This is a genomic window from Duganella sp. FT27W (assembly GCF_009295655.1).
In the GTDB taxonomy this organism is placed as follows: domain Bacteria; phylum Pseudomonadota; class Gammaproteobacteria; order Burkholderiales; family Burkholderiaceae_D; genus Rugamonas; species Rugamonas zoogloeoides.
Window position 1 is genome coordinate 336306 of sequence record NZ_WHIV01000002.1, and the last position, 54826, is coordinate 391131.

Sequence of the window (54826 nt, forward strand, 5' to 3'; positions counted from 1 at the left end):
CCGCCGCGCGGGCCAGCCCCGCTTCCAGGTCGCCAGTCCCGCCAATATCGCGCTGTCCTCGCTGGCCGCCGCGCCCGATGGCACGGTGTGGGTATCGAACGGCCGCGATGCCAACTACCGTCTCTCGACCGCCACCGCTGCTGCCACGGCGCCACCGCCGAAGCCGGAACTGCCCGGCAGCGGCATGTGGTTCGACCGCGCGGGCACCATGTGGCTGCTGAGCGAAACCCATGTTGCACGCGTGGCGCCGGGCAGCAACGCAGCCGATCCGCGCCAGCAGCTGGCGCATGATCGCGGCCTGTCCGGCATGCACCCGCAAACCTTTTATGAAGACCGCGACGGCACCATCTGGATCGGCACCGTCGCGGGCCTCGACCAGTTCCGTCCCAACCGGGTAGCGCCACTGCCGCCGGCCGCCGACAACCTGGCGCCGGTGGTCACGCCGGCGCTGGCTGCGGGCGCCGACGGCCTGGTGTGGCTCAGCGATGACAACCACTCCTGGCTGACCGGCCGCGACGGGGTGCGCCACGGGCCTGCGGGGCCGGCTTTCTGGAGTTCGGCGCGCGGGCGCGACGGTCGCCTGTGGCTCGGCGGCTGGGGCGGCATCTGGCGCGCCGGTGATCCGCAGCGCACGTTGATAACGGCGCCGGTGTCCGCCGGCCAGAACGACGTGCGGGTCGATGCCCTGGCCGAAGACGCTGGCGGCGCGCTGTGGGCGGCGTTTTTGAACCAGCCCTTGCAGCGCCATGTTCCGGGCAGCGGCCGCTGGGATGCGCCCTACCCCGGGTTGCCGCAGGCGCGCATCATGGCGCTGCTCTCCGACAGCAAAAACCGCCTGTGGGTCGGCTACCAGGGCGGGCGCGTGGCGCTGATCGAGCATGATGCCGTGCGCCTGGTCGATGCCGGCGACGGCCAGGGTATCGGCAATGTGCAGACCATTGTCGAACGCCATGGCCAGGTGTGGGTGGCCGGCGAACGTGGCGTGGCGCGTTTTGTCGAAGCCGGGCAAGGCCAGCGCATGACCGGCGCTGGGCCCGGCAGCGGCGGACGCCTGGAGACCCTGCGCCTGGCGGACGGGCGCGAGTTGCGCGGCGTGAGCGGCCTGCTGTCCACTGCCGCCGGCGACCTGTGGCTGCGCACGCACGACGGCGTGGTGCGCATCGCGGCCGAGCAGGTACAAGCCTTCGTGCGCGACGGCGGCGCTGCCCCGGTGCAGGCCGAACTGCTGGGCAGCGAGGATGGCGTGAGCGGCAATGTCCAGCCCACCGGCTCCTTCCCCGCCATCGTGGCAGCGAGCGATGGCGTGCTGTGGGTGTCCGGCACCGGCGGCGCCATGCTGCTTACCCCGTCGGCCATCCGCCGCGAAACCATGCCGCCAGCGGTCGATATCCGCGCGGTGAGCAGCGACGGCAAGGCGCGAACACCAGTTTCGCCGCTGGCACTGCCCACCGGCACCAACAACCTGCACATCACCTACACCGCGCAAGGCCTGGCGGCGCCTCAGCGCACGCGCTTTCGCTACCGGCTCCAGGGCGTCGATGACGGCTGGCAGGATGCGGGCGACCGGCGCGAAGCCTTTTATACGAACCTGCAACCTGGCGCCTACCGCTTCCAGGTGATCGCCGCCAACCGCGATGGCGTGTGGAACACGGCCGGCGCCACGCTCGACATCACCATCCCGCCCACCTTCGTGCAAACGCTATGGTTCAAGGCGCTGTGCGCGCTGGCGCTGCTGGCGGCGGTGGCGCTGGCCTGGCGCTGGCGCCTGGCGCAGATGGCGCGCCTGATCGAGGCCCGTCACCTGGAACGGCTGCACGAGCGCGAACGCATCGCCCGCGCCCTGCACGACACCTTCCTGCAGGAGGCGCAAGGCACGGTGCTGATGATGCACACGGCGATGGCGCAGATTCCACCGTCGCTGCCGGCACGCGCGGCAATGGAACGCGGCATCGGCTATATCGAAAAGGCGATGATCGAAGGCCGCGACGAGGTGATGGGTTTACGCTCGTCGGCGCGCGCCGACGAACCGCTGGACGCCGCGCTGCAACGCTACGGCGAGCGGCTGGCGGCCGGCCTGCCACCCGGCTTCCGCATGCACGTACGCGGCACGCCGCGCGCCCTGGCGCCGCTGGTCAAGGACGAGGTATTCGCCATCGGCCGCGAAGCGATCTGGAACGCGTTTCGCCACGCCGAGGCCACCGAGATCGAGCTCGATTTGGTGTACACGTCGGGCGGCTTGACCCTGCTGGTCAGCGACAACGGCAAGGGCATTGCGCCGGACGCGCTGACGCGCGCTGAGAACGGCCACTGGGGCCTGGTGGGCATGCGCGAGCGGGCAGACAACATCGGCGCCACGCTGGAGGTGGGCAACCGCGAGGGCGGCGGCGCCAGCCTGCGCCTGACCTTACCGCGCCAGTATGGCGCCCGCTGAGAATCTGTCCAGGCATGGAATGAGGCGCCGCTTGCGCGCCTCGGCAGCGGGGCCGGCGTTGCTTGTTACGCTGCGGGTCTGGCGCGCGCTAAGGCGTAGGGTTCGTCCGGGCGCAGGGTGAGCACCTGAACGCCGGTGCGCGTGACCGCCACCGTGTGTTCGAACTGCGCCGACAGTTTGCCGTCGCTGGTGACGACGGTCCAGCCATCGTCCTCGGTGTGGACCTCGCGCCGACCCTGGTTGATCATCGGCTCGATGGTGAAAACCATGCCTTCATGCAGGACCAGTCCCGTATGTGGTTTACCGTAGTGCAGCACCTGCGGCTCCTCGTGCATCTCGCGGCCGATGCCGTGGCCGCAATACTCGCGCACTACCGTGTAATTGTGGCGCCGTGCATGGCGTTCGATGGCGTGGCCGATGTCGCCGAGCCGCGCGCCCGGGCGCACCGCGTGGATGCCGTGCCACAGCGCCTCGTACGTCACCTGCACCAGCTTTTTCGCGGCGCTGGCAACGGTGCCGACCAGGTAAGTTTTGCTGGAGTCGGCGATAAAACCGTTCTTTTCCAGCGTGATGTCGAAGTTGACGATGTCGCCGTCCTGCAGCAACTCGGTGGCGGACGGCACGCCGTGGCACACGACGCTGTTGCGCGACGCATTGAGCGCGTACGCATAGTCGTACTGGCCCTTGCTGGCCGGCCGCGCCTGCAGTTGTTCGACGATGAAGGTGTCGACCAGGTCATTGACGGCCATGGTGGACATGCCGGTCAGCTCGAATTGATCGAGGTGGCCGAACACGCTGGCCAGCAGGCGGCCCGACTCCGCCATCAGGGCGATTTCTTCGGGGCGCTTGATCATGTGGCGGTTTCCCGGAACACCTGCGCCTCCACGCCGGCGGAACGGAATTCGCGCGCCAGGATCTCGTTGAACGTGAGCGTGGGATTCATTTCGGCGAGCATGCCCATCTTGATCCAGAACGTGGCCTGGGCGTTGATGGAGCGGCACCCGACCGCACTGGCCTTGCGCAGCTGGTCGTGCAGTTCTTCGTCGATGTTGACGATGCCCATGGCGTATCCTTGTAAATTTTAATATACGAATTATATACGAACCATATATTTCAAGGTAAACCTTGGGCGCTGCCTTAACCCGGCGCCAGCCTTTTTTCGAAACACACGGCCTCGGGCCGGCCGACATATTTGCCGAAATTGGCGATGCGGGCATAACCGAGCCGTTCGTAAAACGTCACCGCCCGGGTATTGACCGCACGGGTTTCCAGGCGCAGCGCGGCGTAGCCCAGTTGCTGCGCTTGCGCTTCCAGGTGCGCCAGCACCGCCGCGCCGATACCGGGCACCGTGCGGCGCGAGTACATGCGCTTGAGTTCGGCCACGTCGTGCTCCAGCGGGCGCAGCGCGCCGCAGCCGACGGGCTTGCCTTCGTCGTCGCGGGCGACAACGAACAGGGCACGGTCACCACGCACATCGTTGACGTCGAACGAAGCCTTGCCGCTGCTGCCGGTAATCAGGCTCAGTTGATCCGACAGCTCATCGAGCAGCAGCGCCGCATCCGGTGTCTCCGGATCTTCGACTGCTACAAGGATGCCCGGGCGGCTGCTCATGGCGCATCAACCTGCAAGCGCACCACGCGCCCGGTACGGTCTTCCACCAGGTAGATATTGCCGTCCGGCCCCTGCTTGACATCGACCGGCGCGCCCATGCCCTGCCCCGGCTTGCTGTTCCATCCACCGATCAGCTCGACCGACTTGCCCAGCGGTGCGCCCTTGCTGTCCGGCAGCAGCGCCACCAGCCGGTGTCCGTGGGCGCGGTAGCCGTGGTAGCCGATGACCAGGCTGTTGGGGTATAGCGCCGGCAAACGGTCGCCCGTGTAAAACGTCATGCCCAGCGGCGCCGCGTGGGCCGGCAGCAGCCTTGCTGGCGCGCGGCAGGCACTGCAATCCTGGTCCGGATATTCGGGACTGGCGACGTTGGCGTCGTAACAGTAAGGCCAGCCGTAATTGGCGCCGCGTGCGATCAGGTTCAGCTCGTCGTGCGGCAAGTCGTTGTCGTTGGCGAGATTCGGCATGGCGGCCTGGATGGCGTCGCGGCCATTGTCGGCCTGCCACAGGTCGCCGTTGACGGGGTGCACGGCCAGCGCCATCGAGTTGCGCAGGCCGGACGCATAGTTTTCCCAGTCCTTGACCATGGCCATCGGCCACAGCAGCTTGTACTTGCGGATCACGCCCAGCGCCTGCGGCCCCTCGGCTTCGGCGCAAGGCTGGCCGGCGGCTGGTGCCGCGCCGTTCTCGCCCTCGCAATGGTCGGTGGCGGAGCCGACATTCACATATAAATCGCCGCGCGCGTCGAAGCGCATATTGGTGAGCAGGTGGCGGCCTTTGCCCGGCAGCGGCGCCACGCCCGATTTGCCGCCGATGACGTCGATCAGCGTGGCCTCCGGGTTTTTCGGATCGAAGCGCACGATGCGTCCGACCAGCCCCAGGTATAACAAGCCATCGGGGCCAAGGACGATACCGTTGGGCCGATCCAGACCCTTGAGCAGCAGCACCTGCTCGAAGTGCCCCGCCGCGCCCGGCTTGAGCAACCACACGCGGCCCTGCTTCGGCTCCCAGCTGCGCATATCGACCACGACCAGTTCGCCGTTGCTCAGCGGCTGTATGCCGCGCGGAAATTTGAAGCCATCGGCCAGGATGGCTGCGCATAAACCGTCGGGCGTGGTGACGTCGAGGCGCTTGAAACCGCCGCAGGTGTCAGCAGCCCGGGCGCCGGTCGTCAAGAGGGCCGCCGCAGCCAGCACAGTCCAGCGACACGTGGAGAGAAAGTTCGATGTTTTCATTAATTCAATTGTAGCTTAAAATCAAGATTCATCGATTTTTACGCCGATCAAAAAAAATGCCGCCCGGCTGCAAAGCTGGACGGCATTTCAGTGAAGGAGGCCGCAGCCTCCCCCGATTAATTCTGCGTCAGGAAAGTTTTCAGCTTGTCCGAACGCGATGGCTGGCGCAGCTTGCTCATGGCCTTCGCTTCGATCTGGCGGATACGTTCGCGGGTCACGTCGAACTGCTTGCCGACTTCTTCCAGCGTGTGGTCGTTCGACATTTCCACGCCATAACGCATGCGCAGCACCTTCGCTTCGCGCGGGGTCAGCGAATCGAGCACTTCCTTGATGACATTGCGCATCGACGCGTGCAGCGCGGCGTCCAGCGGTGCCAGGGTCGTGTTGTCTTCGATGAAATCGCCCAGTTGCGAATCGCCGTCCTCGCCCATTGGCGTTTCCATCGAGATCGGCTCTTTGGCGATCTTCATGATTTCACGCACCTTGTTTTCCGGCATTTCCATCTTCAGCGCCAGGGTGGCCAGGTCCGGCTCGCTGCCGGTTTCCTGCATGATCTGGCGCGAGATGCGGTTCATCTTGTTGATGGTCTCGATCATGTGCACCGGCACGCGGATGGTACGGGCCATGTCGGCGATAGAACGCGTGATCGCCTGGCGGATCCACCAGGTGGCGTAGGTCGAGAACTTGTAGCCGCGACGGTATTCGAACTTATCCACCGCCTTCAACAAACCGATATTGCCTTCCTGGATCAGGTCGAGGAACTGCAAACCACGGTTGATGTATTTCTTGGCGATCGAAATCACCAGGCGCAAGTTGGCGACGGTCATTTCGCGCTTGGCCTGGCGTGCGCGTTTTTCGCCGGCAGCCATCTGCTTGTTAATCTTGCGCAGGTCGGCCAGCGGCAAGGCCACGCGGGCTTGCAGGTCGATCATTTTCTTTTGCAGCTCTTTCACGGCCGGCACGTTACGGCCGAGTACGGTGCTGTACGGGTAGCCGGCATCGACTTCGCCATCGACCCAGTCCAGGTCCGTCTCGTTGCCCGGGAAGACCTTGATGAAGTGGGCGCGCGGCATGCCGCAGCGGTTCACGCACAGGTCGAGCACGGCGCGTTCGATCGAACGCACTTCTTCCATCTGGCCACGCAGGGTGTCGCACAGTTTTTCAACAACCTTGGCGGTGAAGCGGATGCCCAGCAGCTCAGCCGAAATGGTTTCCTGCGCCGCCACGTAGGCCTTGGAGCCGTAGCCACCGGCGGCCTTGCGCATTTTTTCGAACTGGCTTTCGATGTGGGCGAACTTTTCCAGCGCCGATTTTTTCAGCTGCGCCAGTTGTTCGGTGGAGAAACCAGCCGCGCCGCCGCCGGCCGCGCCATCGGTTTCTTCCTCTTCTTCCACTTCCAGCTCTTCTTCCTCGTCGTCGTCCGAGGCGACAGGCGCGGCCACGACAGGCGCGGGCGCCGATTCGTTGGCATCGACAAAGCCGTCCACCACGTCATCGACCTTCATTTCGTCGGCTTCGATCTTGGCGGCCAGGGCCAGGATTTCGGCGATCGTGGTCGGGCAGGCGGAAATGGCCTGGATCATGTCTTTCAGGCCGCCTTCGATGCGCTTGGCGATTTCGATCTCGCCTTCGCGCGTCAGCAGCGCCACGGCGCCCATCTCACGCATGTACATGCGGACCGGGTCGGTGGTGCGGCCGAAGTCGGAATCGACCGTGGACAAGGCGGTGGCGGCAGCCGCTTCCACCTCGTCGTCGGACGTGACGGTGGCAACACTGTCGCTTAACAACAACGATTCAGCATCCGGCGCACGCTCGTAGATCGCGATGCCCATGTCGTTGAACGTGGCGATGATGCCTTCGATCGCTTCCGGATCGATGATGTTTTCCGGCAGTTGATCGTTGATCTCGGCGTAGGTAAGGAAACCGCGTTCCTTGCCCATGTTGATCAGGTTCTTGATCTGGGCGCGGCGGCGTTCCAGCTCTTCGGCCGTGCTCTTGTTATCGAGACCCAGCAGCTCGGCGCCGCCCTTGGCCTTGCGCTCGCGCGCCTTCGACACTGCCTTCAGTTCGGCGCGCTCGACCGCGTTCAGCGCCGCGACTTCGTCGTTTTCCGGGGTGAATTCGGATGGCTTGCGGCCACGGCGGCCCGGTACCTTCACGCTCGGCAGCAAATAGCCCGAGGTATCGATCGAGGCCAGGGTGGCGGCGTCGGTCACCTGGCTCACGGTCGTGCCGCCGGTGGAAATGACGACCGGCGCCGGTTCCTTGACCGCTTTGACCAGCTTCGATTTCGGCGCGGTACGCACGACCGGCACGGCCATTTCAGCCGTTGCTGCCGCATCGCCGGCGTCGCCAGGCTTGCGCGCCAGCTTGACGGTGCGCGCCGGGGCGTCAGACTCGGCGGCGGCGGCCATGGTGGCCACCGGCTCGATCGTTGCGGAACTCAGACGCGTTTTCTTCTTGACTACCGTTACTTTGCTCGCTGCCTCTTGCGCATTATCGATGACATAAGATAGAGTCGTCTTCGGCACGACCAGCGGGGCGGAGCTGGGACGGGCGGTCTTGACGGACAACGTTAAAGTTTTCGGCGTTTTTGTCATTAAAAATCTCTCAATGCGAAGCCGCCGGCGGGTTACAAAAGCCATAGCGCGCACCAGCCGCACTGAGCGGGGCGCATCGATGGAATGTTGTAATTTAGCTGACGATAATCCTGCGGAATAAAAAAAGCCCGCTTGGAACTACGGGCTTGTTTTTAGCGTGTTTCTAACTTGCTTCCAACTCTGTGTAGCTTTGCCAACTGTGTCATTGCACGTTGGTGAGTCGGACATTATACACATTTTTGGCGTCGAACGCACCTTGCCGCCGCGACCCTTCCCCCTCAACCTGCTAGCCAAAGTGTCACGCTGGTCGAAAAGGCACTGCATTCCGCAGGGCCGCATGATACGATGGCGCTTGTTGCTTAACCTTTGAAGTCGATGAACACTAGCCTTACCACTCCAACTGCGGCCACCGAAGCGGACGCTGCTACTCCGGCCGCCGAAGCCGTCGCTGTCGCCGCTGTTGCCATGACGCCGCGCAGCTTGCTCAAGCAACTGCAAACCCAATTCCCCGCTTTCCGCGACTTTTTGCCGCTGTCCATCGGTATCGACAAGCAGATCCTGGCGGTCATGCCCGACCTGAACCGCAAAATCATGCGGACTGCGCTGGGCATCCACACCGGCTCGCTGCGCTACCTGAAGGTCATGGAAAAAGCCAAGGTGCGTCACGACCTCGACGGCACGCCCGGCGCCGAAGTCACCGATACCCACCGCGCCCATGCTACCCAGGTCTTGCAGGAACGCTTCAAGAAAGAAGCCGACCGCAAGAAGGCCGAGCGCGAAGCCGCTGCTGCCGAAGAAGCCGCCCGTGTCCGCGTTGACAAGCTCAACCAGCTGACCGCGAAATTCTCGCGCAAGTAAGGTCCATTTCTTGGACGTGTCGCCCCGCGCACCGCGTGTGCCCTCCGCCGCCCCTGCGGTGGAGGAACAATTGCCGCCGTACACAGGCTTGTTGCTGGATGACGTACTGCTGGTAAAAACACCAGAACAGGCGCTGGCAGCACGCGACGCCTTGCTCGCCTGCGACGCGATCGGGTTCGATACCGAATCGAAACCCACGTTTACCAAGGGCGAAGTGTCCACCGGGCCGCACCTGATCCAGTTTGCCACCGATGCCAAGGCCTATTTGTTCCAGGTGGGCAACCACACCGACGACGCCACGCTGGCGGTGCTGCAGGCGATCCTGCAACCGGCCGCGCCGCTCAAGGTGGGTTTTGGCCTGTCCGACGACGTCAAGCGGCTGCACGCCAAGCTGGCCATCCGCGCCGGCGGCGTGGTGGACCTGTCGGTGGCGCTGCGCACTCCGGGTCAGCGCAACGACCTGGGCGCCAAGACCGCAGTGGCCAAGTTCTTCGGCCTGAAGCTGCAAAAATCGAAAAAAATCTCCACGACCAACTGGTCGTTACCGCGCCTCTCCAGCAGCCAATTGCTGTACGCGGCCGACGACGCCCAGGTGGCGTTGCGTGTGTATCGCCAGTGGCTCGCTACCGGCGGCCAGCTCAAGCCCATGAAGGCCGTCAAGCTGCCACGCCCGCCGAAGCCGGCAACTCCTGCTGCTTAGGCATTCTGTCCACTATATCTTTTAGCAACATCGGTATATCCTGACCCGACAGCCTCGTTCGAAGGCTTTCCACCAGGAGGAGACCGGTGACCGATACCCGTGCGCTGATGCGCTTGATGCGCTTGATGGCTGGCAGCGCCAGCCTGTGCCTGTCCACGACAGCAGCGGCAGCGCCACCCGATACCTTGCAACAGCGCGTGGCCGCGTGCATCGCCTGCCACGCTGTCGAGGAGCGCCGCGACGCATATTTTCCGCGCATCGCCGGCAAGCCGGCCGGTTACCTGTACAACCAGTTGCTGAACTTTCGCGACGGCCGCCGCAATTATCCGATGATGACCTATATGGTCGCGCAGCTGTCCGACGACTACCTGCGCGAGATCGCCGATTTTTTCTCTGCCCAGCACCCGGTCTATCCACCGGCCACCCCGGGCAGTGGCGCCAATGCCGGCGCCACTGCGCTGGCACGCGGCCGGCAACTGGTGCTGCATGGCGATGCGGCGCGCAAGATTCCCGCCTGCGTGAGCTGCCATGGCGCGGCGCTCGGTGGCGTGGCGCCAGCGATTCCCGGACTGCTGGGCCTGCCCAGCGACTACATCAACGCCCAGTTCGGCGCCTGGCGCAGCGGCACCCGCCGCGCCGCCGCGCCCGACTGCATGGCCGACATCGCCGGCCGCCTGGCGGGCGACGATGTGGCAGCGGTATCGAGCTGGCTCAGCCGTCAGGCACCCGATCCGGCTGCGCGGCCTGCTGCGGCCGGCTCGCTGCCTGCGCCGTTGCCCCTTTCCTGTGGCTGCCTCACAGGAAAGGCGGCGCCATGAGGACAGCCTTGCCTGCGTTGATGGCATTGATGGCGTTGCTGCCGGCAAGTAGCCCCTTGCCCCTGCCTTGTTGCAGCTTGGCTGAAAAGGTAGCGTCATGAAAAAGACCCTGTATGCCGTGGCTGGCCTGCTGATCGCAGTGGTAGCACTGATCCTTGCCGCCTGGCTGTGGACACCAGTTGACGATCCCGGACCGCCACCCGCTGCCACCGCAGTCCTGACACCGGCGCAACGCATCGCCCGGGGCGCCTACCTGGCCCGGGCCGGCGACTGCATGGCCTGCCACACGGTGCGTGGCGGCGCGCAGTACGCTGGCGGGCGCGTCATTCGCACCGCGTTCGGCGACATCGTCACACCCAATATCACGCCCGACGTCGCCACCGGCATCGGCAACTGGAGCGCCGACGATTTTTGGCGCGCACTGCATCATGGCAAAGGCAAGGATGGCCGCGTGCTGTACCCGGCCTTCCCGTACACCAGCTACACCCACCTCACGCGCGACGATGCCGATGCGCTATACGCCTGGATGCGCTCGGTGCCGGCCGTGCGCCAGCAAAGCGCGCCGCACAGCTTGCGTTTTCCGTATAACCAGCAATGGGCCTTGGCGGCATGGCGCGCGCTGTACTTCCGGCCCGGCGTCTATCGCGTCGATACGGCGCAATCGCTGGACTGGAACCGGGGCGCCTACCTGGTGCAGGGACTGGGACATTGCAGCGCCTGCCACAGCCCGCGCAACGGCCTGGGCGCGGAAGGCGCTAGCTTGTCTGGCGGCATGCTCGATGAGCTTGGCTGGTATGCGCCGGAACTGACCTTCGGGGCGGGTTCAGGCAAGCCAGCCTGGTCGCAGGACGACCTGGCGACTTTCCTGAAAATCGGCGTGGCGCCGCAGGCAACCGCCTCTGGCCCGATGGCCGAGGTGGTGCGCGCCAGCCTGCAACATCTGAACGACGCCGATGTGACCGCCATGGCACAGTACCTGCGCAGCCTGCCTGCTGCGGCGCCAGCCCCGCCGTACCAGCGTAAAGTGAATTCGCAGACGGACGCCTTCCTGGCGGCCGGGGCCAGGCTGTATCGGCAACACTGCGTGGACTGTCATGGAGAAAATGGCGGCGGACAGGCGCCGCATTATCCGCCACTGGCGGGCAATCGCGCGCTCGGCCAGGCGCCGGCGGTCAACGCCATCCGCATCGTGCTCAACGGCGGCTTCGCGCCAGCGACGGCAGGCAATCCGCGTCCGTACGGCATGCCGCCGTTCGGCCATGTACTGAACGATATCGAGGTGGCGCAACTGGTGTCGTACCTGCGCAGCGCCTGGGGCAACAATGCAGCGCCGGCCACGGCCGATGAAGTCAATCGCTACCGGGCGGTGCCGCTCGACCAGTGATCGGCGGCCGATGGTCAGTTAGCCGCTGGTCGGCTGGTTGGCCGGTCGGCTGGTTGGCTGGTTGGCCGGCCAGTCGGCTGGCTGGGTAGCTGGCTGGTAGGCCGGTCGACTGGTCAGCTGCTTAGCTGCTTAGCTGCTTAGCTGCTTAGCCGCGCAGCTTCGGGTAGCGGAAGCCGGTGCGCAAGTCCATGCTGTAGCGTTCCTTGCCATCGACTACCAGCACGTGGTCCGGTGGCGCTTCGCCGGCCAGTTCGCGCTGGATCAGCGGCAAGCCTTCGCCTTTGCGGATCAGCTCGTCGCAACGCTCGTAAACATTGGGGCAGCCGGTTTCAGCCAGCAGGGCCTGGACGATCGGCACCTTCCAGGCGTCGACGCCGCCCGACTGGAACTGGCAGATCAGGTAACCCTGCACACCGCCCCAGCTGTGCACGATCAGGCCGGACAGGCCGTCTTCTTCACCCAGTACTACCGGCACCAGCGCCTGCGGATGGGCGGCGCGCACGCTGTCGGCGCGCTTGGCGATGGCGGCCTTGACGCGGCGCTTCATCATGGCGTGATCGACCGGTTCGTCTTCCTTGTAGCTCCACATGCGGGCGCGGATTTGCGACTTGGAGTTATAGGCCGCGCGGCCGATGAACTGGCGCGACGAACTCTGGACGATGGCGGTGGAGCCGGGTTTCATTTTTTCCTGCGGCTTGCCATCGACCTTGTCGATCGCGGTGGGATAAATCCAGGGGTCGCCGGCCAGCAAGGATTTTTCCTTGCCTTGTTTGATAGTGATGATGAGCATGGTAGTGGTGCGGCGTGGGCGGGCGTAAAAGCCGCATGATACCTCATGGCGTCGTCCAGGTGCCTGCCTCCGGTCGCGGCAAGCTGCATTTCAGGGCGCCGGGAATGCGGTCTGTCGCAAGGCGCTGTCGTGTTTCGTGGCGCATCGTTACGATCGCTTCCATACCATCCCTTCCGGAGAACACCATGTCCTACCCTCTCTTGCGCAGCACCCTGCCCGCCTTTCGCGCCCTGTTGATGACCGCCGGACTGCTGGCCATGGCCGCTCCGGCCGGCGTGGCCCACGCCGGCCTGATGGACGGCTGGAGCAGCGAGCGGGTCCAGGGTAGCGGCAAGATCACCACCCAGAGCCGCGAACTCGGCCACTTCAGCGCGCTGGCAAGCAGCGTCAGCGGTGATGTCGAAGTCCGACTCGGCAATACCGAGAGCGTCACCGTGGAAACCGACGACAACCTGCAAGCGCTACTGGAAACCGTGGTGGAGAAAGGCACGCTGCGCATCCGCCCGGTGCGTAAGGGCCTGTCGCTGTCAACTAGAACCATGAAGATCATCGTGCAGGCACGTTCGCTGGACCGGGTGTCGGTGGCCGGCTCCGGCGCGGTACGGGCCGATAATTTGCGCGGCGAGACCTTGCGGTTCGACATCGGCGGCTCCGGTTCGCTGATCGCGCGCCAACTGGCGGCGGAAGCAGTGACCGTATCGCTGGGCGGCAGCGGCAGCGTGGAAACAAGCGGCAAGGCCGAGCGCGTGCAAGTGTCGATCGGCGGCTCGGGCGACGTCCAGGCCGGCAACCTGGCCGCCCGCACGGCCAGCGTCAGCATCGGCGGCTCGGGCGAAGCCACGGTATGGGCAACCAACACGCTGTCGGTGAGCCTGGCGGGTTCGGGCGATGTCGGTTACTACGGCGATCCCAAGCTCAGCAAAAGCATCGTGGGGTCGGGCGACGTGAAACGCCTGGGTGCGGCACCTCGGTAAAACAAGCCTTGGTCAGCCCGCGCCAAACAGCTGGCGCGGGTTGGCGCCGCGCGCGAGGGATTTGATCCACTCTCGCAACTGGTCGGGGTTGGCGGCGTTGATTTTTTCGGCTATGTGGGATTGCAACTGGCTCTGATTGCCCTGATCACCGAGTTGGAGAAGGTCTTGCAAGACCTCCCGTAAGCCTTGTTGCAAGCCTTGTTGCAGCCCCTCATCCAGCCCCTCTTGCCGTCCCTCTTGCCGTCCCTCCAATATCCCCTTCTTGCGCCCCTTTTCGATCGCCTCGTACTCCAGCAAATCTTCGTAGCGCTTGAACCGCTGATCGAACAAGATACCCATTTTTTCCTCCATATTTACATTGAGCTCACTGAACTCAAGCCGCAAGGTCGTTTGCAGCCAACGCAACAAACTTTCACGGGCCGGCTGCAAATCCGGCTCCTTCAGCCGCTCGGCAAACAGTTTCAGCGCCGCACGCAGCTCGGCATCGCTCTGGGCGCGCAGCAGCTTAAACACGATTGCCAACACATTAGAGTGTACATCCACCGATTGGTTCCAGCGCTGTTCGACCAGCAGGTATTTTTGCTTCGGCTGATACGCCTCCAGCCCGTCCGGTGGCGGCAGCGACAGCTCGGCCAGTTCGGTCGCGGCACGCCAAGGCTGGCGGCCGCTGTAGAGAACAACCGGCAATACCGGAGGCAACTTGCGCCCCCGGCTCAGGCGCCGCTGGCGTACCAGGTCCTGGTACAGCAGGCCGATATACACCTGCATGCGCAGCGCCATCCAGTGCTCGGAGCGCGCCTGGAACTCGAGCAGGATGTACACGTAAACCCACTCGCCGCCGACATTGACGCGCCACACCATGTCGTCGTGGCGCGCCTTGCCACGCTCGCTGGCATAGCTGGCATTGACCCGTTCGAAAGCGCCCACGCCCAGCGATGCTGCCCAGTCCGCTTCGAGAAAACCGGTCAGCAGCTCGCGCAGTATCTCGGGATGCGAGAACAGTTGTTTATAGACGGTGTCGGCCTGGCTGGTCATGGGCCAAATGTAGCACTGGCATGACCGGCCCAGATCGCCGGTGAAATGCACGCGGTTTGCGATAAATCAAACTGCGTGAAAGCAGATGGCTAGCGCGCTTCCTTGAGCGTTTCGCGCGGGAATTCGATGGTGGTGACGCCGTCGGTCAGCCAGATCTGGCCGTCCTGTATCGTGCATTGCAGTTGCATGGTGCGCTGGGCCATCAGCGCCAGCTGTTCGGTCGCTTCCGACGGCAGGTCGATCACGGTCAGGTTCTTGCAGCGTTCGACCTTGTTGGCGATGCCCTTCCACCAGATATTGCTGGTGGCTGCATAGCTGTACACCACTACCTGGTTCGAGCGGCCGCTGGCCTTGAGCATGATTTTTTCGTCGGGCTGGCCGACGTTGATCCACAGCTCGATGGCGCCGGTCAAATCTTTCTGCCACAGGTCCGGCTCGTCGACGTCGAACAGGCCCTTGGTAAACGTGAGCGAATCGCTGGCGTGGATGGCAAAGGCCAGCAGGCGCACCATCACGCGCTCGTCAGTTTCGGACGGATGCTTGGCCAGGGTGAGCGCGTGAGTGCCGTAGTAATTGCGGTCCATGTCCGCAATCGATAACTCGGCTTTGTAGATTGTTGCTTTGAGTGCCATGGGTATTTCTCTGTAAATTATTTGAAGACGACAGTCTTGTCGCCGTTCTGCAAGATGCGGTGTTCGACAAACCATTTCACGGCGCGCGCCAGCACCACGCATTCGACGTCGCGGCCGATGGCCGACAGCGTCTCGGCATCCATCGAATGATCGACGCGTTCGACGTCCTGCTCGATGATCGGGCCTTCATCGAGGTCGCCGGTCACGAAGTGCGCGGTAGCGCCGATCAGCTTGACGCCGCGGTGGTGCGCCTGGGCATACGGCTTGGCGCCCTTGAAGCTGGGCAGGAACGAATGGTGGATATTGATGGCCTTGCCCTTGAGCGCGGCGCACATGCCCGGAGACAGGATCTGCATGTAGCGCGCCAGAACCACCAGGTCGATCTGGTGGTGCTGCATCAGGTCCTGCACCCGCGCTTCCTGCGCCAGCTTGGCCGATTCCGGCGCGCCGGCTGCCAGCGGAAGGTGGTGGAACGGAATATTGTAGCTCGCTGCCAGCTGGTAGAAATCCATGTGATTCGAAACGATGGCCGGAATTTCCACCGGCAGCAAACCGCTCTTGTAACGGAACAGCAAGTCGTTCAGGCAATGGCCGATTTTCGACACCATCAGCAGCACGCGCGGCTTGTAGTGCGCGTCGCGCAGCTCCCAGTCCAGCTGCATGCCCGCTGCGAGCAGCGCAAAGTCGGCGCGCAGCAGCTCGTCGTTGACGCCGCCGTCCTCCAGCGCGAAATGCACGCGCATGAAAAACAGCCGCGATTCGCTGTCGCCAAACTGGGCGGAGTCGATGATGTTGCAACCGTGATCGGCCAGGAAACCGGATACGCGGTGCACGATGCCGCGCTGGTCGAGGCAGGAAAGAGTGAGGATGTATTCAGGGTTGGTCATGGCCGCCGCAGTCAATTTCAATAACAACAAGAGAATAACGAGGCGGGTATTGTCGCACGGCGCGGCCATTGCAGTAAAACTGCGGCCCGCGCGCCATTGGCGCACCGTCAAACACCACGTTGATCGCATCGCAAATGACGTGGAACTTTCATCAACCTTGCACCTCTAACATGCAGAGCAGCGGCTTTGGCTGTTCGCAACCCGACCACAACCCAGGAGGCAGCAATGGCAAGCAGCAATCAACGTAATGCAGCAAGCAAGGATGGGGAAGACCAGGCCCAGCCCAAAACCCCGGCCAAGCGCGGCTTCGCCGCCATGGACCAGGCCACCCAACGCAGCATCGCCAGCAAGGGCGGACAGGCCGCGCACCAAAAAGGCACGGCGCATGAATTCGATTCCGAAGAAGCAAGGCGCGCCGGCCAGAAAGGCGGCGAGGCAGTCAGCCGCAACCGCGAGCACATGGCCGCCATCGGCCGCAAGGGCGGCGAAAGCCGGCAATCGGCCGCGCGGGCGGCAGCCGCCGAACGAAGCAACCGGGGCTCGGAACAAGCTTCCGGCAGCGGCAACCGCCAGAGCAGCAAGGGCTAGGCGGGCGTCCCCACAATCACGCTCGACGCCTTGAACACCGCCATCGCCGTGCCGCCCTCGGCCAGGCCCAGTGCTTCGCCGCTGTCGCGCGTGACGATGGCGGCAATCACGCCGCCGCCCGGCAGGTCGATACTCACCTCGGTATTGACCGCGCCGGGCACCACGCGGCTGACGGTGCCCGCCAGCTGGTTACGGGCCGACAAACGTGCACCGCCCAGGTCCGTCACCACGATCACCGATGACGCCTTGACCAGCGCAAACGCTTCCGCGCCAACCACCAGTCCCAGGCTCTCGCGGCTGTCGCGGGTGATGGTGGCCACGATGTGCTGACCGCCCACCACCTCAAGTATCACCTCGTCGTTGACGGCGCCCTCTTTCAAGGCCACCACCGTGCCGCTGAACTGGTTGCGCGCGCTGGTCTTCATTTTCATTCTCCGTATCATTAACAAATCATCGGCCAGCGCGTGCGACTGCTCGCTCAGGTGCGCCACGAACTGGCGGTGCGCCACCTCGATCTTGCGAAAATTCTCGACCAGTTGGGCGCCGCGGCTGGTCAACCGGGTGCCGCCGCCCCCCTTGCCGCCGGCCACGCGTTCAAGCAGCGGCTCGCCGGCCAGGTTGTTCATCGCCTCGATGGCATCCCAGGCGCCCTTGTAACTGATGCCCACCGCCTTGGCCGCTGCCGTGATCGAACCGTGGGCAGCGATGGCTGACAGCAATTCCACCCGGTCCTGGCCGCCCAGCTTCTGGCCGCCGATGGTCATCCAGACATTGCCCTGCAATGCCAGCGTCTTGTGATCGTCATTCATGGTGCGTGCTCCTCGAGCCGTCCCTGGTTCATGCGCAGCACGTGGTCGCCGAACGCGCGCACGTCCTCGGGATCGTGGGTAATCATTATCATCGGTATCGCCAGGCGGCGTTGCAACGCATCGAGCTCGGCGCGCATGCGTTCGCGCAGGCCGGGGTCGAGCGCAGCGAACGGCTCGTCGAGCAACAAGGCGCCCGGCTGCGGCGCCAGCGCGCGCGCCAGGGCCACGCGCTGGCGCTGGCCGCCCGACAGCTGGTGCGGCAACTGCTGCGCCACGTGGTCGAGCTCAAACGCCGCCAGCCAATAGCGCACCGCCTCCACATCGACGCGCGCCAGCGGATTGCGCCAGCCGCGTTGCAGGCCAAAAGCGATATTCTGCCGCACATTCAGATGCGGGAACAGTGCATAGTCCTGGAACAGGTAAGCGACGCGGCGGTGTTGCGGCGTAACATCGATGCCGGCTGCAGCATCGAACAGGCAGCGCCCGGCCAGTGCGATGCGGCCCTGGTCCGGCGTCATCAAGCCCGCTACCGCTTTCAGGAGCTGGCTCTTGCCGGCGCCCGACGGGCCGTAGATCACCACGCGCGTACTGACCGACTCGAAGCGGGCATCGAGCTCGAACACGCGGTCGCCCGAGCGCAAGGTCTTGCGGATATCGACGTTGATTACCATGGTCATCGTTGCGGATTGCGGTTGGGGGTGAGCTTGTTGGCCGCCACCAGCACGGTGACGCACACCACCGACGTGATGATCACCAGCAAATTGGCGGTATCGTCCTGGCCCGCCTGCACCGCCTCGTAGACGGCAATCGACAAGGTCTGGGTTTTACCGGGAATGCTGCCGGCCACCATCAGCGTGGCGCCGAACTCGCCCATCGAACGGGCAAACGCCAGCAAGGTGCCGCCCAGCACACCGCGCCAGGCCAGCGGCAAGGTCACGCGCAGGAACACACCGAACGGCGACACGCCCAGCACCATGGCCGCCTGTTCAAGCTGCGTATCGACTGTTTCAAACGCGGCGCGGGCGCCCTTGAGCACCAGCGGAAACGCCACCACGGCCGCCGCAATCACCGCCGCCTGCCAGGTGAAAATCAGGTTGATGCCGAAATGGTGCTGCAACCAGGCGCCGACCACGCCCTCGCGGCCGATGATCACCAGCAGGTAGTAGCCAAGCACCGTCGGCGGCATCACCATCGGCAATGTCAACATGGCGTCGAGCAGCTCGCGGCCGATGAAACGCTTGCGTGCCAGCAGGTAGCCGAAGGCGGTGCCGGCCACCAGCGCCAGCAAGGTGGCCCAGCAGGCCACCTTGAGCGAGAGCCGCAGCGCGATCCACGCGGGCTCGTTGAAAAAACTGTCCACGCCCTGTTTATGGACGGCTGAAACCGTATTTGGCCAGCACCGCCTGAGCACCCGGCGCCATCACGTAGGCGATGAAGCGACGGCCGGCCTCCACTTGCGGGCCTTTTTCAATCAGCGCGATCGGATAGGTGACCGGCGTGGTGGTCGGGATGGTGGCAACGACCGCGACCTTGTCCTTTTGCACGGCAGCGTCGGTGGCGTAAACGAAGCCGGCATCGACTTCGCCACGCGCCACGTAGTCGAGGCTCTGGCGCACCGAGGTGCCGTAGATGGCCTTCGGCTCGACCGCGCTCCAGAGCTTGGCCAGCTCCAGCGCGTTGCGCGTATAGCGGCCCACCGGCACGCTGGCCGGGTTGCCCAGGGTGATGCGGGTGATGGCCGGCTGCTGCAGGTCATTGAGTCCCTTGATCGCATGCTTGCTGTTGACCGGCGTGATCAGCACCAGGGTGTTGGCGACGAAATTCTTGCGGGTGCCGGCAGCGAGCAGCTTCAGGCCTTCGGCCTTGTCCATGGCATCCTGGTCGGCGGAGGCAAACACGTCCACCGGCGCGCCCTTGGCGATCTGCTGCACCAGCGGGTCGGATGCAGCAAAGTTGAACAGCACCTTGTCGTCCGGATGGTCTTTCTCGTAGGCCGCACCGATTTCCTTGAAGGCATTGGTCAGGCTGGCCGCCGCCGAGACCGTAATGTCTGCCGCCGCCGCCGTGCCGCCCATCGCTGCCAATACCGGCATCAGCGCCAGCGCCACCATCATCTTCGTATTCCGCATTGCCGCTCCCAAGTGAAAACCGTAATATACATGATTATATAGCGATCATCATTGGATGCACCCGGGCAAAAGGACAGGTGTGATACATTGCGCCCTCGATTGATTTTTCGCCTTCCTGCCATGCCTGCCCTGAAGTACCTGAGCGCCTATTCCGAGCAAACCCAGCAACAAGTGTCGCAACTGCTGGCCCAGAACAAGTTGGGCGAGGTGCTGCTCAAGCGCTACAGCAAGGCGCACGACGTGCGCACCGACAAGGCGCTGTACAACTACGTGCAGGACTTGCGCGAGGAACACCTGCGCAATGCCGAGCCGATCAACAAGGTCGAATACGACAGCAAGATCCACGTGATCAACCACGCGCTGGGGCTGCACACGTCAATCTCGCGCGTGCAAGGCGGCAAGCTCAAGGCCAAGCACGAGATCCGCGTGGCCACCATGTTCAAGGAAGTGCCGCTGGAATTCCTGCGCATGATCGCCGTGCACGAACTGGCGCACGTGAAGGAAAAGCAGCACGACAAGCCGTTTTATAAACTGTGCACGTACATGGAACCGAACTACCACCAGTACGAGTTCGACTTGCGGCTGTACCTCACCCATCTCGATACCGGCAGTGGCAAGCTGTGGGCCTGACCTGACGGTCAGGACATCTTCACCTTCAGCGGCCCGGTGCGCGACGGCATGGCCGGCCGCTCGGGCGGTGTCAGCCCCTTGATCAGGTCGGCGATTTTGACCGTCTGCCCCGTCTCGAAGCACTGATTGGCAGCCACCCCGACCAGGCACGACCAGGCGCCGGCGCGCTCGTCGGCCATGCGCAGGTACTTGTCGGCCGGGGCCTTGCCGAAGATTTCGGTCAGCATCACCAGGTCGCCGCCGCCGTGGCCGCCCTTGCCTGCCCAGGGCTCGATGTCGCGCGCGGCGCCGCGCAGCGGAATGACGCGGGTATGGACACCTTCGCTCATGCTCTGCACCTCGTTGGCGCCGGCCACGCCCACTTTTTCAACGATGCGGTGCTCGAGCCGGCCCTTGGTGCCGTTGAAGGCGATGTGGTACCCCTCCCAGGCATCGTAGGCAGACAGCGCGTAGTTGAGCTGGACGTTGTTGTCGTAGCGGACCATGACATTCATCGTGTCCTCGATGTCGATCTCCGGCCGCCAGACGCACTGGTCGCGAAAGTAGCCATCGTATTGTTCATTTTCCAGGTACAGCGCCTTCAGGCCCGCATCGGCCGCCAGGTCGAAATAGAACGCGCATTGGGCTTTTTCGGTGCAGGTCAGGCAGCGTTCGTGCGCGCCTTGCAGGCCCAGGCGGCGGGCCGTCTGCGGCGTGTAGAACTGGCGCGAGCCGAACGCGTGCACCCGCTCGGGCTGGGCGCCCAGCCACCAGTTGACCAGGTCGAAATGGTGGGTCGCCTTGTGGATCATCAGCCCGCCGGAACGGGCCTTGTTGCTGTGCCAGCGGCGGAAATAGTCGGCGCCGTGCACGGTATTGAGCAGCCACGTGAAATCCACCGACAGCACATCGCCGATCTCGCCGCTCATCAGGATGTCCTTGACCTGCGTGCGCGGCGGGGCGTAGCGGTAATTGAACGTCACGCGCACGTGGCGGCCGCTGCGCTTGACGGCGTCAAGGATGCGCTGGGCCTTGGCGGCTGTCGTGGTCATCGGCTTCTCGGTAATCACGTCGCAGCCCAGGTCGAGCGCACTCACGATGTAATCGTCGTGGGTGGCATCGACAGTCGTCACGATCACGTAGTCGGGCTTGGTCTCGCGGATCATGGTGTCGAACTGCGCGGCGCTGTAGGCGCGGGGCTGGCTGGCGCCGGTGGCGGCGATCGTGCGCACGGCCAGCGCCGCGCGGCCGGCGTTGTTATCGCATACCGCGACGATTTCGTTATCGTCACGGAAGTCGTCGGTGATCGCGCGCGTAAACATGCGGGCGCGCGAGCCGACGCCCACCACGGCATACCGCTTGCGCGGTGCGGCCGCGCAGGCGCTGCCGCCGAGCAGCAAGCCAGTGGCGGTGGCGCCGACGGCCTTGAGAACGGTGCGGCGGCTGGTGCCGGCCTGGCGGTCGGCGCCGCTGTCGATGTCGCTGTTGTTGTCGTTATGCATGGCTGGTCTCCGTGGTTGACGTCATCTCTCACCCATGTCGATCATAGGGAGATGTCTCCACGCAAGCAACAGCATCGCCGCAACACCAGCACATCGGTCACCGAGACGATTGTTATCCGCCAGCCAGGCCGACCACGCCTGATGCGCGATGAACCGTCAGGTCACCTGGCCCGGCCCGGGATGGCTCTCGATAATCTCAGCGATCCGGTCCGCCGCCGGCCGCTCCGCTGCCATCACGGTGGCAAACGTGGCGCAGGCCTTGGCCACTGCCGGATCGTCGAGCAAACGGGCCAGAGCCTGCTGCCACACGGCCGCCGCCGCATCGGGCAGCACGGTGGCCGCCACGCCCAGGCGGGTCAGGCGCGCGGCGTTGTCGGGCTGGTCGAACGCGAACGGCACGATCAGTTGCGGCTTGCCCGCCGCCAGCACGGTAGCGCTGGTACCGATGCCGCCGTGGTGCACGAAGGCCGCCACCTGGCGGCTGAGCACATCGAACGGCGCGTAGCCGGCGTAATGCACGGTCGGCGGCAAGTGCTCCGGTACCTGCTCGCGGTATGGCGTCACCACCACCGCCCTCACCTTCAATGCTGCAGCGGCGGCGAGCGCCCGTGCAATAAAATCGCTGCCATGCGCCATTGCCGAGCCAGGGGTAATGACGATGGGCGCGTCACCGTCGTCAATAAAGCGTTGCAAGTCCGGCTCGAGCGCACTGCTTGATGAGGGCATGCGCGGAAAGCCGGCGCACACCGCATTCTGCGGCCAGTCCGCCTGCGGCGCGGCAAACCAGGCGGGCCACGCGCAGACCACGTGCTGCGGCGAGTGCAGCCATTGGCTCATCACGCGCCGCACCGGCGCCAGGCCGATATGGGCGCGCATGCCGTTCAGTGCCGGCCGCACCACGGCGTCGACCATCAGGCGATCGATCAAACCAAGCGTGATGCGCACCGCCCAGCGCGGCCAACCGCGCGGCCAGTGCAGGCCGCGCCGCACGGCGGTATCGTCGGCGGAAAACAGGCATGACGGCGCCAGATGGACGGTGACCAGCGGCACGCCGTGCGCTTCCTGCAACAGGCGGCCGGTCAGGCCCAGCGTGCTGGCGACGATCAGGGTCGGCTTTTCGCGCACCAGCGCCAGCTGCTGGTTGTAGGCTGCCGGCAGGTGACGCGCCATGTATTTCCAGATGGTGGCAAAGCCCTTGACCGGGTGCCACAGGTCGGGATCGCGGATGCCGGTTTCAAGCTCTTCCTGGGCCAGGCCCGAGATGAACTGCAAGCCGGCGCGCTGCACCCGTTCCTCGAAATTGGCCGAGGCCGTCAAGGTCACTTCGTAGCCACGCGCACGCAGTGCCTGGCCGATGACGATGAAGGGATAGACATCGCCGGCGCTGCCGACGGCCAGGATCAGGATGCGAGGCTGTACAACTGTAGGCTGCACAACCGTGGGCTGCACGACAGGGAGCTGCATGGCTGCGCCTCCGGGGTGGTTACTGCTTGAGGAGTTTGAGCAGTGATTCGGGTTCATTGGCCGACATCATCAACGCCGCGTGCTGCGGGCGGATGAAGCCCTGCTCGCGCGCGTGGCCGATGAAGTCGATCAGGCCGTCATAGAAGCCATCGACATTGAGCAGGCCGATCGGCTTGGCATGGATGCCCAGTTGCGACCAGGTCAGCATTTCGAACAGTTCTTCCAGCGTGCCCATGCCGCCGGGCATGGCGATAAAGCCATCGGACAGGCTGGCCATCATGGCCTTGCGTTCATGCATGTCCTTGACGATGAACTGGCGCGTCAGGCCCGCGTGGCCCACTTCGCGCTCGACCAGCGCGGTGGGAATCACGCCGGTGACTTCGCCGCCCAGGCGCAGCACCTCGTCGGCGATGATGCCCATCAGGCCCACCTTGCCGCCGCCGTACACCAGCGCCAGGTTTTGTTCCACCATGGCTGCGCCCAGCGCGCGCGCCGCTGCCGCATAGTTGTCGCTGATGCCGGCGTTGGCGCCGCAATATACACAAATGGTCTTGGTCACTGCTACTTTTCCTCGTTGAGTTTTATGTTGAGTTCTGTACGGGCAGCTTCGATATCGAGCCGCTCCACGGCGTCGTGCGCGTGCACTGCCGCCGCCTGTTCCAGCATGGCGCGTGCCTCAGCCAGTTTGCGCTTGCCTTCCAGCAGGCGCAAGGCGCGCGCATATTCGACGCGGGCAATCGCCGACTCGGGATTGAGCCGCAAGGCGGTCTCGAAGTGACGATAGCCCTCCTCCTTCTTGGCGCCATAAGTCAGGCCGCCTATCATGGCGCCGGCCTTGTCGACGATCTCGGTGTGGTACACGCCCAGCGCCACGTGGGCGTCGGGACGCTCGGGCGCCAGCCGCAGCGTGGTTTCCAGGCTGTGGCGCACCTTGGCGCCCAAGCCCTGGGCCAGTGCCTTGACCACCGAAATACCGGTGGAGTAATAGCCGAGTGCATAGCCGTGCCAGTACCAGCCGGACGGGTTGCCGGGCTGCTCGCGCTGCTGGCGTTCGCAGCGCTCGGCCACGCATTCGAAGGTGGCGATTTTCTTGCGCGGATTGGTTTCCAGGTACTGCGTGTAGATGCAGATAGCCTTGTGGGCGACAGCGTAGCCGTTGACACCAACGTCCAGGCCCAGCCGCGTAGCGCGTTCGAACTCGCCGGCGTGGAAGGCGATCCAGGCCTGCACCAGCGCCGGATGGGTGGGAAACGGTTCGCAATCGCCGCTGTGCAGCACCGGCCATGCCTGTTGCAGGCTTTCCGGTGTGTGGCGGTATCCGGCATCGGGATACGGGAAGGCGGTCCAGACCATGCTATCTCCGTGACATAAAAATACTATTTCAGCTTTTTCAGGTATTCCTCGGACAGCTTCTGGAACAGCAAGCTGGTCTCGTTGCGCAGGTACGGACCGATCTGCGACAACACCTGGTAGCAGCCGCGCGCCAGCGCGTCGGCCATCGATTGCTGCTCGCTGTACTTGCGCGGATTGCGCACGTATTCGTACGACAGCCAGTACGTGGCCACCACCACCATATTGGTGGCCATGGCGTCGATGGCGACGTCGGACGCTTCCAGCGAACCTTCGCTGCGCAAGTCTTCGCACAGCTGCTTGGCCACCTTGATCTTGTGGTCGAGGATTTGCTTGAAGTGCAACTCGAGCTTGCGGTTGCGCGACAGCAGGTCGTTGAGGTCGCGGTAAAAGAAGCGGTAGCGCCAGATCAGTTCGAACATCAGGTGCAAATACATCCAGACGTCGTCGATGTTCGAGCGGCGGCCGTTGGGCACCGTGAGGATGCGCTCGATCTCGGCCTCGAACTGCACGAAGATCGAATTGACGATGTCGTCCTTGTTACGGAAATGGTAGTACAGATTGCCCGGCGAGATATTCATCTCTTCGGCGATCACCGTGGTGGTGATATTGGGTTCGCCGAACTCGTTAAACAGGCGCAGCGACAGTTCGAGGATGCGCTCGCGGGTTCGGCGGGGGGCTTTTTGTTGCATGGCGGGGTGGTCTCGGTGAAATCTGTCGCCAGCATAACACCGATGTCCCGCCATTGCGGCGTTAGCGTGCGACTTGGGCGGCAGGGCCGATGTGTTTGTCGAGGAATTCAAGCATGGTCCGATAATAGGTGCTGACTTGTCCAGTGGTGGACAGGCTGTGCCCCGCATCCTTAAGACTGAGCCACTGAACCGGTTTGCCCAGGCGCTCAAGCGCTTCCTTCATCTTCAGTGCGTGCGAGATCGGCACCCGCTGATCGGCTTCACCATGGACCAGCAGCACCGGCGCCTGGATGCGGTCCACCTGTTTCAGTGGCGATACCTGGTCGAACCGCTCCGCACTGTCGGTCACGTCGCCGATACGGTGCAACCGTATCGCGCGCGCGACGTCGCTGCGGGCGGCATCCGAGTCATCATGGAACATGTGTTCGATATCGGTCACGCCGGCCAAACTGATGCCGCACCGGTACAGTTCCGGCGTCTTGGCCAGTCCCCACAAGGCTGCATAGCCACCATAGCTGGCGCCAACAATGCAGATGCGCCGTGGGTCTACCGTGCCATCGGCGATCAGTTTTCTCACGCCGGCAGTGATATCGTCCTGCATGGCCCGCCCCCATTGTCCGTAGCCGGCTTGCTCGAAACGCTTGCCGAACCCGCTCGATCCCCGGAATTGCGGTTGCAATACCGCGTAACCATGGGCAGCAAGCAGTTGTACCTCTTCGTTCCATGTCCAGTAATCGCGCACCCAGGGGCCGCCATGGATCAGGACGACCAGAGGTGTGCCTCTCGCCCCGTAGGCTGGCCTGGTGAGAAAGGCCGGTATGCTCAGACCGTCGTCGGCGGGGTAGCGGATGATCTCCATCGGCCGCATGTCGACACGTTCAAGCGCCGAACGCCGCCGTCCGATGAGGACCAAGGTCGAACTTTTCGTATCGAGCAAATGCCATTCACCGGGCACGACGTCGCTGGAGGAATACACCAGCACATTACCGCGCGGATTGCCGCTGAGGCGATTGCTTCGTCCCGGCAGCACCGCATCGACCGCCTGCTGCACACCCGCCCAGGTCCCGTTGAGCCAAACTTCCTCGGTTCGCATGCCGCCCGTCGTCACGCGCTCGTAAGCAGCCCCTTCGACACCGACCACGCCGAGTATGTCCTCGGAGGGGTGGCCAGCCAGCATCTCTCCCATCTCGCCGCGTTCGGTGTCATAGTAAAAGTACGCATAGGTATCGCGGCCGATCCGCGACCGCACTGCCAGGGTGTGCGGTCGATTCGGCACGTAGGCTGGCTCCCACCGCTCCTGCGTAGCGCCGAACGTGGCGAGTTTCTGCCAAGTGCCGCCCGGGGCCGGCAGGTACCAGTTGGCGTAAGTCGGCACGGCACCTTCCGTGAGCACGGTCACCGCGCGCAGATATCCCTGGCGATCGAACGCCGTCTGTTGCAATATGCCCGGTGGCCGTTGCAGAATTTTGCGCTCGCCGCTCCTGGCATGTACCAGGGCCATCTGCTCGCGTTGATTGTCGGTGTAGACCAGCAGCCACGGCGATTCTTCATCATCGCGCGCGGCGCGGCGTATCACTTCCTTGCCCAGGTTATCGACCAGGAGCCGGCCCCTGCGATCGACCGAAATCACCAGGTTGCCGTAGTCTAGCGCCAGCAGGTCGTTTCCGGCCCACGTCACGCCGAACGGCGCCCGCAACTGCCGGTCTCCCGCCCAGATCTCGTAACCTTGCAAAGCAAAACCGCGCGCGGCGCCGGTGACGGGAAAATGGAACAGCAACTCGTGCCGGACGCCATCGAACACCAGCATGGCCACGCTGCGGCCATCCGGGGCCAGGCTGGCCTCGATGACTCCGTTCACGTCGCTGGCTTTGGCTACCGTCAACGGCTCCGCAGCCACAGTGACCGAGATCGACAACGCCGCGATGATCGCGACGGCGCAACGAAAAATGCTCATCATGAATTACAAAATTACAAAATGGAAATTATAATCTTGTCATTCTGTTTGGGCAACTTGCAAGGAATAAATATGGTGGCGCGATACAGCTTTCATGCCTGCTCGGTATTAATGAACGGCAGCTTGCCGTGCGCCTGCGCGTGCAGGCGGAAGCCCTCGCGGATATTTTCGCGCAGCGCCGCGCCCTTCCACGGCTTGGTGTAGAAGCGGTCGATGGCGCCGTGGTTGATCGCCGCCATGATCGGCGTGAGGTCGGCATAGGCCGACAGCATGATGCGGAATGTGTCCGGGCACAGGTTTTTTACCCGCTCCATGAACTCGGTGCCGCTCATCAACGGCATGCACTGGTCGCACAGGATCACCTGCACCCGGTGCCGGGCCAGGATATCGAAACCTTCGGCGGCGGTTTGCGCGGTGAGGATGCGGTAGCCGTCCTGCGACAGGAAATCGGTCAACACGTCGAGCATGAAGGCGTCGTCATCGACAATCAACAGCGTCGGCTGCTCGGTGGCCTGCTCGTCTTCGGGCGCCTGCAAGGTGCGGCCGTCGCGCAGCATGGCTTCGAATTCGTTTTCGGGCAGCGGCCGGCTGAAGTAATAACCCTGCATCTCGTCGCAGCCGTGGCGGCGCAGGTAGGCCAGTTGCGCATCCTTTTCCACGCCCTCGGCGATCACGTCGAGCTTGAGGCTGTGCGCCATGTTGATAATCGCCAGCACGATGGCCGCGTCGTCCGGGTTGCTGGTCACTTCGCGCACGAAGGCAATATCGATCTTGAGCTTGTCGATCGGGAAGCGTTTCAAATATGCCAGCGACGAGTAGCCGGTGCCGAAGTCGTCGATCGAAATCTTGATGCCCAGCGCTTTCAAATTCTGCAGCACCGTAATGGTTTCTTCGGCGTTGGACATCAGCGAGCTCTCGGTCAGTTCCAGCTCGAGCAGCTCGGGCGAAATATCGTGCTCCTTGATGGCGCGCAGCACTTCCTCTTCCAGGCCGCCGACAAAGAACTGGATGCCCGACACATTGACCGACAGGTGCACGGCGCCAGCGCTGGTGCGGCGCCAGTGGGCGATCTTGCGGCACGCTTCGTTGATGACCCAGCTGCCCACCCGCACGATCAGGCCGGTCTCTTCCAGGATCGGGATGAACAGCGCCGGCGACACCATGCCATGGCCCGGGCGCTGCCAGCGGATCAGCACTTCGGCGCCGCTGATGCGGCCGCTCGAGATATTCACCTTGGGCTGGAAGTGCAGCACGAATTCGTCGTTCTCGATCGCGCGCCGCAGCGCATTTTCCAGTTCCAGGCGCGCCATCGACTGCGCGTTCATCTCGGCGGTGAAGAAGCGGAACGCGTCGCGCCCCGCTTCCTTGGCGCGGTACATGGCGGTGTCGGCGTACTGGATCAGGGTGTCGGGATCGGCGGCGTCGTCGGGGAATACCGAGATGCCGATACTGGCCGTCACCGTCACCTCGTGGCCCTTGAGGTCGAACGGGCGGCGCAGCGCTTCGCGGATCTTATCGACCACCACCACGGCGTTTTGCGCGCCCTCGGGCAGCATCAAAATGGCGGCAAACTCGTCGCCACCGAAGCGGCCGATGGTGTCGCGCACGCGCAGGCAATCGACCAGCCGGCTCGAGAACTGCCGCAGCAGCTCGTCGCCGATGGTGTGACCGAGCGTGTCGTTGACGTTCTTGAACCGGTCGACGTCGAGGAACAGCACCGCCAGCGACCAGTGGTGCTCGGCGGCCTGGCGCATTGAGTGGGTGAGCGAATCGTTGAACTGGCTGCGGTTGGGCAAGCCGGTCAGCGTATCGAAGTGGGCCAGCTTGAGCAGACGCTGCTCGGCTTCCTTGCGCTCGGTGATATCGCGCGCGACGGCCACCAGGATCCAGCTCGAGCCCGAGCGCAGCGTGCGGCGCTGCACTTCCACCGCCAGCGGCGAGCCGTCGCGGCATTGCAGCAGCAGTTCCGTCATGGCGCCGCTCTGGTCGCCGGACAGCAGCTTTTCGTACAGGACTTCGAGCTTGACCAGGTCCCCTTCCACCTGCTTGTTGGGACCCACTTGCAGGAAGTCCTCGCGCTCGAAACCGAGCATGCGGCAGGCGGTAGCATTGACATCGACAAAACACATGCCGGCGCGATCGACCAGGAAGATGGCATCGGCGGTGGCGTCCATGGCCAGGCGGAAGCGGCGCAAGTCTTCGTCGAGGCGGATGCGGGCGTTCATGTCCAGCGTGAGCTGGGCGTGGTTGCGCTTGATCTCGTCGTACAGTTGCAGGTTTTCGTAGGCGCCGGCCAGTTGCGCGGCCACGGTGGCCGCCACCCGTTCATCGACTTCCGAAAAGCCGTCGGCGCCGAGTTTATCGACCAGGTACAACCAGCCGTGGATGCGCTCGCGCGAGGCGATCGGCACGCCGAGGAACGTGTGTACCGGCGGATGACTGGCAGGCAGGCCGACATTGAACGGCGCGCCATCGAGGTCGTTGATGCGGCACGGGATCCGTTGTTCGAGCAGGCCGCCGAGCACGCCCGCACGCGGGTTCTGGGCGATTTCGTGGATCGGCACGCCGGCGCCGCAGCTGGAATAGTAGGCCAGCGCCACGCCCTCTTCGTCGAGCACGCCGATACAGGCGTACTTGGAGACGCAGATATTCTGCGCCACGCGGCAGCCGATTTCGAGCAGTGCGCGCGGATCGCGCTCGGCACCGAGTTCGATGCCCAGTTCGATCAGCGCGGTCAGGCGCAGGCTCACCGCCTGCAAGCTTGAAAGCGAGCGCGACAGGCGCTGGGTCATGCGCGCCAGGTCTTCGGCGGCGACATCGACCGCCGCCGGCGCCGAGGCCAGGCGCGAGATCAGCTGGCTGCTCGATTCGAGTTCGTCAAGGTATTCGGCGACCTGGTGGTCGATGTCGAGCAGGCGCTTTTCCTGCGGCAGGTCGGGCACCACGGCGGTGCGGTCGTCGTCCGACTCCACGACCGGGGTGGGCTCGTGGCCCAGCGCTTCCTGCACCGTGCGCAGGATCACGTCCGGGTCGGACGGCTTGGGCAGCACCCAGCGCACGCCGCACGACTCGGCCACTGCCAGCGCCTCGCGTTCGCGGTAGGTGGCGGTATAGAAAATCACCGGCACATCGGCCGTGTCCGGATGTTCATGCATGCGCGTGACAAACTCGTAGCCGTCCATATTGGGCATGAGGATGTCGGAGATCACCAGGTCGGGCTTGTCGGCCAGCGCCATTTTCAGGCCCTCGGCGCCATTGGCCGCTTCGATCAGGCGGTAACCGCCGTAACCGAGCAGCGTCATCAAAAATTCGCGGTTGAGCACATGGTCGTCCACGATCAGGATCGTGGCGATGTCGGTTTTAGGCGGGGTCGACATCTCCCCGGTCAAAAAAGACTCGATTTGCTTGACGAAAGTATCCGGTTCGATCGGCTTGCCGATGTAGCTGTCGAAGCCCGCTTCGAGCAGGCGCTCGCGGTCGCCCACCATGGCCAGTGCGGTCACGGCCAGGGCCGGAATGTCGCGCGTGGCCGGATCGGCCTTGAGCGCCGCCACCACGCCATAGCCGTCGAGCTTGGGCAGGTGGACATCGCAGATGATCAGGTCGGGCTGCTCGCGCCGGGCCGCTTCCACGCCGGCCTCGCCATCGGACGCCGACAGCGGCGTGTAGCCGAAAGCGCGCAGCAGGTACACCATCAACTCCATGTTGGTGGCGTTGTCTTCGATGATCAGTATTCTTGCAGACACAAAGACTCCTTATTCAAGTCTCCAGCGGCAGGGCCAGGGTCAACACGCTACCCACGCCATACGCGCTGTCGAACAATATCTCTCCATGCAACAGCGCTGCCAGTTTCTGGCTCAGGTGCAGGCTCAAGCCCGCGCCTTCGAACTGCTGCATTGCACTCGTGTCCAGTTGCGACACGGCTTGCAACGGCGCCGCACCGGCAGCCGCATCGCCGATGCTGATGGTCAGGCACCGGCGCGTACCGACGGTGGCCGGCTCCAGCCGCACCAGCAGCGGGCCTTGGTCGGCAAACCTGATCGCATTGCCGACCAGGTTCATCAAAATGTGCTGCAGCGCGCGGCGGTCGGTACGCACGCTCGGCAAGTCCGGTGGCGCTATGACGTCGAAAGCCAGTCCCGCCGGTTTCTTCGCGTGCGCCTGCGGCGCCAGCAGCGCCAGCACTTCATCGACGAGCGCACGACACTCCACCGCCACGATGTCGAGCTGCACCTTGCCGGTATCGATCCGGGTCAGGTCGAGCAAATCGTTAATCAACGTTAGCAGATCACGGGCACTGTCCTGCACCATCCGGAGCTGCTTGGTCTGTTCCGTATTGATGGGTCCAGGCAACTTCATCAGCATAGTACCTGTAAATCCGATGATTGCGTTCAATGGCGTGCGCAACTCGTGCGACATGCCGCCGAGGAAGCGGTCCTTGGCAGCATTGGCTTTTGCCAGTTCAATATTCTTTTCTTGCAACGCCAATTCAGCCAGTTTACGATCGCTGATATCGCGGATCGCGCTGATGACCAGGGTACCCTCCTCGGTCGTGATCGGGCTCAGGCTGATCTCCACCGGAAACTCCACGCCATCGCTGCGCAAGCCATACAGCGCCAGGCCCGCGCCCATCGGCCGCACCGACGGTTGCGCCATATAGCCGCCCCGGTGGCTGCGGTGGGCACTGCGCATATGCGCCGGCATCAACGCTTCGAGTTCCAGCCCGCGCAGCGCGCCCTGGGCATAGCCGAACAGCTTTTCGGCCTGGCCGTTGGCCAGCACGATGCGGCCGGTCATATTGGCCACCACGATGGCGTCCGGCATCGAATCGAGGATGCCATGGAAGCGCGCTTCGACCAGCTTGGCATCGCGCAAAACCCGCAGCGCGGTAACGTCTTTTTTACTCCACAAAATATACTCAGGCGCGCCGTCGGCGTCGCGCACCAGCTTGCTTGAACTGTCGATGTACACCAGCACGCCATCGCGGGCGTGGCGCAGCGACTCGTAATTGGCCGATCCGGTCGCCAGGGTCTGGCGCAGCACGACGTCCGAACTGGCGGCGTCTTGCGCGCCGGGCGGCTCGATCAGGTCGGCCAGCCGGTGGCCTATTGCCTCCGTGCTGCGATAGCCGAACACGGCCTCGGCGCCGTTGTTCCAATAGACCACTTCGCCGTCCAGGCGTGTCAAGATCACCGCGTCCGGCGTTTGCTCGAGTATCAATGTGCCAAAGTCTGTCACGGCCGGTCCGCCTTGTTTGCTGCACTTCACAGGAGTAACCATACAGCAACCAAGAACAACACAAAGTCACACAAAGTCACACTGTTGCGTGGAAACGATTTCTGCCAGCGCACAGCGCACGATCTCCGGATGCCGGCCCAGCGCCACGTGCCCTATGGCGCCGAACACCAGGTTGCGCGCGCCGGGCAGCTCGCTCGAGTTCTGCGGGGCGACGATGTTGTCGTGGACAGAATAAATGGAACAGAACAAGTTCCGTTGCAAATTAGCGTCACCTGCTGCCTCGAAGGCGGCCAGCGTGCCCAGCCAATCGCTGCCGCAGCGCATTTGCACCGCGTTGCTGCCGGGGCCGAGGTCGGCCAGCACGGTGCCGTGGTGCGGCGTGCCCAGCGTGATCACGCGGGCAATCCGGTCCGCGCCGTGGTGGCGCAAGTACGCGCGCGCCACCAGCCCGCCCATGCTGTGGGCCAGGATGATCACTTGCGCGCTGCCAGTCACCGCGCACAAATGTTCTACCGCCGCCTGCACCTGCGGCGCGAAATCGTCGATAGCGGCGCCGGGCGGCTCGAGGTCGATGCCGTAATGACTGATACCGGCGGCGCGCAGCTGGTCGCTCATCGGCCGCCAGTAGCCGCTGTTGCAGCCGTAGCCATGGATCAGCAGTACCGGCAACCCGCGCGCCTGCGGCTGCAGTTGCAGGCCGACGGGGCGCAACATATACCAGGACGACGTCAGCATGGTGGACGCGAACTCGTGCAGGAACAGCCGCGTAGCGGTGAGCGGGTCGAGCGCATGGATGGCGTCGGGCACGCTGCGCGCGCGCCAGCTGATGCGGAAATTGTTGGCGGCGATCAGCATGCGCACCAGCAGCAATACCAGTACACCGCCGGCCAGTGCGACCAGTACCGCGACCGGTGCCGGCCAGCCGGCAGGCAGCCAGGTACGCAGGCCGGCGGCCACGGCCAGCACGCCCAGCACTTCGATCACCAATAAGAGGATCAGCAGACGTTTGATCATCGAGATAAGGTTGATGTATGCACCAGGCCTGGCGTCGGCAGCGCACGACGAACGCGAGTATCCGTCATCCCGCACCGGCAGAAGGCCCGGATCACTTGCGCCCCGAGGTCATCTGCCGCGCAATCCCGCGCAGGATATTGACTTCTTCCTTCTCCAGCTGCGCCCGCGCGAACAGGCGCTTCAGGCGCGGCATCAGCTTGCGCGGATTACCGGCATCGAGAAAACCGATCTCCACCAGCGCGCTTTCCAGGTGCTGGTACATGCCCTCGATCTGCGCCAGGCTGGCAGCTTCGCCGTGGAAGCCGATCTCGTTGGCGTCCCCCTGCGGCTGGCGCACGCTGAGCACCTGCGGCGCCTGGTCGAGCACGGCCATCCGGCACTCGTAGGCCACCACCTGCGCCGCCTGCGACAGGTTGAGCGACGAATACTCGGGATTGGCGGGAATGTTGATCAGCACATTGCACTGCTCGACCACCTCGTTGGGCAGGCCGAAGCGTTCGTTGCCGAAAATGACAGCCGCGTGCAATGCCGGCTGCGCCACCAGTTGCGTGGAAAACTGCCGTGGCGTGAGCACCGGCGGCGAATATTCGCGCAGGCGCGCACTGACGGCCGCCGCGAAGTTGATGCCGTCAAGCGCCTCGGCCATGCTGCCGACCACGCGGGCGCCGCTCAGGATATCCTGGGCGCCGCTGGCGAATGCCACCGCCTCCGGGTCCTTCACGGCATCGGCAAAACGCGGATTGACCAGCACCAGGTCGCTGTAACCCATGGTTTTCATGGCGCGCGCCACCGCCCCGATATTGCCCGCGCGACTGGTCTCGACCAGGATGAAACGCAGCTGTTTGAAAAAGTTAGTAGGGGTTTGGGGCAGGTTCATTTAAAATATCGCTATTGCGCTGTTTCAATACGGTTGTTCCGCAGGGAGTTCTGCCCCGGATTTTACCTTGTTGCCGCCGCCCCGCTCTTTAATTCACTCTTGTCCTCTAACGCGTCGCCGGTGGCATTGCCCCGGTGGGCGTTAGCGTTCTTTTAACGGAAAAGTCATCATGCACCCAATGCTCAACACGGCGATCAAAGCTGCTCGCCGCGCCGCCACCGTCATCAATCGCGCCTCGTTCGACCTCGACCGCGTGATCGTGACCGAGAAAAATCACAAGGATTTCGTCACCGACGTCGATCAGGCCGCCGAACAAGAGATCATTGGCGTGCTGTCCAAGGCTTATCCCGACCACGCGTTCCTGGCTGAAGAGTCGGGCGCATCGAAGAACAACCACGACGAGGCTGAATACTGCTGGATCATCGACCCGCTCGATGGCACCACCAACTTCATGCACGGCTTCCCGCAATACTGCATCTCGATCGCACTGGCCCAGCGCGGCGTGATCACCCAGGGCGTGATCTACGACCCTGTGCGCAACGACCTGTTTACCGCCACCAAGGGCGCCGGCGCCTACCTGAACGAAAAGCGCATCCGCGTTACCAAGCTCGACCGCATCGCCAACGCCCTGCTGTCCACCGGCTACCAGGCTGGCAACGCCAAGGCCCTCGACGAATACCTGAAAATGTACGGCATCATGGCCGAACGCAGCCACGGCGTGCGCCGTCCGGGCAGCGCCGCGCTGGACCTGGCCTACGTGGCGTCGGGCCGCCTCGACGGTTTCTACGAAAAAGGCCTGAAGCCTTGGGATATCGCAGCGGGCGCCCTGATGGTGACCGAAGCGGGCGGTATCGTCGGCGAATTCAATGGCGAATCGGACTACCTGTACAAGGGTGACATCATTGCCGCCAGCCCGAAAATCTTCGGCCAGATGGTTGGTCTGCTGACCCCGTTTGCCTGATAGATAAGAAACACATAACAAAAGCCTTGCGCTGGTTTCATTGACGTAAGGTTTGTTACAAAAAAAGGGGGCGATCCGCCTCCTTTTTGTTTCCCAAGCGAAATTCCCTTCCAGCTTAGCTGTTATAGTGCTAGCTGCGGCTTGCCATCCAGTCTTGCGCCGCACCTAGATAATCCCGATTGCCTGCGACTGGCGCCTCAAGAGGGCGACAGGCCGATCTCATACAAAGCTACCCATGCCATTTTCCTCACTCGGTTTGTCCGACGCTATCGTCCGCGCTGTTGCCGACACCGGCTACACCACCCCGACGCCGATCCAGACCCAGGCCATTCCTGCCGTCCTGAACGGCGGCGACCTGCTGGCAGGCGCCCAGACCGGCACCGGCAAGACCGCCGGCTTCACCCTGCCGCTGCTGCAACTGCTGTCGTCCAGCGCAATCGGCAAGGCATTCACCACCAATAGCTCGCCGCGCGCCATCCGCGCCCTGATCCTGACCCCGACCCGCGAACTGGCGGCCCAGGTCGAGGAAAGCGTGCGCATCTACGGCAAGTACACCAAGCTGAACTCTGCCGTGATCTTCGGCGGCGTCGGCATCAACCCGCAAATCAAGCAACTGAAACACGGCGTCGACATCCTGGTCGCCACCCCGGGCCGCCTGCTGGACCACATGCAGCAAGGCACCGTGGACCTGAGCAAGGTCGAAGTCCTGATCCTGGACGAAGCCGACCGCATGCTGGACATGGGCTTCATCCGCGACATCAAAAAAGTGCTGGCCGTGCTGCCGCCGAAACGCCAGAACCTGCTGTTCTCGGCGACCTTCTCGGACGAGATCAAGGCCCTGGCCGACGGTTTGCTGAACAACCCGGCCACCATCGAAGTGGCCCGCCGCAATTCGACCGTGGAAGTGATCGCGCAAAAGATCCACCCGGTTGACCGCGACAAGAAACACCCGATGCTGGCCTACCTGATCAAGACCCACAAGTGGACCCAGGTGCTGGTCTTCACCCGCACCAAGCACGGCGCCAACAACCTGGTGGAAAAACTCGGTGGCGACGGCATCACTGCCATGGCCATCCACGGCAACAAGAGCCAGTCGGCCCGTACCCGCGCGCTGAGCGAATTCAAGGATGGCACGCTGCAAGTGCTGGTCGCCACCGACATCGCCGCGCGCGGTATCGATATCGATCAATTGCCGCACGTGGTCAACTACGACCTGCCGAACGTGCCGGAAGACTATGTGCACCGGATCGGCCGTACCGGCCGCGCCGGCGCCACCGGCGAAGCGGTGTCGCTGGTGTGTGTCGATGAACACGACATGCTCAAGGATATCGAAAAGCTGATCAAGCAAACCCTGCCGCGTGAAGTAATTCCTGGCTTCGAGCCGGACCTGAACGCGCGCGCGCAACCGATCCAGCTGCGTAGCGGCGGCCCTGGCCATCGCAATGGCGGCGGCGGCGGTCGCGGCGGCAACGGCGGTGGCCGTGGCAAGCCGGCCGGTGGTGGCAATGGCAGCAACGGCGGCGGCAATGGTGGCGGCGGCAAACCGCGCGCACCTGGCGCCGGTGCCGGCGCCTCGGCCGGTAACGGCGGTGGCCGCAGCGGTGGCGGCGGTGGCAACGGCGGCGCCCGTACCGGTGGCGGTCCAGCCCGTAGCGGCGGTGGCGGCAACGGCAGCGCGCCGCGCAATGGCGCCAACCCGTCGCAACATCGCTCCGGTGGCCGTGGTCGTTAATCGGACCAAGCCAGCTGCACAATGAAAACCGCCTTCGGGCGGTTTTTTATTGCCTTATAATTTGCCCATGCCTAAATTTGCCGCCAACCTGTCGATGTTGTTTACCGACCTCCCCTTCCTCGACCGCTTTGGCGCCGCCCGCGCCGCCGGCTTCGAGGCCGTCGAATTCCTGTTCCCCTATGCATGGCCCGCCGAGCAGATCGCCGCGCAATTGCGCGAGCATGGCTTGCAACTGGTGCTGTTCAACCTGCACCCGGGCGACTGGGATGCCGGCGAACGCGGCATGGCCTGCCACCCGGACCGCAGCGACGAGTTCCAGGCCAGTGTGGCCGCCGCCCGCGATTACGCACTGGCGCTGGGGGTAAGACAGGTGCATTGCATGGCCGGCAAAATCCCGCCCGGCGTGGCGCCCGAGCAGGCCCGCGCCACCTATATTGCCAATCTGCGCTACGCCGCCGGGCTGCTGGCGCCGCACGGCATCAAGCTGCTGATCGAGCCGATCAACCATTTCGACATGCCCGGCTACCTGCTCAACCGCAGCGCGCAGGCGCTGGCGATCATCGACGAAGCCGGCTGCCCCAACCTGTTCCTGCAATACGACATCTATCATATGCAGCGCATGGAAGGCGAATTGAGCAACACCATCCGCGCCAACCTGCCCCGCATCGCCCACCTGCAAGTGGCCGACACGCCGGGGCGCCACGAGCCGGGCACGGGCGAAATCAATTACCGCCACCTGTTCGCCCTGCTCGACCAGTTGGGCTACGATGGCTGGATCGGCTGCGAGTACAACCCGGCCGGCGACACCCGCGCTGGCCTGGGCTGGCTGACTGCACTTACCTAGCCCGGTCTGCGCAGTCGCAACACCGCGCATCAAGCGCAGGGCAACAATGATCCTCATTTCCTTGAGGAGGCCCCATGATTTCGCTACGCTTGACCTGGCTACGTTTATCCGTTCACGCGCTACTGATTGCGTGCCTGCTGGCGGTCTTTGCCATGCTGGGCGGCTGCGCCAGCAGCACCCCGCGCATGGCCGACGTGCGCGCCTTTGCCGCCGACGCACCCAAGCTCAACGCCTACCACGAACTGACCGAACGCTACCGTAGCGCCTACGAGCGCCAGCAGCCGTACCTGGCGCCCGCCGCCGACCTGCGCGAACGTGCGCTCGACGCCAGCCGCAAACAGGCCAGCGACGATTTCCGCCGCATCGACGACGTGGTGCAAGCGTATATGCAGGCGCTCGGCGCGCTGGCCGGCGACCGCCGGTACGACTTGCGCGACCCGCTCAAGGTGGTCGGCACCGGCATCAAGGCCTGGCCAGACACCGGCCTGGAAGACCGCCACGTCAACGCCTTTACCGGCCTGACCCGGTTGCTGTCACGCGCGGTCACGGCGCCGATGCAGGAGCGCGCCGTCAACGACCTGATGCGCGACGCCAGCGAACCGGTGCAGCAGCTGCTCGATGCCATGCGCAACCTGCTGCGCCTGTACGACCGCTCCAATGACAACGAGCAGCGCATCGTGCTGGGCATGCTGGAGATGGAAATCCCCTACCTCGACGCCAACCGCGACCGCCTCCTGATCGCACTGGCCAAGTCACACCTGCAGGAAAAGACCGCCGAGTACCGCCTGATCGGCCTGCGCCACACGCTGGCGCGCAAGAACCTGGACCAGATCGCGCAGCGCCACCGGGCGCTGGTCGAGAGCCTGCCACAGCCTTGATTTTGGAGAGCCATCATGAGCCTTGAATCCCCCCGCAATACCCAGCGCGATCTCGAAACGCTGGCCGACAGCCTGTCCGCCAGCGCCGATGCGCTCCATGCGCGCCTGATGCGGGCTATCCGTCAGAAAATGCCCGGCACCAGCGAACCCGCCATCAGCCGGGCTGCTGCGCAGGCGCTGTTCGCCAACGAAGTGACTTTGCGCCAGCATGCGCTGGGCCTGTACCTGGAAGCGGCCAGCCTGGCCGCCGCCGGGCTCGGCGGCTTGCAGAAACAGTTGCTGGACGTGACGGCGCAGGCGCAGGAAAAGATCCGCAAGATCGACCAGATCAAGGATTTGATTGCGCTGACGGGAGAACTGCTGTCGCTGGCGGCGGCAGTGCCCACCGGCGCGCCGGAAAAGCTGGTGGCGCCTTATGAAAAACTCAAGGCGCGGGTGGAATCGATGTAGTCATTGCCACGGCTGGCTGCGGATGCGCGCCACCTGCCGCTGCGCCAGCAAACGCCATAGTTGCAAGGCATCGTCCTGCGGCAGCGCGGTCATCACGCGCGGGTCGGCCAGCGCCAGCTCGCAATCGCGGTCCGACCACTCGGCAAACCGCACGGCGCCGCCGCTCGACACTTCCACTTCGTACATCAAACCGTCGTCATAACCGAAGCGCAACACGGCGCTGCCGGGCTCGCCGTCAGGGCTGGCGGTCTTGCCGCTATAGACTTCGGCCAGGGCATCGGCCATTTGCGCCTCGGACGGCGCCTGCAAGTCGCGCCCGTCCGGGCGGGTCAGCACTACCCATGCCTGTGTCATCGCCGCGCCTCCCGGGTTTTGTAAATTCATTGTAGCAATGATTATCGGGAAATCCGCGATTGTCAGAGCGCCAGTACCGGATACGCAACAGGACGGTTCAAGCCGGCACGGGGCGCGAGGTCGGGTCAAAATCGCGCCAGTCGCCGGCGGCGATGGTCCCTTCGGCGCGCTCGAGATTGCTGGCGCCGAGGCTGCGCAGCACGTCGAGCGCCTGCTGCTCGCGGGCCTGGTCGGCCACCGCCACGGCTATCATCATGCCGGATTTGCGGGGCGGGATCATGTTTTCGTGACCGTCGCGCCCTTCTTCGGGTTCGCCCGCATCCTTCATTTTCGACAGCGAGAACAGCGAACCGACGTGGGCCCCCACCAGCGCACCGACCACCGGCCCCAGCGGACCGGCGATCGGAATCGCCGCGCTGCCGGCCACCGCGCCAGCGACGGCACCGGCGCCGCCGCCCTGTACCACGCCCTCGTCGCTTTCCTTGGCGCCCGGCGATTTATCCTGGTCGCCACCGAGCTCGTGGACATCGTGCTGGCCCTGCGGGTTGACGTAAAAGGCGCTGATATCTTCGTCGGCAAAGCCCGCACGCTGCAAGGCGGCGCGGGCCGTAGCGATCTCGTCCTGGATCTGGAAATGTCCTGCGATGATGTGGCTCATGCTGTTCTCCCTGTGGTCGGGCCGCAAGCGGCGATGGCAGCAATATGCGCCCGCGCCCACCGGGAGTCGGTGCGCAGGCGCACCCCGGCAAAGCCTAATGAACGTTGAAGCTGTAGCTGATCTCGCCCGGCTCCAGCTGGACCGGGGGCGGCGGTGGTGGCGGCATCCACTGGCGCGGATCGACGCGGTAGTACTTGATGAATTCGGCAAACAGCTCGGCATGGTGCTCGGCCATCTGGTACGGCTTTTCATAAAAGGTTTCGGTGGCGACCGCGAAGAATTCGGCCGGGTTGGTGGCGCCGTAAGGATCCATCACCGTCTCTTGGCGATACATTGCGCGCATGCGCAGGCTGTCGTAATTGCGTTGCAAGATCTCGGACCATTCGCGGTAGCTGGCCCGGTTGCCCAGGTACGGGGCGCCGTTGGCGCGGCCCGATTCGCTGTCGAGCTGGTGGGCAAACTCGTGCAACACCACGTTGTGGCCGTCGGTCCAGTCGCCGGCGCCGCGCTGCACATCGTCCCACGACAGCACCACGCGGCCATCGTCCCACGATTCGCCCAGCATGCTCTGGCGTCCTGGCGTAACCACGCCGCCGGGACCGATTTCCGCCCGTTGCGCAACGAATTCGGACGGATACACGAGCACCGTGTGCAAGGCCGGATACACCTTGGTGTGACGGTTGAGTAGCAACATGCACGCCTGGCCGGCGATGGTGACGGCGATTTCGTCGGTCATCTCCAGCCCTTCGCAACCGACAAATTTCTTTTGATGCAGGAACTGCACGACTAGCTTTTGCAACTGCTGCTGCAACTCGGCTGGCATGCGGTGATAGACGGGAATATTACGCTGCAAGATCGCCTGCGCGTCGGCCGGTAACGGCCGCGCCAGCAACCGGCGCAGGCGCCAGCGCGGGTAATACAGGGGGAGCGCTATGGCCAGCAGCGTGAGGACTATCCAGATCAAGGCTTCCATGTACAGCGCATCCGTAAAAGTTCAGTGATGCTTAAGTGAGGACACTTGCCCCTCTTTCAATACATCGGCAACGCAAACATTCCGAAATGCAAAAAGCCGGGACGAACCCGGCTTCTTTGATGTTACCGCCGAAATTACTCGGCAGCTTTTTGCTGCGATGGCGCCGAGCCGAACAGCGCGGCAACCAGCGGGTCACGCATGACCGGGCCACGGTTGACGCGGATCGCGTAATGGGTGTCATCGGCCAGGATGTGGAAGTGGCGACCGCTGCCGGCCATGGCTTGCTCGCGCAGGCCTGGACGTTCCTTGCGCGGTGGCGCGCCTTCGCGTTTAGGCTGAACGATGGCGGCCAGGAAGGCGGCCACGCGTTCCGGATCGGGCGTGAGCTGGTACACAGCCTTGCCCAGGTAGGTAGCGGTGCCTTCCACGTAACGCGCCAGTTCGATCACGCCGGCTTCGCGCAGGTCGCGGATGTACTTGCGGGCGCCCGATGGCGAAAACTTGAGGAACCAGGCGATTTCATCGGCCAGCATTTCGTGCATGGACAGCTCGGCGATGAGCTTTTGCATGTTTTCAATGCGGCGCAGGGTGGCGGAAGTGGAACGCACACGCTCGATCGAGGCCATCGACAAGCCGGGTTTGCGGTCCAGTGGCACGGGACGCTCCAACAGCTTGCTGGTGGTCGATTGCATGTCGAGCGACGCTTTCATTTCGTTCTGAACCAGGGTTTGGGGTTGTGCGTGCATGTGTACACTCCTTAATAACAAATTGCCGAGATTGGTTTTGCCGGGATATTTGGCAGCGGAGGCTGTGTGATTGAAGATCAAGCGCTACAGTCTCTGCATCTGACGCCAGAATGCCTTTTTGCCGCGCACCAGTCTGTGCGGCAACGAACATTAGCGGCGAAACCCGAACAATGAATATAGGACACCCCCCATTTCGGGAAGTTGCATGAATTGCCCGATCAAATCAACAATCTGTGTTGAATTTGATACAGCACAATCTTTTGTGCGGTAGCGTACTGAATGAACTGACTATTTTGCATAAAGTTCGTTCCTAGCAGCGGTGAACAAAACACAGCTGACAACGAAACATCGAAACATCCTTCATTAATCGGGAGCTTACCTTGAATAAAACTAAGAAAATCGCCCTCGCCGCAGCAGCACTGTGTGCGTCGTTCTCCGCCATGGCTCAAGAGCCGGTCATCAACCCGTCGTGGTATGTCCAGCCTAGCGTCAACGGCATCAAACCGGACGACGACTTCGGCGTAGACCGTCGCGGCCCGGGTGGTGGCCTGAAGTTCGGTAAGGCAGTCAACGAAAACTGGGACGTGCAAATGGGCGGCACCTACGCCCGTTCGAAAGACAATGGCGACCGCTACCAGCAGCAAACCCTGGGCGTTGACGGCCTGTACCTGTTCTCGCGTAAGTCGTTCCGTCCATTCATCCTGGTGGGCGCCGGTGTCCAGCGCGACAAGCTGGCCCTGGCCGGTCAAAACGAGATCTCCAAGAACTCGCCATACATCAGCGCCGGTCTGGGTTTCCAGGCTGACATGAACGAACGTACCACGTTCCAGGCCGACATCCGCAATGTGCACGGCTTCCTGCGTGACGACGTGTTCCCACGCACCGACAAGAGCAACAACCTGTACCTGACCGTTGGTGTGAACTTCGCCTTCGCCGCGCCACCACGTCCAGCACCACCGCCACCACCGCCAGCACCAGTCGTGGCTGAACCACCACCGCCACCACCAGCACCAATGCCACCACCGCCACCACCACCGGTGCGCATGGAAAAAGTGACGATGTCGGCCACCGAAATGTTTGGTTTTGACAGCGCCAAGCTGAACCCGAACCAGCCTAAACTGGACGAGATCGCTACCCTGCTGAACAACAACCCTGGCATCAACGATGTCACCATCGCCGGTTACACCGACCGCCTGGGCGCCGAGAGCTACAACCAGAAACTGTCCGAGCGCCGCGCGAACTCGGTCAAGGAATACCTGGTCGGCAAAGGCGTTGCAGCCAACCGTCTGAGCGCCGAAGGCCGTGGCGAAGCGAACCCTGTTGTCACCTGCGACAACAAGCGTAAAGCTGACCTGATCAAGTGCCTGGAGCCTAACCGTCGCGTTGAGGTGGAACAAATCACCATCGAACGTCGCGTGAACTAATTCACCCGGAAAAGCCCCGCAACTTCGGTTGCGGGGCTTTTTTTTTACTCATGAGAAAAAGAGATATATTTTCGGTGCTGAAATGTACCGTTTCCGAATGGTTCTCGCACCGCGCCGGCAGCATGGGCGCGGCGCTGGCGTTCTACACCCTGTTTTCCATGGCGCCGATCCTGGTGCTGGTACTGGCCATTGCCGGCTGGTTTTATGGTCCGCAGGCGGCGCAGGGCGAGCTGTTCGCCCAGCTCAACGGCCTGGTCGGCCAGCAAGGCGCGGAAGCGATCCAGCTGGTCTTGGCCGGGGCAAAAAACAAGGAAGAAGGTCAACTGGCCACGATCATCGCGTTTTTCCTGCTGATCTTTGGCGCCACCACCGTGTTTGCCGAACTCAAGTCAAGCCTGGACGTGATCTGGCAAGTGCCGCCGGTGACCACCAGCACGGCGTGGGACGTGATCCGTACCCGGCTGCTGTCGTTCGGCATGGTGCTGGTGCTGGCGTTCCTGCTGATGGTGTCGCTGGTAGTCAGTGCGGTGTTGACGATCATCCAGAAATACTGGGACCGGATCTGGGTCGATGCCGGCGAAGCGCTCACCGGCATCAATTACGCGATCAGCTTCCTGGTGATTGCCGCCTTGTTTGGCGTGATCTTCAAGATGCTGCCCCGCGTAAAACTGTCGTGGCAGGATGTGAGCATCGGCGCGCTCGGCACCGCTGCCCTGTTCACGCTGGGGAAATTTGCCATCGGCGCGTATATCGGCAACAGCGGCGTGGCCAGCAGCTATGGCGCGGCCGGCTCGGTGATTGCGCTGCTGCTGTGGGTGTATTACTCGGCGCAGATCTTTTTCCTGGGCGCGGAATTTGCGCGGCAGTATGCCTTGCAACTGGGCAGCCTGAAAGACAAAACTCGGGCGCCATAAAAAACGGGGCGCCGGCAACGCCAGCGCCCCGTTTTTCATCTCGGTCGCCCTACTCTCCCAGCAGTTCGGCCACCACTTCCATCCCCTCTACCCGCTCGGCCACGACCTTGACGATCACGATCACAGGCACGCCCAGCAGCAAGCCCCAGACGCCCCACAACCAGCCCCAGAACAGCAAACTGACAAAGACGGCTGCGGCATTCATGCGGGCGAAGCGGCCGGTCATCCAGGTCGTGATGATGGTGCCGACCAGGGTGGCGATCGCCAGCGAGGTGCCCATCACCAGCACGCTCATCTGGATCGATTCGAATTGCAGCAGCGCCACCAGGCCCGTGGCCAGCATGATCAGCAGCGGGCCGAAGTACGGCATCAGGTGCAGCAGGCCGGCCACGATGGCCCAGGCGCCGGCGTTTTCCAGGCCGATCCAGCGCAGCGCGATCCACATCATGACTGCCAGCATGCCGTTGGTGACCAAAAGCATCAGCATGTATTTCTGGATCGACGTATTGATGTCTTCCAGGATGTGGACCGTGATTTTTTTCTTCGATAAAGATGGCCCGGTGAGCTTGACCAGCTTGCGCTTAAAGGTGTCGCCGGACAGCAGCAGGAAAAACACCAGGAAGATCACCATGGTGGCCTGGCTCAGAAAGCCCATCAGCCCCATCGAGCCTGCCCACACCCAGTTCATCAAGGGGAACTCGGGCGACGTTGCCGGGATGGCCTTGCGCGCTGCGCGCCGTTCCTGGGCGCCGGCGGTGGCCTGCTGCAACTCGGTGGCCACGGCCTGGATGCGCTGCAAGGCGCTCGAGCTGCCATGCAGGCGCTCGCTGACCAGCTTCGACAGCTTATGGCCGGTGCTGGGCAGTTCCTCGACGATGGACTCGAACTCGCCATGCAGTTTATCGACCGCCATCACCGACCCGCCCACGATGGCCGCCGTGATCAGGGTGGCGGCAATGGCGCGCGGCACGCGGCGCCGCGTCATCCAGCCCATCAGCGGACTCAGGGTGTAGCTGATCAGAATGCCCAGCAACAGGGGAACCAGGAAATTGCGCGACCACTGCAAGGCCCAGACGAAGGCGACAGTGGCAATGATGCCCAGCGCGAGACCGCGGGCGTTGACATGAATGGGGAAACGCTGAAGCACACCGGGGTCGGCCGTGCTACTCGATGCCGGGCTCGCCGTAAGGGTGGCGGGAGGAAGGTCTGCGGGCTGCTGGCTCATGATGACTCACAATAAAATTACGGCGCGACATACCGAAGCATGTCGCGCCGATCGCGTTCGCCGTTGCCGGAAACCGGCAACGACGGACCAGCGACATCGAGCGGAATTACTTCACGCGGATATCGTTCTTGACGGACGAAACGCCTTTGACGCCACGCGCCACTTCGCCGGCTTTGCCGATGTCAGCAGGCTGGGCCACGAAGCCGCTCAACTGCACCACACCTTTGAAGGTTTCCACATTGATTTCGGTGGTTTTCAGGGTAGGTTCGTTGAAGATCGCAGCTTTTACCTTGGTGGTCACAACAGCATCATCGACGAACTCGCCGGTGCCTTCCTTGGTCGAAGTCGAAGCGCAACCTGCAGTTGCCAGCAGCGAGACGGTGAACAGTGCGGTAGCGATTTTGTGGGCGATTTTCATGGTGGTTCTCCTTGGTGTTTTGATCGAATCAGGTTGTCAGCCGAGCGACGCCGTATGGTTGTTTGGTCGTCGCTGCTGCCGATGGAAACGTTTTACGCCCATCACGGCAAGGACTCTGTACGGTATCGTACACACGCTGAAATTTGGCAAAGTCACCACATTTATTCCACGTAATTACTTGGTGCGAAAGCGCACAGACCTGTGCGCGCAGCATGATTATTCTGAACTCATTACTTTCAGGAGGACAACATGAATTCGAACCGCACCCTTGCCGCTGTCGTACTTGCCGCCACCGCCGTACTGAGCGGCTGCGCCACCAGCAACCAGAATCCAGGCTACGGTCAGCAGACCGGCTACCAGAATGAAGCAGCCAGTTATGGCACCATCGAATCGATCCAGGTCAGAACCGTCGAGGGCAAAGGCAGCGGCGCCGGCGCCGTCGCTGGCGGCCTGGTGGGCGCGCTGCTCGGTAACCAGGTAGGCTCGGGCAGCGGCCGTGCCGCCGCCACCGTGGCCGGCGCAGTCGCTGGTGGCGTGGTGGGCAACAACGTTGAAAACAACCGCAATGCACCGCGTGACGAGTACCAGATCAGCGTGCGCATGGACAATGGCGATTACCGCCTGGTGAACCAGGACAGCGTCTACGACCTGCGCGTGGGCAACCGCGTGCGCCTGATCGACGGCCGCCTGTACCGCTATTAATTTTTTTCGCTTATCGCGATCATCCCGATCAATAACTCAAACTTAAGGGGAATACCATGGGCACCATCATTCTGATCATCCTGGTCTTGTTACTGGTTGGCGCATTGCCTACCTGGCCGCACAGCCGCAACTGGGGCTATGCACCGAGCGGCATCACCGGCCTGCTGGTCGTGATCCTGCTGATCATGCTGCTGACCGGCCGCCTGTAAACCACGGGGAGCCCGTCATGACGCCTTTCCAGACCCTGAAATGCGGCGCCGTGCTCGCCCTGTCCTGCGCGGCGTTTGCCGCGCAGGCACAAGACAATACGCCTCCGCAAAACGTCCAGCTGCAACAGCAGGAAATCGCCAAGGGTGATCCGGCCCGCTGGCACCGCGAAGACGTCACACCTGCGCAAAAAGAGCGCACCCTGCGCAAGGAAATCGGCGCAGCCCTGGCCGAAGCCAAGCAGGCGTGCGCCAAGGGCCCTGCCGCCGAGCGGGCCAGCTGCCTGAAGCAGGCGCAGGATACCTATCGCCACGACATGGCACGCGTGACGGCGGTGCTCGCCGAGAACGAACAACCGCGCCAACCCTGATTTTTGCTCCATTAAAAACATTCGGGCCCGTCAGCGAATATCGCTGACGGGCCCGATTTTTGTCGATCTGGCGGCGGCTGGGCTGAAGAATCAGCCAGCGGAGCGCTTGCGCTTGAGCAGCCACGCCACGCCGACACCGGCCAGTGCCGCCACACCCAGTACCGGCTTGATCAGGCGCTTGCGCGCCAGGAACGAGCCAACCGTGATGGCGTAAGGCATCAGCGCCTTGTAGTTGAAGTTGCTCAAGCCGCCCGGCTGGATCAAACCGCCCAGGCGTGCCTGGGCCAGGCTGACCGCGTGGTCGACCGCGCCGTGCATCAGCGCATCGGGACGCATGGCTTGCGCCACCAATGCCTTGGCATGGACGACCTTGATGCGATACAGCTCGCCTTCGCGGATCAGGCGCTGAATGTCGGCCGCAACCGGATCATGTGCATGTTTGCTCATCTGCTCTCCTTACATCAACATGTCGCGGTCGGACTTGAGCTCGGCCATGGTGGCCGGCATCGACAGCTTGCCGGCGCTGATCAGGCCACGCGCGTACATGATCAAGCCTATCGCCAGCAGCAGGAAGAAGCCCGCCAGGATCGGCAGGATGAGCCAGCCCAGCGCGTTCCACGCCAGGTAACCCACCATGACCGTTATGCACGCCAACGCAAAACAGCCGGCCACCAGCGCGACGGCAAACGCCACCACCAGTTGCAGCAGGTGATTACGCACCTGCGACAGCTCGAGGGCAGCGAGTTCCAGCCGCGTCAGCAGCAGGCCCATGCTGTTGCGGGCGATGTTGCCCAGCGACGCAATCAGGCCGGGCGGACGGTTCACTTCGTCAGCTTGCGCCATCGGTTACTTACGGCCGATGATCACACCGACCAGCAGACCGATGCTGGCTGCCGCAGCGACCGAGCGCCATGGATTGTCCTTGACGTAGGCATCGGCCTGCTTGGCCGCTTCCTTGCTGGCCGCCAGGGCGCTGACTTGCGCTTCGTGGGCTTTGGCCAGTGCGGAGTCGAGGGCACGCATGCCACGGCCGCGCAGCTCGTCGGCTTTTTCGCCGGTGAGCGCGGTGGCGGCGGTGAACAATGCTTGAGCATCCTTGACCAGAGTTTTCACGTCGTTATTCACGGTGCTGATATTTTGTTCCAACATAATGATGCTCCTGTTATGGTTGTGAGAAGTGAAAACTGTACAACAAATTCACCAACTGGCCTAATCGCTTATTCAAGCAGATCGCGCATATCGTCCGCGTGTTCTTCTTCCACGGCCATGATGCTGATCAAAAGGTGGCGCGTGGTCGGGTCGGTATCGCCGATTTGCTCGATCATTTGACGATAAGACTCGATGGCGACGCGCTCGGCGATCAGGTTAGCCTTGATCATCGCTTGCACGTCGTCCGATGCATCATACTCGGCATGGCTGCGTGCGAGCAACGTTGCAGGATTGAAATCAGGCTGACCGTTGAGCTGAACGATGCGTTCGGCCAGCGAATCGGCGTGCTCCTGTTCCTGGGTAGCGTGCTCGAGGAACTCGGCCTTGATGGGGCCGTTTTGCAAGCCACTGACCGTGTAGTAGTGGCGCTTGTAGCGCAGAACGCAGACCAGCTCGGTAGCCAGCGCGTCGTTGAGCATCTTGATCACTGCCTCGCGGTCGCCCTTGTAGCCGGCCGTCACCGGGCCGTCGAGCATATTGCGTGCTGCTTCGCGGATGGCTTCACGATCGATGCCTGCCGGATGGGTGGGGTTGGATTCAGCCATGATGAATAGTCCTTTTCAAGAAAAAATACGGGATTAACGACGGTTGGTGATCGGTGCGCCGTTTTGCGACAGCACGATTTCCACGCGACGGTTGAGTTGGCGGCTGGCAGCGTCGTTGTTGCCGGCCACGGGGTAGGCAGCGCCGTAACCCTTGGTGGAGATCTTGTTGCCAGGCACACCCATGCCTACCAGGGCCTGGCGCACGGCGTCGGCGCGGCGCTGCGACAGGTCGAGGTTGTGCGACGAGCTGCCGGTGGAATCGGTAAAGCCTTCGATCAGCACCATGCTTTTTGGTTCCTGGGCCAGCACGTCGGCCAGCTTTTGCGCGGTGCGCATGCCTTCGGCGCTCAATTCGGCTTTGTCCACATTGAACAGCACGTCGTTGAGGGTGATGACCAGGCCACGATCGGTTTGCTTGGCCTGCAGATCGTTCAGCTGCTGCTGCAGTGCTGCAGCCTTGGCTTGCTCGTCGCGGGCCGAGGCGGCTGCGGCGTCGGCTTGCTGGCGTGCTGCATCGGCATCGGCCTTGGCGCGCTCGGCGGCCATGCGGGCCTTGTCGGCTTCGGCGGTGCGCGCTTCCAGGCGCACCTCGTCACGCTGGCGGCCGGCTTGGGCCACGTTGGCTTCGGCCTGGCGTTGCTTGGTCACCTCTTGTGCCACGGCGATTTTTTGCTTGGCAAGATAGGCCAGCTTGTCGATGTCGGCCAGGCTTTCTTTCTGGGCGGCGGCAGCGTTGGCGCGGTCCAGCGCGTCGGCAGCGGCCTTGAATTCCACCGGTGCGTTGGCAGCAACGGCCGGGTTGCTCTGGGCGGCAACGAAGTCACCGCGCGCGCCATCGAGCTCGCTGGTGGTGATCGGGGCGCTGCTGCACGCAGACAGGACAATTGCCACGGCAACGGCAGCAGGCAGGATACGCAGTTTGGTCATCAGTTTCATGTGGGGCTCCGGTTTTATTGATTATTGTTGTTGGGTATTGGCGCGATTGGCTTCTTCGCGCAGCACACGAATGCTTTGTTGCAGCTCGTCGGCAGCAGCAGTGGCCTTGGCCGAGTTGGCCTTGCTTTGGGCCAGCTGGGCGTCGGCCTGCGCTTGCGCGGCCAGGTCCTGGGCCAGCTTGTAGTCCTTGGCGGCGAGCGCCTGGTTGGCGCGCATCATTTTTTCACGAGCCGATTTCATCTCTTCCGGCGCCAGGTCGGCAGCGCCGGCCGAGGTGGCGTTGGCAACAGCAGCGCGGGAGACGGCGACATCGGCGGTGGCCGGGGTCTTTTCGCTGGCGCAAGCTGCCAGGCCCAACAGCGCCAGGGCGCCGCAGATTACTTTGACTTTATGCTGAACGGTGTTCATTTATTGTTCTCCTCGTGAAATATTGAACTGACAAGTAACGTTATAGGCCCATGCCCAGGCGCACTCAGTTCGGTGCCGCACATAGAGCGGAGTCGATGATGCCGGTGCACGCCGTACGTGCGCTGGCGCACCGGGACGGGTCGCCGTCACGGTCCTGTGTAGAATGTGGCAACCTTCCCGTCGCAAACTACCCATGCCTCCTGCCCTGCTCCGCCGCCGCTCCGTTCGTATCGCTCTTGTTGTCGCGGGAGTGGGCGTAATCGCCACCGCTGCCGCCGCGATCGCGCTGGCAACTTATGACTGGAACAGCGCGCGGCCGTGGATCAGCCAGCGCATCGGCGAGGCCATCGCCCGGCCGTTTTCCATCCGGGGACCACTGACGCTGGCCTGGCGCCAGCAGGGGTCCGGCGCCGACCGCACCTGGCGCGATTATTTGCCACTGCCACACCTGGTGGCGCGCGATGTGCACATCGGCCAGCCGGCGGCGATGCAGGCTGGCGGCGAATTCGCCAGCGTGGGCCAGTTCGCGTTCGCGGTGGAACTGCTGCCGCTGCTGCGCCAGCGCATCGTGGTGCCGGTGCTGCGCTTCGAGCAGCCGCAACTGTGGCTGCTGCGCGATGAGGCGGGCCGCAACAACTGGACCTTTCACCAGGACGACAAGCAGCCGGCATGGCAGCTGGCGGTACAGCGCGTGGTGCTCACGCGCGGCGTCGTCAACTACCGCGACGCATCCACCCATGTCGATGCGGTGGCCACGGTTGACAGCATAGCCAATGACAAAACCTACGGCGTGGCGTGGACCCTCAAGGGCAAGTGGAACGAACAAGCCATCAGCGGCAGCGGCAAGTCGGGCGCGGTGCTGGGCCTGCAGGAGCACGCCACGCCGTACCCGCTGGCCGCCAGCCTCGACGTGGGCGGTACCCGCATCGCCGCCGAAGGCACACTCACCCGCCCCGCCGCGCTTACCGCGCTCGACCTGAAACTCAAGATGTCCGGTCCCAGCATGGCGCGCCTGTACGGCATCACCGGTGTGCTGCTGCCCGAAACGCCGCCGTTTTCCACCGAGGGGAGATTGACCGGCAGCATCAACCGGGCCGGCAGCCACTGGCGTTACCAGGACTTCACCGGCCGCGTGGGCAGCAGCGACATTGCCGGCCGGCTCGATTACCGCTCCGCCACGCCGCGCCCGCTGCTGACCGGCACGGTAACCTCGAAGCTGCTGCAATTTACCGACCTGGGGCCGCTGGTGGGCGCTGATTCCGCCGCCAGCCGCGCAGCGCGCGGGGCCGAGACTGTCCAGCCGCGCAACAGGGTGCTGCCCGTGGAAGCGTTTCGCAAGGATCGCTGGACCGCGCTCGACGCCGACGTCAGGCTCCATGCCCAGCGCGTCACGCGCGGCCAGGGCCTGCCCGTGCAAAATGTCGAGACCCAGGTACACATGAAAGATGGCGTGCTGTCGATGAAGCCGCTCAACTTCGATATCGCCGGCGGGCGGTTCGCCTCGAACATCGTGCTTGACGGCAGCGGCAAGGTCGATCCGCGCGCCATCCGCGCCGAGCTCAAGGCCGACCTGCGGCGCCTGCAACTCAAGCAGCTGTTCCCGGATATTAGCGGCATGCGCGCCACCGTCGGCGAAGTCAACGCCGACGTGGCGCTGACAGCCAGCGGCAACTCCGTCGCCGATTTGCTCGGTACGTCCAATGGCGACTTCAAGGGCGCCGTCAGCGGCGGCAGTGTCAGCAAGCTGATGCTCGAGGAAATGGGCTTGAACTTGGGCAGCGTGGTGGTCACCCGCCTGTTCGGCGACGAGCAGGTCAAGCTCAACTGCCTGGTGGCCGACTTTGGCGTCCGCAACGGCCTGATGCGCTCGCGCCTGTTCGTGGTGGATACGGCGGAAGCAGTCATCAATGCCAGCGGCACCGTCAACTTGGCCAACGAAAAACTCGACCTCACGCTCAAACCCGACGCCAGGAGCATGCGCATCCTGTCGCTGCGCTCGCCGATTTACGTGCGCGGCACGTTCAAGGATACCGATGTGAGCATCGACAAGGGCAGCATGGCGCTGCGCGCCGGTGGCGCCGTGGCGCTGGCGCTGGTGGCGCCGGTGGCGGCCATCGTGCCGCTGGTCACCACGGGATCAGGAGGGTCACCAGCGTCGCAGTGCCCGGCACTGCTGGCGCGCGGTCCCGCCGCCGGCAAATGAGCAGGACGCTAAAGGGTAACAAGCTGTTTCAGGGTGCGGTGCCTAACTGAGATTCGATTCGGCAAGAAGTATTCTTCAGCCATCGGTGCGGATGAGACCGCGCCTTCATGAACGACCTGAGGAGAATACAATGAATACGATCAAACGAGTTGCTTCGGCAGCGGCAGTGGTAGTGGCAACCCTGAGCCTGACGGCGTGTGCCGGCATGTCCAACCAGGACCGTAACACGGCAGTTGGCGCTGGCGTAGGCGCAGTGGCCGGGTCCGTGCTGACCGGCGGCAGCGCTGTTGGCGCGGTCGGTGGCGCAGCAGTCGGTGGCGTGATCGGCAACCAGGTGCAAAAACCAACGCGTTAAGCGACCACCAGCGATGGAAAAATCCGTCATGCCCGCGCCAGCGGGATGACGGATTTTTTGTATGAACACCTCAGACAAATACGTTGGAAATGCCGATCAAACCCTCGTCCTTGACCAGCTCGTAGCACCGGCACGACACCGCCTCCAGCCCCGCCGCATCGAGAATCTCGATGTTGCCCCGGCTATAGGAAATCAGTTTCTGGTTTTGCAGGGCGCTGGCCGCCTTGGTCACCCCCACCCGGCGCACACCGAGCGCATGCGCCAGGAACTCGTGGGTGAGATGGAATTTATCGGACTGCAAGCGGTCGCGCGTAATCAGCAGCGAACGCGCCAGCCGTGCTTCGAGAACGTGGAAGCGGCTGCACACGGCGATCTGGATCGCCTGCGCCAGCAAGGTGTCGGTGTAGCGGTGCAGCAGGCGCTGCAACGGCTCCATGCGCGCGTACGCCAGGCGAAACTCGCCGGCATCGATGCGTACTGCCCGGCCGGCGCGTTGCACCACGGCGCGTACTTGCGCCAGTTCGTGGCCGAGCACCACCGGCGCGCCGATCATGCCTTCGCGGCCCACGGAACCGACTTCGAGCGTCATGCGCCCTTCGGCCACGGCCAGCAACGACAGCAGGCAATCGAGCGGGAAGTACACGTGGCGCACGGTCTGGCCCGGTTCGTACAGCACGTCGCCCACTTCCACCTTGACTATTTCGCCCAGCCTCGCCAGCTGGCCCTGCTCTTCTTCGGGCAAACTGGACAGTAAACGATTTACCAACGCACGCGTTGGGCTCCTGTCATCTTCGGCAAGGTGGTGGTGGTGGGTATGCATAGGGCTTAGCGTAACGGCAATGATTTGGGGAGTATGTACGCTGACGCACGGAAGCAAAGCCGCCCCGGCGGGACAATGTGCGGTGCTGCACATTAATGCAAATTAGCTGCAATACAACACAATAAAGTCATTTATCAGTAAGCAATAAGTAACCAACAAGAAACCAAGGAACCGTCATGAATACTCCCGTCCACACACCCAAGTCCGGCCTGCATCCGATGCTGTTGATTGCCGCTGTCGCCGTCATCCTGTTCTGCGCGGTCGGCATCGCTGCCCTGATGGGCTGGCTACCCAAGTCCAACGCCAACGCCGACCTGCCACCGGCCGTGGCCAGCCAGCTGGCGCCGGGTGAGCAGGGGCTGGCAGGCAACCAACAGTTAGCCGCACGGCAGTCCCAGCAGGCGCCGCTGCAACTGGCTGCGGCCAATGCGCCGCTGCGCGAAGCGGACCGGGCAGTTGAGCGGGCTCCCGAGCCCCAAGCGGCTGCTCCAGCCGTATGCAAGAACTGTGGCGTGGTGACCTCGGTGCGCACCATCGAGCACCGCCCGCAAGGCAGCGGCGTGGGCGCGGCCGGTGGCGCCATCCTCGGCGGCATCCTCGGTAACCAGGTGGGCGGCGGCCATGGCCGTCAACTGGCGACCGTGGCAGGCGCGGTCGGTGGCGCCGTGGCCGGCAACCAGATCGAAGGTCACATGAAGACCACCCACAGCTGGCAGGTGACAGTACGCATGGACAACGGCGCCAAGCGCACCTTCAACCACAGCACGCAACCAGCCTGGCGCGAGGGCGACGAGGTGAAAGTCATCGATGGCAAGCTGCGTTCGGCAAATTAATTGTTGGTTAATGTGCTTTTAAGACAGCAGTGCATCATTTACGTGGGACAGCGTACAGAAGCCTGGGCTGTATAGAAAGATAATAGATTCCAAGATACGAACGAACAGTTCGACATCGCTTCGATGCCCACTGCGGACGTCACAACATAACCAAGGAGAGAATCATGCTCTATACCATCGCTGTAGTTCTGCTTATCCTGTGGCTGCTGGGCCTGGTCACCTCGTACACCATCGGCGGCTTCATCCACGTGCTGCTGGTCGTTGCCATCATCATGGTGCTGCTGCGCCTGATCAGCGGTCGCGGCGTCTAGTACGCTCCCCGCTTAGAATGAGCGGCGTCCCACCTTCTTGGTGGTACGCCGCTTTTTTTTATTTTGAAAGGACCACCATGAAGCACATCGCGATCATGCTCACCGCTCTGGCCGCGCTGTCGGCAAACGCCCAAACCGCACCTGCCATCAAGCCGGGCACGTGGGAAACCAG

Annotated in this window: 61 protein-coding genes (2 of these 61 only partly in view); 24 read left to right on the plus strand and 37 right to left on the minus strand. The window is 63.4% G+C overall.

Translation table 11 applies throughout. The features are described from left to right. On the plus strand, window positions 1-2431 hold the 3' portion of the coding sequence (locus F8197_RS07740) for a sensor histidine kinase (RefSeq protein ID WP_227012154.1). The gene continues 599 nt to the left of window position 1, outside the view; only the last 2431 of its 3030 coding nucleotides appear in the window; the start codon falls outside the window, past its left edge; its stop codon occupies window positions 2429-2431. A gap of 65 nt (window positions 2432-2496) precedes the next feature. On the opposite strand, the gene map is transcribed toward F8197_RS07740, so the two are convergent. The 5 genes from map to rpoD all read right to left on the minus strand — a co-directional run bounded on the left by map (window position 2497) and on the right by rpoD (window position 7874). Then, a complete protein-coding gene (gene map, locus F8197_RS07745) occupies window positions 2497-3285 on the minus strand; it encodes a type I methionyl aminopeptidase (protein WP_152881414.1) in 789 nt (262 codons plus the stop codon). Next, window positions 3282-3494: a ParD-like family protein gene (locus tag F8197_RS07750; protein WP_019922013.1), complete on the minus strand. Its 213-nt coding sequence runs from the start codon at window positions 3492-3494 to the stop codon at window positions 3282-3284. Before F8197_RS07750 ends, map begins: the two co-directional genes overlap by 4 nt. A 74-nt stretch (window positions 3495-3568) precedes the next feature. Continuing rightward, a complete protein-coding gene (locus F8197_RS07755; protein WP_152881415.1) occupies window positions 3569-4042 on the minus strand; it encodes a GNAT family N-acetyltransferase in 474 nt (157 codons plus the stop codon). Then, complete coding sequence (locus F8197_RS07760) at window positions 4039-5274, minus strand: sorbosone dehydrogenase family protein (protein WP_152881416.1); 1236 nt, start codon at window positions 5272-5274, stop codon at window positions 4039-4041. Before F8197_RS07760 ends, F8197_RS07755 begins: the two co-directional genes overlap by 4 nt. A 116-nt stretch (window positions 5275-5390) precedes the next feature. Beyond that, window positions 5391-7874 (minus strand): RNA polymerase sigma factor RpoD, encoded by a 2484-nt coding sequence (rpoD, locus tag F8197_RS07765; protein WP_152881417.1) that lies wholly within the window; start codon window positions 7872-7874, stop codon window positions 5391-5393. A 375-nt stretch (window positions 7875-8249) separates the two neighbouring features. Here rpoD and F8197_RS07770 point away from each other — a divergent pair, with 375 nt between their 5' ends. The 4 genes from F8197_RS07770 to F8197_RS07785 all read left to right on the plus strand — a co-directional run bounded on the left by F8197_RS07770 (window position 8250) and on the right by F8197_RS07785 (window position 11634). Beyond that, entirely contained in the window at window positions 8250-8732 is a 483-nt protein-coding gene (locus tag F8197_RS07770) for a ProQ/FINO family protein (RefSeq protein WP_019922009.1), read from the plus strand. Window positions 8733-8820: 88 nt separating this feature from the next. Then, window positions 8821-9432: a 3'-5' exonuclease gene (locus tag F8197_RS07775; protein WP_152881990.1), complete on the plus strand. Its 612-nt coding sequence runs from the start codon at window positions 8821-8823 to the stop codon at window positions 9430-9432. Between the two features lie 116 nt (window positions 9433-9548). Further along, window positions 9549-10250, plus strand: coding sequence for a c-type cytochrome (locus tag F8197_RS07780; protein ID WP_152881991.1), 702 nt, complete (start codon window positions 9549-9551; stop codon window positions 10248-10250). Between the two features lie 97 nt (window positions 10251-10347). Continuing rightward, a complete protein-coding gene (locus F8197_RS07785; RefSeq protein ID WP_152881419.1) occupies window positions 10348-11634 on the plus strand; it encodes a cytochrome c in 1287 nt (428 codons plus the stop codon). Between the two features lie 18 nt (window positions 11635-11652). Here the strand turns inward: F8197_RS07785 and F8197_RS29440 are convergent, their stop codons facing one another. Then, window positions 11653-11751, minus strand: coding sequence for a PT domain-containing protein (locus F8197_RS29440; RefSeq protein ID WP_152881992.1), 99 nt, complete (start codon window positions 11749-11751; stop codon window positions 11653-11655). A gap of 28 nt (window positions 11752-11779) precedes the next feature. Continuing rightward, window positions 11780-12424 (minus strand): SAM-dependent methyltransferase, encoded by a 645-nt coding sequence (locus F8197_RS07795; protein WP_152881420.1) that lies wholly within the window; start codon window positions 12422-12424, stop codon window positions 11780-11782. Between the two features lie 185 nt (window positions 12425-12609). Here F8197_RS07795 and F8197_RS07800 point away from each other — a divergent pair, with 185 nt between their 5' ends. Further along, window positions 12610-13398 carry a head GIN domain-containing protein gene (locus tag F8197_RS07800; RefSeq protein ID WP_227012155.1) on the plus strand — a complete coding sequence of 263 codons (789 nt, stop codon included), beginning with the start codon at window positions 12610-12612 and terminating at the stop codon, window positions 13396-13398. Window positions 13399-13410: 12 nt separating this feature from the next. Here F8197_RS07800 and F8197_RS07805 read toward each other — a convergent pair whose 3' ends face one another. The 3 genes from F8197_RS07805 to purU form a co-directional block, all read right to left on the minus strand. Further along, on the minus strand, window positions 13411-14433 hold the full coding sequence (locus tag F8197_RS07805) for an Rpn family recombination-promoting nuclease/putative transposase (protein WP_152881421.1): 1023 nt from the start codon (window positions 14431-14433) through the stop codon (window positions 13411-13413). Window positions 14434-14522: 89 nt separating this feature from the next. Beyond that, window positions 14523-15065: a YaeQ family protein gene (locus tag F8197_RS07810; protein ID WP_019922002.1), complete on the minus strand. Its 543-nt coding sequence runs from the start codon at window positions 15063-15065 to the stop codon at window positions 14523-14525. A 17-nt stretch (window positions 15066-15082) separates the two neighbouring features. Beyond that, window positions 15083-15952: a formyltetrahydrofolate deformylase gene (gene purU / locus F8197_RS07815; protein ID WP_019922001.1), complete on the minus strand. Its 870-nt coding sequence runs from the start codon at window positions 15950-15952 to the stop codon at window positions 15083-15085. Here purU and F8197_RS28555 point away from each other — a divergent pair. Continuing rightward, on the plus strand, window positions 15951-16121 hold the full coding sequence (locus F8197_RS28555; RefSeq protein ID WP_193333370.1) for a hypothetical protein: 171 nt from the start codon (window positions 15951-15953) through the stop codon (window positions 16119-16121). The two genes, purU and F8197_RS28555, sit on opposite strands and share 2 nt — an antisense overlap. A gap of 56 nt (window positions 16122-16177) precedes the next feature. Then, the gene (locus F8197_RS07820; protein WP_056138760.1) at window positions 16178-16540 is read left to right on the plus strand and encodes a KGG domain-containing protein; all 363 of its coding nucleotides are present in this window, start codon (window positions 16178-16180) and stop codon (window positions 16538-16540) included. Here the strand turns inward: F8197_RS07820 and F8197_RS07825 are convergent. The 4 genes from F8197_RS07825 to modA are packed head-to-tail and all read right to left on the minus strand — an operon-like array spanning window position 16537 to window position 19478. Next, window positions 16537-17349 (minus strand): TOBE domain-containing protein, encoded by an 813-nt coding sequence (locus tag F8197_RS07825; protein ID WP_152881422.1) that lies wholly within the window; start codon window positions 17347-17349, stop codon window positions 16537-16539. The genes F8197_RS07820 and F8197_RS07825 overlap by 4 nt on opposite strands. Then, window positions 17346-18026, minus strand: a complete 681-nt coding sequence (locus F8197_RS07830; protein ID WP_373996817.1) for an ABC transporter ATP-binding protein — start codon at window positions 18024-18026, stop codon at window positions 17346-17348. The genes F8197_RS07825 and F8197_RS07830 overlap by 4 nt, the downstream gene beginning before the upstream one ends. Beyond that, a complete protein-coding gene (gene modB / locus F8197_RS07835; protein WP_373996818.1) occupies window positions 18023-18709 on the minus strand; it encodes a molybdate ABC transporter permease subunit in 687 nt (228 codons plus the stop codon). The genes F8197_RS07830 and modB overlap by 4 nt, the downstream gene beginning before the upstream one ends. A 7-nt stretch (window positions 18710-18716) precedes the next feature. Next, complete coding sequence (modA, locus tag F8197_RS07840) at window positions 18717-19478, minus strand: molybdate ABC transporter substrate-binding protein (RefSeq protein WP_227012156.1); 762 nt, start codon at window positions 19476-19478, stop codon at window positions 18717-18719. A 120-nt stretch (window positions 19479-19598) separates the two neighbouring features. Between modA and F8197_RS07845 the strand changes: the two genes are divergently transcribed. Then, window positions 19599-20108 (plus strand): YgjP-like metallopeptidase domain-containing protein, encoded by a 510-nt coding sequence (locus F8197_RS07845; protein WP_152881423.1) that lies wholly within the window; start codon window positions 19599-19601, stop codon window positions 20106-20108. A gap of 8 nt (window positions 20109-20116) precedes the next feature. On the opposite strand, the gene F8197_RS07850 is transcribed toward F8197_RS07845, so the two are convergent. The 10 genes from F8197_RS07850 to F8197_RS07895 all read right to left on the minus strand — a co-directional run bounded on the left by F8197_RS07850 (window position 20117) and on the right by F8197_RS07895 (window position 34178). Then, entirely contained in the window at window positions 20117-21589 is a 1473-nt protein-coding gene (locus F8197_RS07850; RefSeq protein ID WP_152881424.1) for a Gfo/Idh/MocA family protein, read from the minus strand. Between the two features lie 156 nt (window positions 21590-21745). Further along, window positions 21746-23053 carry a glycosyltransferase gene (locus F8197_RS07855; protein ID WP_152881425.1) on the minus strand — a complete coding sequence of 436 codons (1308 nt, stop codon included), beginning with the start codon at window positions 23051-23053 and terminating at the stop codon, window positions 21746-21748. Window positions 23054-23072: 19 nt separating this feature from the next. Then, a complete protein-coding gene (locus F8197_RS07860; protein ID WP_373996819.1) occupies window positions 23073-23612 on the minus strand; it encodes a TIGR00730 family Rossman fold protein in 540 nt (179 codons plus the stop codon). A 2-nt stretch (window positions 23613-23614) separates the two neighbouring features. After that, window positions 23615-24406, minus strand: coding sequence for a hypothetical protein (locus tag F8197_RS07865; RefSeq protein WP_152881426.1), 792 nt, complete (start codon window positions 24404-24406; stop codon window positions 23615-23617). Between the two features lie 23 nt (window positions 24407-24429). Next, window positions 24430-25095: a TetR/AcrR family transcriptional regulator gene (locus F8197_RS07870; RefSeq protein ID WP_152881427.1), complete on the minus strand. Its 666-nt coding sequence runs from the start codon at window positions 25093-25095 to the stop codon at window positions 24430-24432. Between the two features lie 61 nt (window positions 25096-25156). Then, on the minus strand, window positions 25157-27049 hold the full coding sequence (locus F8197_RS07875) for a S9 family peptidase (RefSeq protein ID WP_193333371.1): 1893 nt from the start codon (window positions 27047-27049) through the stop codon (window positions 25157-25159). Window positions 27050-27141: 92 nt separating this feature from the next. After that, window positions 27142-30795: an EAL domain-containing protein gene (locus F8197_RS07880; protein WP_373996820.1), complete on the minus strand. Its 3654-nt coding sequence runs from the start codon at window positions 30793-30795 to the stop codon at window positions 27142-27144. A gap of 13 nt (window positions 30796-30808) precedes the next feature. Continuing rightward, on the minus strand, window positions 30809-32287 hold the full coding sequence (locus F8197_RS07885; protein ID WP_373996821.1) for a PAS domain-containing sensor histidine kinase: 1479 nt from the start codon (window positions 32285-32287) through the stop codon (window positions 30809-30811). 66 nt (window positions 32288-32353) lie between these two features. After that, on the minus strand, window positions 32354-33301 hold the full coding sequence (locus F8197_RS07890) for a triacylglycerol lipase (RefSeq protein WP_152881429.1): 948 nt from the start codon (window positions 33299-33301) through the stop codon (window positions 32354-32356). A gap of 91 nt (window positions 33302-33392) precedes the next feature. Further along, window positions 33393-34178 (minus strand): RNA methyltransferase, encoded by a 786-nt coding sequence (locus F8197_RS07895; protein ID WP_152881430.1) that lies wholly within the window; start codon window positions 34176-34178, stop codon window positions 33393-33395. 178 nt (window positions 34179-34356) lie between these two features. On the opposite strand from F8197_RS07895, the gene F8197_RS07900 reads away from it, so the two are divergent. The 5 genes from F8197_RS07900 to F8197_RS07920 all read left to right on the plus strand — a co-directional run bounded on the left by F8197_RS07900 (window position 34357) and on the right by F8197_RS07920 (window position 39043). Then, entirely contained in the window at window positions 34357-35139 is a 783-nt protein-coding gene (locus F8197_RS07900; RefSeq protein ID WP_019921985.1) for an inositol monophosphatase family protein, read from the plus strand. Window positions 35140-35374: 235 nt separating this feature from the next. Continuing rightward, complete coding sequence (locus F8197_RS07905; protein WP_152881431.1) at window positions 35375-36871, plus strand: DEAD/DEAH box helicase; 1497 nt, start codon at window positions 35375-35377, stop codon at window positions 36869-36871. A gap of 67 nt (window positions 36872-36938) precedes the next feature. Beyond that, the gene (gene hyi, locus F8197_RS07910) at window positions 36939-37715 is read left to right on the plus strand and encodes a hydroxypyruvate isomerase (RefSeq protein ID WP_152881432.1); all 777 of its coding nucleotides are present in this window, start codon (window positions 36939-36941) and stop codon (window positions 37713-37715) included. 74 nt (window positions 37716-37789) lie between these two features. After that, complete coding sequence (locus F8197_RS07915; RefSeq protein ID WP_152881433.1) at window positions 37790-38593, plus strand: hypothetical protein; 804 nt, start codon at window positions 37790-37792, stop codon at window positions 38591-38593. A 15-nt stretch (window positions 38594-38608) separates the two neighbouring features. After that, window positions 38609-39043, plus strand: a complete 435-nt coding sequence (locus F8197_RS07920; protein WP_152881434.1) for a hypothetical protein — start codon at window positions 38609-38611, stop codon at window positions 39041-39043. On the opposite strand, the gene F8197_RS07925 is transcribed toward F8197_RS07920, so the two are convergent. The 4 genes from F8197_RS07925 to F8197_RS07940 all read right to left on the minus strand — a co-directional run bounded on the left by F8197_RS07925 (window position 39044) and on the right by F8197_RS07940 (window position 41774). Next, on the minus strand, window positions 39044-39397 hold the full coding sequence (locus tag F8197_RS07925; protein WP_152881435.1) for a hypothetical protein: 354 nt from the start codon (window positions 39395-39397) through the stop codon (window positions 39044-39046). Window positions 39398-39494: 97 nt separating this feature from the next. Continuing rightward, complete coding sequence (locus F8197_RS07930) at window positions 39495-40055, minus strand: hypothetical protein (protein WP_056138793.1); 561 nt, start codon at window positions 40053-40055, stop codon at window positions 39495-39497. Window positions 40056-40149: 94 nt separating this feature from the next. Beyond that, window positions 40150-41028, minus strand: a complete 879-nt coding sequence (locus tag F8197_RS07935; protein ID WP_152881436.1) for a zinc-dependent peptidase — start codon at window positions 41026-41028, stop codon at window positions 40150-40152. Between the two features lie 134 nt (window positions 41029-41162). Next, window positions 41163-41774, minus strand: a complete 612-nt coding sequence (locus tag F8197_RS07940) for a winged helix-turn-helix domain-containing protein (protein ID WP_026637310.1) — start codon at window positions 41772-41774, stop codon at window positions 41163-41165. A gap of 380 nt (window positions 41775-42154) precedes the next feature. Here F8197_RS07940 and F8197_RS07945 point away from each other — a divergent pair, with 380 nt between their 5' ends. Together F8197_RS07945 and F8197_RS07950 are read left to right on the plus strand one after the other, a co-directional pair. After that, a complete protein-coding gene (locus F8197_RS07945; RefSeq protein WP_056138797.1) occupies window positions 42155-43198 on the plus strand; it encodes an OmpA family protein in 1044 nt (347 codons plus the stop codon). Window positions 43199-43248: 50 nt separating this feature from the next. Further along, entirely contained in the window at window positions 43249-44112 is an 864-nt protein-coding gene (locus F8197_RS07950; RefSeq protein WP_152881437.1) for a YihY/virulence factor BrkB family protein, read from the plus strand. Between the two features lie 49 nt (window positions 44113-44161). On the opposite strand, the gene F8197_RS07955 is transcribed toward F8197_RS07950, so the two are convergent. Then, window positions 44162-45337: an AI-2E family transporter gene (locus F8197_RS07955; RefSeq protein ID WP_227012157.1), complete on the minus strand. Its 1176-nt coding sequence runs from the start codon at window positions 45335-45337 to the stop codon at window positions 44162-44164. A gap of 106 nt (window positions 45338-45443) precedes the next feature. Further along, window positions 45444-45755 (minus strand): BON domain-containing protein, encoded by a 312-nt coding sequence (locus tag F8197_RS07960; protein WP_056138804.1) that lies wholly within the window; start codon window positions 45753-45755, stop codon window positions 45444-45446. 249 nt (window positions 45756-46004) lie between these two features. Here F8197_RS07960 and F8197_RS07965 point away from each other — a divergent pair, with 249 nt between their 5' ends. From F8197_RS07965 to F8197_RS07975, 3 genes are read left to right on the plus strand one after another with little or no spacing between them, the layout of a single operon-like run. Beyond that, complete coding sequence (locus tag F8197_RS07965) at window positions 46005-46457, plus strand: glycine zipper 2TM domain-containing protein (RefSeq protein ID WP_056138806.1); 453 nt, start codon at window positions 46005-46007, stop codon at window positions 46455-46457. A 56-nt stretch (window positions 46458-46513) separates the two neighbouring features. Beyond that, window positions 46514-46666: a DUF3309 family protein gene (locus tag F8197_RS07970; RefSeq protein ID WP_019921971.1), complete on the plus strand. Its 153-nt coding sequence runs from the start codon at window positions 46514-46516 to the stop codon at window positions 46664-46666. A gap of 17 nt (window positions 46667-46683) precedes the next feature. Next, window positions 46684-47034 carry a hypothetical protein gene (locus F8197_RS07975; protein ID WP_152881438.1) on the plus strand — a complete coding sequence of 117 codons (351 nt, stop codon included), beginning with the start codon at window positions 46684-46686 and terminating at the stop codon, window positions 47032-47034. Window positions 47035-47124: 90 nt separating this feature from the next. On the opposite strand, the gene F8197_RS07980 is transcribed toward F8197_RS07975, so the two are convergent. The 6 genes from F8197_RS07980 to F8197_RS08005 form a co-directional block, all read right to left on the minus strand. Continuing rightward, the gene (locus tag F8197_RS07980) at window positions 47125-47481 is read right to left on the minus strand and encodes a hypothetical protein (RefSeq protein WP_152881439.1); all 357 of its coding nucleotides are present in this window, start codon (window positions 47479-47481) and stop codon (window positions 47125-47127) included. 9 nt (window positions 47482-47490) lie between these two features. Next, on the minus strand, window positions 47491-47877 hold the full coding sequence (locus F8197_RS07985) for a phage holin family protein (protein ID WP_152881440.1): 387 nt from the start codon (window positions 47875-47877) through the stop codon (window positions 47491-47493). 3 nt (window positions 47878-47880) lie between these two features. Next, window positions 47881-48183, minus strand: coding sequence for a YqjD family protein (locus tag F8197_RS07990; RefSeq protein WP_152881441.1), 303 nt, complete (start codon window positions 48181-48183; stop codon window positions 47881-47883). A 68-nt stretch (window positions 48184-48251) separates the two neighbouring features. Then, window positions 48252-48788, minus strand: coding sequence for a ferritin-like domain-containing protein (locus tag F8197_RS07995; RefSeq protein WP_019921966.1), 537 nt, complete (start codon window positions 48786-48788; stop codon window positions 48252-48254). A 33-nt stretch (window positions 48789-48821) separates the two neighbouring features. Further along, the gene (locus F8197_RS08000; protein WP_152881442.1) at window positions 48822-49724 is read right to left on the minus strand and encodes an OmpA family protein; all 903 of its coding nucleotides are present in this window, start codon (window positions 49722-49724) and stop codon (window positions 48822-48824) included. A gap of 21 nt (window positions 49725-49745) precedes the next feature. Next, window positions 49746-50132 (minus strand): DUF4398 domain-containing protein, encoded by a 387-nt coding sequence (locus tag F8197_RS08005; RefSeq protein ID WP_056138818.1) that lies wholly within the window; start codon window positions 50130-50132, stop codon window positions 49746-49748. Between the two features lie 193 nt (window positions 50133-50325). Here F8197_RS08005 and F8197_RS08010 point away from each other — a divergent pair, with 193 nt between their 5' ends. Both F8197_RS08010 and F8197_RS08015 read left to right on the plus strand, forming a co-directional pair. Next, window positions 50326-52335 carry an AsmA family protein gene (locus F8197_RS08010; RefSeq protein ID WP_152881443.1) on the plus strand — a complete coding sequence of 670 codons (2010 nt, stop codon included), beginning with the start codon at window positions 50326-50328 and terminating at the stop codon, window positions 52333-52335. A gap of 130 nt (window positions 52336-52465) precedes the next feature. Then, window positions 52466-52690 (plus strand): glycine zipper 2TM domain-containing protein, encoded by a 225-nt coding sequence (locus F8197_RS08015; RefSeq protein ID WP_019921962.1) that lies wholly within the window; start codon window positions 52466-52468, stop codon window positions 52688-52690. A gap of 70 nt (window positions 52691-52760) precedes the next feature. Here the strand turns inward: F8197_RS08015 and F8197_RS08020 are convergent, their stop codons facing one another. Further along, window positions 52761-53510, minus strand: coding sequence for a Crp/Fnr family transcriptional regulator (locus tag F8197_RS08020; protein WP_152881444.1), 750 nt, complete (start codon window positions 53508-53510; stop codon window positions 52761-52763). Between the two features lie 176 nt (window positions 53511-53686). Between F8197_RS08020 and F8197_RS08025 the strand changes: the two genes are divergently transcribed. From F8197_RS08025 to F8197_RS08035, 3 genes are all read left to right on the plus strand, one after another. Next, window positions 53687-54343 (plus strand): glycine zipper 2TM domain-containing protein, encoded by a 657-nt coding sequence (locus F8197_RS08025; protein ID WP_152881445.1) that lies wholly within the window; start codon window positions 53687-53689, stop codon window positions 54341-54343. Window positions 54344-54507: 164 nt separating this feature from the next. Next, on the plus strand, window positions 54508-54654 hold the full coding sequence (locus tag F8197_RS08030; RefSeq protein ID WP_019921959.1) for a lmo0937 family membrane protein: 147 nt from the start codon (window positions 54508-54510) through the stop codon (window positions 54652-54654). 77 nt (window positions 54655-54731) lie between these two features. Further along, a protein-coding gene (locus tag F8197_RS08035; protein ID WP_152881446.1) for a DUF3617 domain-containing protein crosses the window boundary here: on the plus strand, window positions 54732-54826 show its 5' end (the start). The gene runs 442 nt beyond the window's last position; the window shows 95 of its 537 coding nt (coding positions 1-95); its start codon is at window positions 54732-54734; its stop codon lies off the right edge, out of view.

Excerpts from the sequence above, each read along its gene's own strand:
- map (WP_152881414.1), bottom strand. The coding sequence starts at position 3,285 with ATGATCAAGCGCCCCGAAGAAATCGCCCTGATGGCGGAGTCGGGCCGC.
- F8197_RS07955 (WP_227012157.1), bottom strand. The coding sequence starts at position 45,337 with ATGAGCCAGCAGCCCGCAGACCTTCCTCCCGCCACCCTTACGGCGAGC.
- F8197_RS07750 (WP_019922013.1), bottom strand. The coding sequence starts at position 3,494 with ATGGGCATCGTCAACATCGACGAAGAACTGCACGACCAGCTGCGCAAG.
- F8197_RS07795 (WP_152881420.1), bottom strand. The coding sequence starts at position 12,424 with ATGCTCATCATCACTATCAAACAAGGCAAGGAAAAATCCTTGCTGGCC.
- F8197_RS08010 (WP_152881443.1), top strand. The coding sequence starts at position 50,326 with ATGCCTCCTGCCCTGCTCCGCCGCCGCTCCGTTCGTATCGCTCTTGTT.
- F8197_RS07890 (WP_152881429.1), bottom strand. The coding sequence starts at position 33,301 with ATGATCAAACGTCTGCTGATCCTCTTATTGGTGATCGAAGTGCTGGGC.
- F8197_RS07755 (WP_152881415.1), bottom strand. The coding sequence starts at position 4,042 with ATGAGCAGCCGCCCGGGCATCCTTGTAGCAGTCGAAGATCCGGAGACA.
- F8197_RS07965 (WP_056138806.1), top strand. The coding sequence starts at position 46,005 with ATGAATTCGAACCGCACCCTTGCCGCTGTCGTACTTGCCGCCACCGCC.
- F8197_RS08020 (WP_152881444.1), bottom strand. The coding sequence starts at position 53,510 with ATGCATACCCACCACCACCACCTTGCCGAAGATGACAGGAGCCCAACG.
- F8197_RS07895 (WP_152881430.1), bottom strand. The coding sequence starts at position 34,178 with ATGAACCTGCCCCAAACCCCTACTAACTTTTTCAAACAGCTGCGTTTC.
- F8197_RS07990 (WP_152881441.1), bottom strand. The coding sequence starts at position 48,183 with ATGTTGGAACAAAATATCAGCACCGTGAATAACGACGTGAAAACTCTG.
- F8197_RS07905 (WP_152881431.1), top strand. The coding sequence starts at position 35,375 with ATGCCATTTTCCTCACTCGGTTTGTCCGACGCTATCGTCCGCGCTGTT.
- F8197_RS07940 (WP_026637310.1), bottom strand. The coding sequence starts at position 41,774 with ATGCACGCACAACCCCAAACCCTGGTTCAGAACGAAATGAAAGCGTCG.
- F8197_RS08015 (WP_019921962.1), top strand. The coding sequence starts at position 52,466 with ATGAATACGATCAAACGAGTTGCTTCGGCAGCGGCAGTGGTAGTGGCA.
- F8197_RS08000 (WP_152881442.1), bottom strand. The coding sequence starts at position 49,724 with ATGAAACTGATGACCAAACTGCGTATCCTGCCTGCTGCCGTTGCCGTG.
- F8197_RS07875 (WP_193333371.1), bottom strand. The coding sequence starts at position 27,049 with ATGAGCATTTTTCGTTGCGCCGTCGCGATCATCGCGGCGTTGTCGATC.
- rpoD (WP_152881417.1), bottom strand. The coding sequence starts at position 7,874 with ATGACAAAAACGCCGAAAACTTTAACGTTGTCCGTCAAGACCGCCCGT.
- F8197_RS07760 (WP_152881416.1), bottom strand. The coding sequence starts at position 5,274 with ATGAAAACATCGAACTTTCTCTCCACGTGTCGCTGGACTGTGCTGGCT.
- F8197_RS07780 (WP_152881991.1), top strand. The coding sequence starts at position 9,549 with ATGCGCTTGATGGCTGGCAGCGCCAGCCTGTGCCTGTCCACGACAGCA.
- F8197_RS07830 (WP_373996817.1), bottom strand. The coding sequence starts at position 18,026 with ATGACCATGGTAATCAACGTCGATATCCGCAAGACCTTGCGCTCGGGC.
- F8197_RS07980 (WP_152881439.1), bottom strand. The coding sequence starts at position 47,481 with ATGAGCAAACATGCACATGATCCGGTTGCGGCCGACATTCAGCGCCTG.
- F8197_RS07925 (WP_152881435.1), bottom strand. The coding sequence starts at position 39,397 with ATGACACAGGCATGGGTAGTGCTGACCCGCCCGGACGGGCGCGACTTG.
- F8197_RS07850 (WP_152881424.1), bottom strand. The coding sequence starts at position 21,589 with ATGCATAACGACAACAACAGCGACATCGACAGCGGCGCCGACCGCCAG.
- F8197_RS07820 (WP_056138760.1), top strand. The coding sequence starts at position 16,178 with ATGGCAAGCAGCAATCAACGTAATGCAGCAAGCAAGGATGGGGAAGAC.
- F8197_RS07920 (WP_152881434.1), top strand. The coding sequence starts at position 38,609 with ATGAGCCTTGAATCCCCCCGCAATACCCAGCGCGATCTCGAAACGCTG.
- F8197_RS07825 (WP_152881422.1), bottom strand. The coding sequence starts at position 17,349 with ATGAATGACGATCACAAGACGCTGGCATTGCAGGGCAATGTCTGGATG.
- purU (WP_019922001.1), bottom strand. The coding sequence starts at position 15,952 with ATGACCAACCCTGAATACATCCTCACTCTTTCCTGCCTCGACCAGCGC.
- F8197_RS08005 (WP_056138818.1), bottom strand. The coding sequence starts at position 50,132 with ATGAACACCGTTCAGCATAAAGTCAAAGTAATCTGCGGCGCCCTGGCG.
- F8197_RS07770 (WP_019922009.1), top strand. The coding sequence starts at position 8,250 with ATGAACACTAGCCTTACCACTCCAACTGCGGCCACCGAAGCGGACGCT.
- F8197_RS07975 (WP_152881438.1), top strand. The coding sequence starts at position 46,684 with ATGACGCCTTTCCAGACCCTGAAATGCGGCGCCGTGCTCGCCCTGTCC.
- hyi (WP_152881432.1), top strand. The coding sequence starts at position 36,939 with ATGCCTAAATTTGCCGCCAACCTGTCGATGTTGTTTACCGACCTCCCC.
- F8197_RS07845 (WP_152881423.1), top strand. The coding sequence starts at position 19,599 with ATGCCTGCCCTGAAGTACCTGAGCGCCTATTCCGAGCAAACCCAGCAA.
- F8197_RS07960 (WP_056138804.1), bottom strand. The coding sequence starts at position 45,755 with ATGAAAATCGCCCACAAAATCGCTACCGCACTGTTCACCGTCTCGCTG.
- F8197_RS07935 (WP_152881436.1), bottom strand. The coding sequence starts at position 41,028 with ATGGAAGCCTTGATCTGGATAGTCCTCACGCTGCTGGCCATAGCGCTC.
- F8197_RS08025 (WP_152881445.1), top strand. The coding sequence starts at position 53,687 with ATGAATACTCCCGTCCACACACCCAAGTCCGGCCTGCATCCGATGCTG.
- F8197_RS07855 (WP_152881425.1), bottom strand. The coding sequence starts at position 23,053 with ATGCAGCTCCCTGTCGTGCAGCCCACGGTTGTGCAGCCTACAGTTGTA.
- F8197_RS07950 (WP_152881437.1), top strand. The coding sequence starts at position 43,249 with ATGAGAAAAAGAGATATATTTTCGGTGCTGAAATGTACCGTTTCCGAA.
- F8197_RS08030 (WP_019921959.1), top strand. The coding sequence starts at position 54,508 with ATGCTCTATACCATCGCTGTAGTTCTGCTTATCCTGTGGCTGCTGGGC.
- F8197_RS07865 (WP_152881426.1), bottom strand. The coding sequence starts at position 24,406 with ATGGTCTGGACCGCCTTCCCGTATCCCGATGCCGGATACCGCCACACA.
- F8197_RS07785 (WP_152881419.1), top strand. The coding sequence starts at position 10,348 with ATGAAAAAGACCCTGTATGCCGTGGCTGGCCTGCTGATCGCAGTGGTA.
- F8197_RS07800 (WP_227012155.1), top strand. The coding sequence starts at position 12,610 with ATGTCCTACCCTCTCTTGCGCAGCACCCTGCCCGCCTTTCGCGCCCTG.
- F8197_RS07805 (WP_152881421.1), bottom strand. The coding sequence starts at position 14,433 with ATGACCAGCCAGGCCGACACCGTCTATAAACAACTGTTCTCGCATCCC.
- F8197_RS07900 (WP_019921985.1), top strand. The coding sequence starts at position 34,357 with ATGCTCAACACGGCGATCAAAGCTGCTCGCCGCGCCGCCACCGTCATC.
- modA (WP_227012156.1), bottom strand. The coding sequence starts at position 19,478 with ATGCGGAATACGAAGATGATGGTGGCGCTGGCGCTGATGCCGGTATTG.
- F8197_RS07915 (WP_152881433.1), top strand. The coding sequence starts at position 37,790 with ATGATTTCGCTACGCTTGACCTGGCTACGTTTATCCGTTCACGCGCTA.
- F8197_RS07985 (WP_152881440.1), bottom strand. The coding sequence starts at position 47,877 with ATGGCGCAAGCTGACGAAGTGAACCGTCCGCCCGGCCTGATTGCGTCG.
- F8197_RS28555 (WP_193333370.1), top strand. The coding sequence starts at position 15,951 with ATGGCCGCCGCAGTCAATTTCAATAACAACAAGAGAATAACGAGGCGG.
- F8197_RS07970 (WP_019921971.1), top strand. The coding sequence starts at position 46,514 with ATGGGCACCATCATTCTGATCATCCTGGTCTTGTTACTGGTTGGCGCA.
- F8197_RS07810 (WP_019922002.1), bottom strand. The coding sequence starts at position 15,065 with ATGGCACTCAAAGCAACAATCTACAAAGCCGAGTTATCGATTGCGGAC.
- F8197_RS07870 (WP_152881427.1), bottom strand. The coding sequence starts at position 25,095 with ATGCAACAAAAAGCCCCCCGCCGAACCCGCGAGCGCATCCTCGAACTG.
- F8197_RS07930 (WP_056138793.1), bottom strand. The coding sequence starts at position 40,055 with ATGAGCCACATCATCGCAGGACATTTCCAGATCCAGGACGAGATCGCT.
- F8197_RS07995 (WP_019921966.1), bottom strand. The coding sequence starts at position 48,788 with ATGGCTGAATCCAACCCCACCCATCCGGCAGGCATCGATCGTGAAGCC.